General features: G+C 72.6%; 58 protein-coding genes (1 of these 58 only partly in view). 21 read left to right on the top strand and 37 right to left on the bottom strand.

The genetic code is table 11. From position 1 onward, the window contains the following. The 22 genes from dprA to AB0G50_RS27205 all read right to left on the bottom strand — a co-directional run. Positions 1-310 carry the beginning of a DNA-processing protein DprA gene (gene dprA / locus AB0G50_RS27310; RefSeq protein WP_360113654.1) on the bottom strand. The gene continues 836 nt to the left of window position 1, outside the view, so the window shows 310 of its 1,146 coding nt (coding positions 1-310); the start codon lies at positions 308-310; its stop codon lies off the left edge, out of view. Between the two features lie 120 nt (positions 311-430). Further along, positions 431-1,936, bottom strand: a complete 1,506-nt coding sequence (locus AB0G50_RS27305; RefSeq protein WP_360113652.1) for a YifB family Mg chelatase-like AAA ATPase — start codon at positions 1,934-1,936, stop codon at positions 431-433. A gap of 358 nt (positions 1,937-2,294) precedes the next feature. Then, positions 2,295-2,645 (bottom strand): YraN family protein, encoded by a 351-nt coding sequence (locus tag AB0G50_RS27300; RefSeq protein WP_360113650.1) that lies wholly within the window; start codon positions 2,643-2,645, stop codon positions 2,295-2,297. Positions 2,646-2,811: 166 nt separating this feature from the next. Further along, a complete protein-coding gene (locus tag AB0G50_RS27295) occupies positions 2,812-3,135 on the bottom strand; it encodes a DUF2469 domain-containing protein (protein WP_360113648.1) in 324 nt (107 codons plus the stop codon). Further along, positions 3,135-3,926: a ribonuclease HII gene (locus AB0G50_RS27290; protein WP_360113681.1), complete on the bottom strand. Its 792-nt coding sequence runs from the start codon at positions 3,924-3,926 to the stop codon at positions 3,135-3,137. The genes AB0G50_RS27295 and AB0G50_RS27290 overlap by 1 nt, the downstream gene beginning before the upstream one ends. A 12-nt stretch (positions 3,927-3,938) precedes the next feature. Next, positions 3,939-4,844: a signal peptidase I gene (gene lepB / locus AB0G50_RS27285; RefSeq protein ID WP_360113646.1), complete on the bottom strand. Its 906-nt coding sequence runs from the start codon at positions 4,842-4,844 to the stop codon at positions 3,939-3,941. A 16-nt stretch (positions 4,845-4,860) separates the two neighbouring features. Continuing rightward, positions 4,861-5,760: a signal peptidase I gene (gene lepB, locus AB0G50_RS27280; protein ID WP_360113644.1), complete on the bottom strand. Its 900-nt coding sequence runs from the start codon at positions 5,758-5,760 to the stop codon at positions 4,861-4,863. Positions 5,761-5,795: 35 nt separating this feature from the next. Continuing rightward, positions 5,796-6,155 (bottom strand): 50S ribosomal protein L19, encoded by a 360-nt coding sequence (rplS, locus tag AB0G50_RS27275; RefSeq protein ID WP_360113642.1) that lies wholly within the window; start codon positions 6,153-6,155, stop codon positions 5,796-5,798. A gap of 168 nt (positions 6,156-6,323) precedes the next feature. After that, complete coding sequence (gene trmD, locus AB0G50_RS27270; protein WP_360113640.1) at positions 6,324-7,061, bottom strand: tRNA (guanosine(37)-N1)-methyltransferase TrmD; 738 nt, start codon at positions 7,059-7,061, stop codon at positions 6,324-6,326. Continuing rightward, a complete protein-coding gene (gene rimM / locus AB0G50_RS27265) occupies positions 7,051-7,566 on the bottom strand; it encodes a ribosome maturation factor RimM (protein WP_360113638.1) in 516 nt (171 codons plus the stop codon). Before rimM ends, trmD begins: the two co-directional genes overlap by 11 nt. Before the next feature lie 7 nt (positions 7,567-7,573). After that, entirely contained in the window at positions 7,574-7,813 is a 240-nt protein-coding gene (locus AB0G50_RS27260; protein ID WP_015104447.1) for an RNA-binding protein, read from the bottom strand. Beyond that, complete coding sequence (gene rpsP / locus AB0G50_RS27255) at positions 7,810-8,247, bottom strand: 30S ribosomal protein S16 (RefSeq protein WP_360113635.1); 438 nt, start codon at positions 8,245-8,247, stop codon at positions 7,810-7,812. The genes AB0G50_RS27260 and rpsP overlap by 4 nt, the downstream gene beginning before the upstream one ends. A 150-nt stretch (positions 8,248-8,397) precedes the next feature. Next, the gene (locus AB0G50_RS27250; protein ID WP_360113633.1) at positions 8,398-9,156 is read right to left on the bottom strand and encodes a 5-oxoprolinase subunit PxpA; all 759 of its coding nucleotides are present in this window, start codon (positions 9,154-9,156) and stop codon (positions 8,398-8,400) included. Continuing rightward, on the bottom strand, positions 9,153-9,893 hold the full coding sequence (locus AB0G50_RS27245) for a CPBP family intramembrane glutamic endopeptidase (protein WP_360113679.1): 741 nt from the start codon (positions 9,891-9,893) through the stop codon (positions 9,153-9,155). Before AB0G50_RS27245 ends, AB0G50_RS27250 begins: the two co-directional genes overlap by 4 nt. A gap of 45 nt (positions 9,894-9,938) precedes the next feature. Beyond that, complete coding sequence (locus tag AB0G50_RS27240; RefSeq protein ID WP_360113631.1) at positions 9,939-10,646, bottom strand: CPBP family intramembrane glutamic endopeptidase; 708 nt, start codon at positions 10,644-10,646, stop codon at positions 9,939-9,941. 44 nt (positions 10,647-10,690) lie between these two features. Further along, positions 10,691-11,764, bottom strand: coding sequence for an amidohydrolase family protein (locus AB0G50_RS27235; protein ID WP_360113629.1), 1,074 nt, complete (start codon positions 11,762-11,764; stop codon positions 10,691-10,693). Then, positions 11,761-13,299: a signal recognition particle protein gene (gene ffh, locus AB0G50_RS27230; RefSeq protein WP_360113627.1), complete on the bottom strand. Its 1,539-nt coding sequence runs from the start codon at positions 13,297-13,299 to the stop codon at positions 11,761-11,763. The genes AB0G50_RS27235 and ffh overlap by 4 nt, the downstream gene beginning before the upstream one ends. 100 nt (positions 13,300-13,399) lie before the next feature. Beyond that, positions 13,400-13,942, bottom strand: a complete 543-nt coding sequence (locus tag AB0G50_RS27225) for an AAA family ATPase (protein ID WP_360113625.1) — start codon at positions 13,940-13,942, stop codon at positions 13,400-13,402. Positions 13,943-14,152: 210 nt separating this feature from the next. After that, positions 14,153-16,504: a [protein-PII] uridylyltransferase gene (locus AB0G50_RS27220; protein ID WP_360113623.1), complete on the bottom strand. Its 2,352-nt coding sequence runs from the start codon at positions 16,502-16,504 to the stop codon at positions 14,153-14,155. A 22-nt stretch (positions 16,505-16,526) separates the two neighbouring features. Beyond that, positions 16,527-16,865, bottom strand: a complete 339-nt coding sequence (locus AB0G50_RS27215) for a P-II family nitrogen regulator (protein WP_360113621.1) — start codon at positions 16,863-16,865, stop codon at positions 16,527-16,529. Then, a complete protein-coding gene (locus AB0G50_RS27210) occupies positions 16,862-18,205 on the bottom strand; it encodes an ammonium transporter (RefSeq protein WP_360113619.1) in 1,344 nt (447 codons plus the stop codon). Before AB0G50_RS27210 ends, AB0G50_RS27215 begins: the two co-directional genes overlap by 4 nt. Positions 18,206-18,465: 260 nt before the next feature. Next, the gene (locus AB0G50_RS27205; protein WP_360113617.1) at positions 18,466-18,633 is read right to left on the bottom strand and encodes a hypothetical protein; all 168 of its coding nucleotides are present in this window, start codon (positions 18,631-18,633) and stop codon (positions 18,466-18,468) included. 121 nt (positions 18,634-18,754) lie between these two features. On the opposite strand from AB0G50_RS27205, the gene AB0G50_RS27200 reads away from it, so the two are divergent. Next, positions 18,755-24,325, top strand: coding sequence for an NACHT domain-containing protein (locus tag AB0G50_RS27200; protein ID WP_360113615.1), 5,571 nt, complete (start codon positions 18,755-18,757; stop codon positions 24,323-24,325). A 54-nt stretch (positions 24,326-24,379) separates the two neighbouring features. Here the strand turns inward: AB0G50_RS27200 and AB0G50_RS27195 are convergent, their stop codons facing one another. From AB0G50_RS27195 to allB, 3 genes are all read right to left on the bottom strand, one after another. Beyond that, positions 24,380-25,882, bottom strand: a complete 1,503-nt coding sequence (locus AB0G50_RS27195) for an alpha/beta hydrolase (protein ID WP_360113613.1) — start codon at positions 25,880-25,882, stop codon at positions 24,380-24,382. 85 nt (positions 25,883-25,967) lie between these two features. After that, the gene (alc, locus tag AB0G50_RS27190) at positions 25,968-26,978 is read right to left on the bottom strand and encodes an allantoicase (RefSeq protein WP_360113611.1); all 1,011 of its coding nucleotides are present in this window, start codon (positions 26,976-26,978) and stop codon (positions 25,968-25,970) included. After that, a complete protein-coding gene (gene allB / locus AB0G50_RS27185) occupies positions 26,975-28,273 on the bottom strand; it encodes an allantoinase AllB (RefSeq protein WP_360113609.1) in 1,299 nt (432 codons plus the stop codon). The genes alc and allB overlap by 4 nt, the downstream gene beginning before the upstream one ends. A gap of 119 nt (positions 28,274-28,392) precedes the next feature. Here allB and AB0G50_RS27180 point away from each other — a divergent pair, with 119 nt between their 5' ends. Genes AB0G50_RS27180 through pucL form a run of 3 tightly spaced genes read left to right on the top strand, consistent with a single transcriptional unit; the run spans position 28,393 to position 30,043 of the window. Continuing rightward, positions 28,393-28,881, top strand: a complete 489-nt coding sequence (locus AB0G50_RS27180; protein ID WP_360113607.1) for a 2-oxo-4-hydroxy-4-carboxy-5-ureidoimidazoline decarboxylase — start codon at positions 28,393-28,395, stop codon at positions 28,879-28,881. Further along, positions 28,878-29,168, top strand: coding sequence for a hydroxyisourate hydrolase (locus AB0G50_RS27175; RefSeq protein ID WP_360113605.1), 291 nt, complete (start codon positions 28,878-28,880; stop codon positions 29,166-29,168). Before AB0G50_RS27180 ends, AB0G50_RS27175 begins: the two co-directional genes overlap by 4 nt. A gap of 2 nt (positions 29,169-29,170) precedes the next feature. Beyond that, positions 29,171-30,043 (top strand): factor-independent urate hydroxylase, encoded by an 873-nt coding sequence (gene pucL, locus AB0G50_RS27170; protein ID WP_360113603.1) that lies wholly within the window; start codon positions 29,171-29,173, stop codon positions 30,041-30,043. Here pucL and AB0G50_RS27165 read toward each other — a convergent pair. The 3 genes from AB0G50_RS27165 to aceB are packed head-to-tail and all read right to left on the bottom strand — an operon-like array spanning position 30,040 to position 33,283. Then, on the bottom strand, positions 30,040-30,504 hold the full coding sequence (locus AB0G50_RS27165; RefSeq protein ID WP_360113601.1) for an Imm1 family immunity protein: 465 nt from the start codon (positions 30,502-30,504) through the stop codon (positions 30,040-30,042). The two genes, pucL and AB0G50_RS27165, sit on opposite strands and share 4 nt — an antisense overlap. Before the next feature lie 60 nt (positions 30,505-30,564). After that, the gene (locus tag AB0G50_RS27160; protein WP_360113599.1) at positions 30,565-31,752 is read right to left on the bottom strand and encodes an aldolase; all 1,188 of its coding nucleotides are present in this window, start codon (positions 31,750-31,752) and stop codon (positions 30,565-30,567) included. Between the two features lies 1 nt (position 31,753). After that, complete coding sequence (gene aceB, locus AB0G50_RS27155; RefSeq protein WP_360113597.1) at positions 31,754-33,283, bottom strand: malate synthase A; 1,530 nt, start codon at positions 33,281-33,283, stop codon at positions 31,754-31,756. An 85-nt stretch (positions 33,284-33,368) separates the two neighbouring features. Here aceB and AB0G50_RS27150 point away from each other — a divergent pair, with 85 nt between their 5' ends. The 3 genes from AB0G50_RS27150 (at position 33,369) to AB0G50_RS27140 (ending at position 35,050) form a co-directional block, all read left to right on the top strand. After that, the gene (locus tag AB0G50_RS27150) at positions 33,369-34,130 is read left to right on the top strand and encodes an IclR family transcriptional regulator (RefSeq protein ID WP_360113595.1); all 762 of its coding nucleotides are present in this window, start codon (positions 33,369-33,371) and stop codon (positions 34,128-34,130) included. A 75-nt stretch (positions 34,131-34,205) separates the two neighbouring features. Continuing rightward, positions 34,206-34,745, top strand: a complete 540-nt coding sequence (locus AB0G50_RS27145; RefSeq protein WP_360113593.1) for an NAD(P)H-dependent oxidoreductase — start codon at positions 34,206-34,208, stop codon at positions 34,743-34,745. Positions 34,746-34,753: 8 nt separating this feature from the next. Further along, complete coding sequence (locus AB0G50_RS27140; protein ID WP_360113591.1) at positions 34,754-35,050, top strand: hypothetical protein; 297 nt, start codon at positions 34,754-34,756, stop codon at positions 35,048-35,050. Here AB0G50_RS27140 and ftsY read toward each other — a convergent pair. Continuing rightward, complete coding sequence (gene ftsY, locus AB0G50_RS27135; protein ID WP_360113589.1) at positions 35,047-36,378, bottom strand: signal recognition particle-docking protein FtsY; 1,332 nt, start codon at positions 36,376-36,378, stop codon at positions 35,047-35,049. The two genes, AB0G50_RS27140 and ftsY, sit on opposite strands and share 4 nt — an antisense overlap. Before the next feature lie 120 nt (positions 36,379-36,498). On the opposite strand from ftsY, the gene AB0G50_RS27130 reads away from it, so the two are divergent. Continuing rightward, on the top strand, positions 36,499-37,473 hold the full coding sequence (locus AB0G50_RS27130; RefSeq protein ID WP_360113587.1) for an anhydro-N-acetylmuramic acid kinase: 975 nt from the start codon (positions 36,499-36,501) through the stop codon (positions 37,471-37,473). Beyond that, positions 37,460-38,944: a sodium:solute symporter gene (locus tag AB0G50_RS27125; protein WP_360113585.1), complete on the top strand. Its 1,485-nt coding sequence runs from the start codon at positions 37,460-37,462 to the stop codon at positions 38,942-38,944. The genes AB0G50_RS27130 and AB0G50_RS27125 overlap by 14 nt, the downstream gene beginning before the upstream one ends. 7 nt (positions 38,945-38,951) lie before the next feature. Here the strand turns inward: AB0G50_RS27125 and AB0G50_RS27120 are convergent, their stop codons facing one another. Both AB0G50_RS27120 and AB0G50_RS27115 read right to left on the bottom strand, forming a co-directional pair. Continuing rightward, complete coding sequence (locus tag AB0G50_RS27120; protein WP_360113583.1) at positions 38,952-40,199, bottom strand: S1 family peptidase; 1,248 nt, start codon at positions 40,197-40,199, stop codon at positions 38,952-38,954. 191 nt (positions 40,200-40,390) lie between these two features. Continuing rightward, positions 40,391-41,326: a GNAT family N-acetyltransferase gene (locus AB0G50_RS27115; RefSeq protein WP_360113581.1), complete on the bottom strand. Its 936-nt coding sequence runs from the start codon at positions 41,324-41,326 to the stop codon at positions 40,391-40,393. Between the two features lie 391 nt (positions 41,327-41,717). On the opposite strand from AB0G50_RS27115, the gene AB0G50_RS27110 reads away from it, so the two are divergent. Genes AB0G50_RS27110 through AB0G50_RS27100 form a run of 3 tightly spaced genes read left to right on the top strand, consistent with a single transcriptional unit; the run spans position 41,718 to position 43,999 of the window. Further along, positions 41,718-42,896 (top strand): cytochrome P450, encoded by a 1,179-nt coding sequence (locus AB0G50_RS27110; protein WP_360113579.1) that lies wholly within the window; start codon positions 41,718-41,720, stop codon positions 42,894-42,896. Between the two features lie 47 nt (positions 42,897-42,943). Next, on the top strand, positions 42,944-43,282 hold the full coding sequence (locus tag AB0G50_RS27105; RefSeq protein WP_360113577.1) for a hypothetical protein: 339 nt from the start codon (positions 42,944-42,946) through the stop codon (positions 43,280-43,282). A gap of 15 nt (positions 43,283-43,297) precedes the next feature. Continuing rightward, a complete protein-coding gene (locus AB0G50_RS27100) occupies positions 43,298-43,999 on the top strand; it encodes a lysophospholipid acyltransferase family protein (protein WP_360113575.1) in 702 nt (233 codons plus the stop codon). Here AB0G50_RS27100 and AB0G50_RS27095 read toward each other — a convergent pair. Then, the gene (locus AB0G50_RS27095; RefSeq protein WP_360113574.1) at positions 43,962-44,639 is read right to left on the bottom strand and encodes a DUF2306 domain-containing protein; all 678 of its coding nucleotides are present in this window, start codon (positions 44,637-44,639) and stop codon (positions 43,962-43,964) included. The two genes, AB0G50_RS27100 and AB0G50_RS27095, sit on opposite strands and share 38 nt — an antisense overlap. 131 nt (positions 44,640-44,770) lie before the next feature. Here AB0G50_RS27095 and AB0G50_RS27090 point away from each other — a divergent pair, with 131 nt between their 5' ends. The 5 genes from AB0G50_RS27090 to AB0G50_RS27070 all read left to right on the top strand — a co-directional run bounded on the left by AB0G50_RS27090 (position 44,771) and on the right by AB0G50_RS27070 (position 48,085). Beyond that, complete coding sequence (locus AB0G50_RS27090; RefSeq protein WP_360113572.1) at positions 44,771-45,814, top strand: histidine kinase; 1,044 nt, start codon at positions 44,771-44,773, stop codon at positions 45,812-45,814. Then, complete coding sequence (locus AB0G50_RS27085; RefSeq protein ID WP_360113570.1) at positions 45,811-46,458, top strand: response regulator transcription factor; 648 nt, start codon at positions 45,811-45,813, stop codon at positions 46,456-46,458. The genes AB0G50_RS27090 and AB0G50_RS27085 overlap by 4 nt, the downstream gene beginning before the upstream one ends. A gap of 72 nt (positions 46,459-46,530) precedes the next feature. Further along, positions 46,531-46,869, top strand: a complete 339-nt coding sequence (locus tag AB0G50_RS27080; RefSeq protein WP_360113568.1) for a winged helix-turn-helix domain-containing protein — start codon at positions 46,531-46,533, stop codon at positions 46,867-46,869. Then, complete coding sequence (locus tag AB0G50_RS27075; protein WP_360113566.1) at positions 46,869-47,132, top strand: hypothetical protein; 264 nt, start codon at positions 46,869-46,871, stop codon at positions 47,130-47,132. Before AB0G50_RS27080 ends, AB0G50_RS27075 begins: the two co-directional genes overlap by 1 nt. Continuing rightward, complete coding sequence (locus AB0G50_RS27070) at positions 47,129-48,085, top strand: NAD(P)-dependent alcohol dehydrogenase (protein WP_360113564.1); 957 nt, start codon at positions 47,129-47,131, stop codon at positions 48,083-48,085. The genes AB0G50_RS27075 and AB0G50_RS27070 overlap by 4 nt, the downstream gene beginning before the upstream one ends. Here AB0G50_RS27070 and smc read toward each other — a convergent pair. From smc to AB0G50_RS27050, 4 genes are all read right to left on the bottom strand, one after another. Next, positions 48,075-51,722: a chromosome segregation protein SMC gene (smc, locus tag AB0G50_RS27065; RefSeq protein ID WP_360113562.1), complete on the bottom strand. Its 3,648-nt coding sequence runs from the start codon at positions 51,720-51,722 to the stop codon at positions 48,075-48,077. The genes AB0G50_RS27070 and smc overlap by 11 nt on opposite strands. A 64-nt stretch (positions 51,723-51,786) precedes the next feature. Beyond that, a complete protein-coding gene (locus tag AB0G50_RS27060) occupies positions 51,787-52,437 on the bottom strand; it encodes a zf-HC2 domain-containing protein (RefSeq protein ID WP_360113560.1) in 651 nt (216 codons plus the stop codon). After that, positions 52,434-52,922 (bottom strand): sigma-70 family RNA polymerase sigma factor, encoded by a 489-nt coding sequence (locus tag AB0G50_RS27055; RefSeq protein ID WP_360113558.1) that lies wholly within the window; start codon positions 52,920-52,922, stop codon positions 52,434-52,436. Before AB0G50_RS27055 ends, AB0G50_RS27060 begins: the two co-directional genes overlap by 4 nt. Positions 52,923-52,973: 51 nt before the next feature. Continuing rightward, a complete protein-coding gene (locus tag AB0G50_RS27050) occupies positions 52,974-53,270 on the bottom strand; it encodes an acylphosphatase (protein WP_360113556.1) in 297 nt (98 codons plus the stop codon). Between the two features lie 166 nt (positions 53,271-53,436). Here AB0G50_RS27050 and AB0G50_RS27045 point away from each other — a divergent pair, with 166 nt between their 5' ends. From AB0G50_RS27045 to AB0G50_RS27035, 3 genes are all read left to right on the top strand, one after another. Then, complete coding sequence (locus AB0G50_RS27045) at positions 53,437-54,033, top strand: CAP domain-containing protein (protein ID WP_360113554.1); 597 nt, start codon at positions 53,437-53,439, stop codon at positions 54,031-54,033. An 11-nt stretch (positions 54,034-54,044) separates the two neighbouring features. Then, positions 54,045-54,572: a hypothetical protein gene (locus AB0G50_RS27040; protein WP_360113552.1), complete on the top strand. Its 528-nt coding sequence runs from the start codon at positions 54,045-54,047 to the stop codon at positions 54,570-54,572. A gap of 138 nt (positions 54,573-54,710) precedes the next feature. Continuing rightward, a complete protein-coding gene (locus AB0G50_RS27035) occupies positions 54,711-55,175 on the top strand; it encodes a hypothetical protein (protein ID WP_360113550.1) in 465 nt (154 codons plus the stop codon). Between the two features lie 17 nt (positions 55,176-55,192). Here AB0G50_RS27035 and AB0G50_RS27030 read toward each other — a convergent pair whose 3' ends face one another. After that, positions 55,193-55,720: a GNAT family N-acetyltransferase gene (locus AB0G50_RS27030; protein WP_360113548.1), complete on the bottom strand. Its 528-nt coding sequence runs from the start codon at positions 55,718-55,720 to the stop codon at positions 55,193-55,195. Between the two features lie 70 nt (positions 55,721-55,790). Here AB0G50_RS27030 and AB0G50_RS27025 point away from each other — a divergent pair, with 70 nt between their 5' ends. Beyond that, the gene (locus AB0G50_RS27025; RefSeq protein ID WP_360113546.1) at positions 55,791-56,897 is read left to right on the top strand and encodes an FAD-dependent oxidoreductase; all 1,107 of its coding nucleotides are present in this window, start codon (positions 55,791-55,793) and stop codon (positions 56,895-56,897) included. Positions 56,898-57,006: the final 109 nt, after the last annotated feature.

Here is a 57,006-nt window from a genome sequence, read left to right as displayed (position 1 = left end):
CGTAGCCGAACCGGACGCCGTGCGCGGAGGCCAGGGACAGCGCGCGGAACGGCCAACTCGGCCATTCCTCGTCCTCGGGTATCAGCAATCGCCCGTGCAGCGCGTGCACGATCCGGAAATCCTCGTCCACGCGGTCGACGGTGCGCCGCGCGGACGTCTCCCGGCCGACCGCGTCCGACACCGTCCCGGCGCGCACCGATTCGGCCGCGCGCACGGGACCCTGTTCGGCCACCAATGCGGCGAGTGCGGGTGCGGGCGGTTCGGCGACCCGGGAGAGGTAGGCGCGGGCACGGCGGATCGATTCGGGCATGGGACTACTCCGGTTCTGCCGACGAGGAGGCGAAAGGGGTGGGAACGGTTCGGGGTACGCGGGAGGGGAATGGGGTGACGGTGGATTAGTGGGGTGGGATCGCGGGTGAATGGGCGGTGGTCACCGGCGGTCGCGGAATTCCAGGGCCGCCGCGACGTGGGATGGGGTCGGGATGTCGGTTTCCTCCAGGTCGGCCAACGTCCAGGCGACGCGGAGGCACCGGTCCGCGCCGCGGCCGGTCAGGGCGCCGGTGGACAGCGCCCGGTCGAGGAGGGCGGTCGTGGCGCGCGGCAGGGCGAACTCGCGGCGCAGCGCTGGGCCGGGCACCTCGGCGTTGGTCTGCCAGCCGTGCGCCGACCAGCGCGAACAGGCTCGGGTCCGGGCGGCGGCGACCCGAGCGCGGACGATCTCGGTCGGCTCGGGTGGGAGGACGTCCGCGCCGGCCATCGCGGTCAGGGGTCGCGTGCCGACCCGGATGTCGACGCGGTCCAGCAGCGGACCCGACAGCTTGGCCTGGTAGCGCCGCCGGGCGGTGGCCGTGCAGGTGCAGTCGATCTCCTTCGGCGGCGCGCACGGGCACGGGTTCGTCGCGAGCACGAGTTGGAACCGCGCCGGGTAGCGGGCGATCCCGTCGCGGCGGGCCAGGTGGATCTCGCCCTCCTCCAGGACCGTGCGCAGCGCCTCCAGCTTCGTCTGGCCGAACTCGCACGCCTCGTCCAGGAAGAGCACACCCCGGTGGGCCCGGCTGACCGCACCCGGTTTGGCCAGGCCCGAGCCGCCGCCCACCAGCGCGGCGGTGGACGTCGAGTGGTGCAGGGTGACGAACGGCGGTGACGTCACCAACGGCGTCTCCGGCGACAGCAGGCCCGCGACCGAGTGGACGGCGGTGACGTTCAGCGCGTCCTCCGCCGACAGGGGCGGCAGGAGGCCGGACAGTCGTTGGGCCAGCATGGTCTTGCCGGTGCCGGGCGGGCCGGTCAGCAGCAGGTGGTGACCACCCGCCGCCGCGACCTCCAGCGCCCAGCGCGCCTCCGGTTGCCCGATCACGTCGGCCAGCTCGGAGGTGGGCGGCGGGGGCGAGAGGGTCGGCTCCACCGGGGGTTCGAGGGCGTCCAGGTCCTCCAGCCAGCCGAGCACGGCCGCGAGGGTCGACGCGCCCCGGGTCTCCAACCCGGCGACCAGCGACGCCTCGGGCAGGGCGTCGACCGGGACCACCGCCCTGGTCAGCCCGGCCCGGCGCGCGGCGAGCAGGGAGGGCAGCACGCCCCGGACGGTGCGGACCCGGCCGTCCAGGGCCAACTCGCCGAGCACGACGGTGCCGTCCAGCTTCGCCGCCGGCACCGCGCCGGCCGCCGCGAGCACGACGCACGCCAACGCGAGGTCGTACCCGGAGCCGCCCTTGGGCAGGGTCGCGGGCGAGAGGCCGAGCGTGACCCGCTGGGTCGGCCAGGACTGCCCGCTGTTGCGCACGGCGGCCCGCACCCGGTCCTTGGACTCGTGCAACGCGGCGTCGGGCAATCCGAGCAGCTGCGTCCGCACCGAACCCACGCCGACGTCGGCCTCGATCTCCACCGGCACGCCGTCCACCCCGAACAACGCCACCGACCACGCCCGCGCCAGCCCCATCAGGAGCCGCCGGCGGAACGCGGACCGCGCCGAGTGGACGAATCGCGGAGGGTGAACGCACCGAGTGAGGCAGAGAAGTCGCTCGGGGAGGAGAAGTCGCTCCGGGAGGGGAGGTCGGGTGGGGCGGAGCCGGCCCTGGAGGGGGAACCGCCTGGAGCGACAGGGCGGCCGACCGGGGTGCGAGGACCAGCCGGAGGACCAGCCGGCAGGGCAGGACGGCTGGTGGCGTGCAGGACGCGTGCGCCGGCGGTCGCGTGTGAGGGGGCACGGGAAACGGGGCGGGTGAACGGGGCTGCGGGGTGTGGGGTGGCGAGGTCGGCGGGCCGGGCAGGGTGCGGGGAGTCGGCACGGGTCGCGGTCACATCACACCGCGCACGTGGCGGAGGCGGACTTGGCCTTCGGGGGGCCATTCCAGGGCTATGACGTCGTAGCGGATCGGGACCCAGCCGACGTGGTGTTCGCAGAGCCAGCGGGCGGTGGCGCGGCGGAGGCGGTCGAGTTTGGGTTGGTCCACGGCTTCCAGGGGGTCGCCCCGGCTCGTGTCGGTGCGGGACTTCACCTCGCACACCACCAGGGTGGCGCCGTCCGTGGCGATCACGTCCAGCTCGCCCTCCGGGCACCGCCAGTTCCGGGACAGGACCACCAGGCCCTGCTGTTCCAGCCACGAGCACGCCACGTCCTCGCCGCGCCTGCCCAACACCGCGTTCATCGCCGATCCTCCCTGGTCCGCGTACCTGTCGAGATCGACAGTGCCGGGCCGGCGGCGCGGGTTCCAGGACCAGGTCGCGAACTGTGGACAACTCGGGGGGGCTGTGGACAAACCAAAAAGAAGCGCCCCCCAGAGCAAGGGGGGCGCCTCGGCGAGCGAACGAAACCTAGGAGTTGAAGGGACCGTCCTCCGGCAGCCTGAGGTCGGGCTTGTCCAGTTCCTCGACGTTGACGTCCTTGAACGTGATCACCCGGACGTTCTTCACGAACCGGGCGGGCCGGTACATGTCCCAGACCCACGCGTCGGACATCCGCACCTCGAAGTAGACCTCGCCGTCCGCGTTGCGGACCTGCACGTCCACCGAGTTGGCCAGGTAGAACCGCCGCTCGGTCTCCACGACGAACGAGAACTGGCCGACGATGTCGCGGTACTCCTTGTACAGCGACAACTCCATCTCGGTCTCGTACTTCTCGAGATCCTCTGCACTCATCACGCCTCCGCGCGGTTGATCATCGAATCCGCGCCCCTCCTCGTCGCGACCCTGCCACCGCTGGTCCGCGGCGGTGTTCCATTCTGGACCACGCCGGCGGCGAGGACGCCGCGCGCCACACGGTGCGGCGGTTCCAGGCCGTGCCCGGCGGCCGCCGTGGCCACATTCGCATACGACCAGCGGTGTTGCGCAACGGGGCCGTGTTCCAGCAGCGCCGCGGTGTGCTCCGCGGTGCAGTAGCCCTTGTGCACGTCGAACCCGAACTGCGGGTACTCCTCGTGCAACCCCTTCATGATCCGGTCCCGGGTGACCTTGGCCAGCACCGACGCGGCGGCGACGCACGCGGCCACCCGGTCGCCCTTGACCACCGGCACGTTCGGCGCGGGCAGCCCCGGCACCCGGAACCCGTCGGTCAGCACGTAGCCCGGGTGGGACGACAGCTGCGCCACCGCCCGCCGCATCCCCTCGATGTTCGCCACGTGCACGCCGATCTCGTCTACTTCACTCGATGGAATGACGATGACGGCGTAGTCCTGCGCCCTCTTGAGCACCACGTCGTACATCCGGTCGCGCGCCGCCGCGGTCATCAGCTTCGAGTCGGTCAACCCCTCGAACCGGGCCGCGTCACCGGTCCGCAGCACGCACGCGGCCACCACCAACGGGCCCGCGCAGGCACCGCGACCGGCCTCGTCCACGCCCGCCACCGGCCCGAGCCCGCGCCGGTCGAGCGCGGCCTGGAACGCCCAGATGCCCGCGTTCTGCCTGACCTGTGCGCGAGGTGGCTTGCGGATCACCGCTCGACCCTATCCCAGGCCGCGACGACGGAACCTCGACCGCACCCGCTTGCCCAGCAGCACCACGGGGAACGCGGCCGCGAAGCCCGCGCCGGCCGGGATGCCGGACTGCCAGCCGGGCGCGCCGATCGACACCGCCTGCGGGTCGTGGTCGCCGACACCCTGCCAGCGCGACGGCGGCAGCACGACCACCCGCACCTTGCCCACCACGTTGCCCACCGGCACCAGGCCGCCCTCGCGCCCGTCGCCCTGGCACCGCGAGTCGCACGAGTCGTTCCGGTTGTCGCCCATGACGAACAGGTACCCGTCGGGGATCTTGAGGTCCGCGAACGAGTCCTGCGAGGTGCTGCGACCGGGTTCCCAGAAGATGTACGGCTCGTCCAGCGGCTTGCCGTCCACCTCGACCCGGTTCTTGTCGTCGCAGCACTTCACGGTCTGGCCGCCGACCGCGATGACCCGCTTGACGAAGTCCTCCTCGTTCGCCTGCGGGAACCCGAGCAGCGAGCCCACCTTCTGGAGGGCGCGCAGGATCGGGTTCTCCGGCGGCGGCGCGACGAAGTCCTGGTTGATCCACGTGTCCGGGCCGTGGAACACGATCACGTCGCCCGGCGAGGGCTCGGAGAAGTCGTAGGTGACCTTGTCCACGAGCACGCGGTCGCCGTAGCAGCTCGCGCACCCGTGGAGGGTCTGCTCCATCGACTCCGACGGGATCATGTAGACCTTCGCGAGGAAGGTCTGGATCAGGATCGCCAGCACCACCGCGACGCCGATCAGGATCGGCAGCTCACGCCAGAACGAGCCCTTGCGCTTCTTTCCGGCTTTGCCCGCGCGTTTGCGCCACTCCTCGACCGCCTCTTCATCGGCGGCGCGCTGGGGGTCCTCGTCGGACGAGCCACGGGGTGCGACGTCTACCACTCCCCCACAGTACCGATCAACCGTGTGAGGCCCTGGTCAACCGGTTGCGCAGCCTTCGGCCCAGGAACACGACGGGGAACGCCGCCGCGAGGCCCGCGCCCGCCGGGATGCCCTGCTGCCAGCCGGGCGCTCCCAGCGACACGGCCTGCGGGTTGTGGTCGCCGATGCCCTGCCAGCGCGACGGCGGCAGCACGATCACCCGCGCCTTGCCGATCACGTTGTCCACCGGCACGGTGCCCGCCAGACCGCCGCCGCCCTGCTTGCGGGAGTCGGTCGAGTTGGTGCGGTTGTCACCCATCACCCACAGCGACCCGTCGGGCACCTTGACCGGCGCGAACGGCTCCTCGTCCACCGGCGAGGTGCCCGGCTGCCAGTAGATGTAGGGCTCGTCCAGCGACTTGCCGTCGACCTTCACCCGGTGCTGGTCGTCGCAGCACTCGACGGTCTGGCCGCCGGTGGCGATGACGCGCTTGACGAAGTCGCGCTCGTCCGGCGGCGCGAGGCCGATCAGGGACAGCGCGGACTGGAGCCCGCCGACGACGGGGTTGTCGGACCGGGACGACTGGAAGTCGTTGTTGCCCCACGAGTCGGGGCCGCGGAACACCACGACGTCACCCGGCTCGATGTCGGTGAAGTCGTAGGTGAGCTTGTCGACCAGCACGCGGTCGTTCGTGCACCCCGGGCAGCCGTGGAGGGTCTGCTCCATGGACTGGGAGGGGATGACGTACACCCGCGCGAGGAAGGTCTGGATCAGGACGGTCAGCACCAGGGCGGTCGCCGCGAGCACGAGGATCTCGCGCCACAGCGGCTGTTTCTTCTTGGGCTTCCCTTGACGAGCCGCAGCCGAGTCCTCAGTGGACTCGGCTGCGGTGTCACGACCGTCTTCGTCTGCGGAGCTGTGCGCGGGTTCTGCCACGGTGGGCAGGCTAGCGGTCCCGCGCCGAACCGGCGTCAGGAGGCCGGCTTGGCGTCCCGCTTCTCCTTGATCTTGGCGGCCTTGCCGCGGAGGTCGCGCAGGTAGTAGAGCTTGGCGCGACGCACGGCACCGCGGGTGGCGACCTCGATCTCGGCGATGTTCGGGGAGTGCACCGGGAAGGTGCGCTCGACCCCGACGCCGAAGGAGACCTTCCGGACGGTGAAGGTCTCGCGGATGCCACCGTTCTGCCGGCGGATCACGACGCCCTGGAACACCTGGACCCGCTCGCGCGAACCCTCGATGACCCGGACGTGGACCTTCAGCGTGTCGCCCGGCCGGAAGCCCGGGATGTCGGAGCGCAGCGACTGGGCGTCAAGAGCGTCCAGGGTGTTCATCGGTGGTCCGTCCTCGTCCTCACGTGTTAGCTAACTCCCCACGGACGCGGCATTTCTCAAATCACACACGCGCTTGGGGGCGGGCTTGCGGCGCACGCCGAACAGGTCGTTCCGGGTGCAGCAACCTGTCCAGTGTGCCAGACGGGTCGTCCGGGGACGAAATCGGGCCTAGTCCAACCCGTCCAGGAGCGCCCGGTCGTGCTTGTCCAGCGCGCCCTCGGGCAGGGCGTCGAGCAGGTCCGGACGGCGTCGCGCGGTGCGGCGCAGCGACTGGTCGCGCCGCCACCGGTCGATCAGCCGGTGGTTGCCGGACCGGAGCACGTCCGGCACGGCCAGGTCCCGCCACACCTCCGGACGGGTGTACGAGGGACCCTCCAGCAGGCCGTCGGAGAACGAGTCCTCGGCGGCCGACTTCGGGTTGCCCAGCACGCCGGGCAGCAGCCGGACGACGGCCTCGACCATCACCAGCACCGCGACCTCGCCGCCGACCAGCACGTAGTCGCCGATCGAGACCTCGTCCACCGGCATCCGGCGCGCGGCGTCGTCCACCACGCGCTGGTCGATGCCCTCGTACCGGCCGCACGCGAACACCAGCCGGGGCTCGGCGGCGTACTCGTGCGCCAACTCCTGGGTGAAGGGGCGCCCGGCGGGCGTCGGCACGACGAGCCGCGCGGGCCCGTCGCCGACCACCGCGTCGAGTGCCTCGCCCCACACCTGCGGCTTCATCACCATGCCGGGACCACCGCCGTACGGGCTGTCGTCCACGGCCTTGTGCACGTCGTGCGTGAAGTCCCGCAGGTCGTGCACGTCCACGCTGATCAGGCCCTTGTCGAGGGCCTTGCCGAGCAGCGCGGCGCGCAGCGGGTCCAGGTACTCGGGGAAGATCGTGACGACGTCAATCCGCATCGAGCAGGCCCTCTGGGGGGTCCAGCACGACGCGGCCGCCCGCCACGTCCACGGTCGGCACGATCTGCCGCACGAACGGCACCAGCAGCTCACCGCCCTCGCGGCGCACCACGAGCAGCTCGCCGCCCGGTCCGTGCACGATCTCCTTCACGGTGCCGATCTCGGTGCCGTCGAGCAACTGCGCCGACAGCCCTTCCAGCTCGTGGTCGTAGAACTCGTCCGGGTCCCCGGTCGGCGGCAGGTCGTCCGTGCTGCCGAACAGCAGGGTGCCGCGGAGGGTTTCCGCGACGTCCCGGGTCACCACTTCCTCGAAGCGCACCAACAGCCGCCCGGAGTGCTCCCGGGCGGCTGTGACGGTGAGGTCGCGGGACGTGCCGTCGCGCAGCTTCGCGTTCAGGACGGAGCCCAGGGCGAAGCGCGTTTCCGGCGAGTCGGTGCGCACGTCGACGGCGAGTTCGCCGCTGATCCCGTGCGCCTTGGCCACTCGGCCGACGACGACGTCCATGCGCGCGTCAGCGGTCGGTGTCGACCACGTCGACGCGCACGCCACGGCCGCCGATGCCCGCCATGACGGTGCGCAGCGCGGTCGCGGTGCGGCCGCTGCGGCCGATCACCTTGCCGAGGTCGTCCGGGTGGACGTGCACCTCGAGCGTGCGGCCGCGGCGGGTCGTCACCAGGTTCACCCGGACGTCGTCCGGGTGGTCGACGATGCCCCGAACGAGGTGTTCGAGAGCGTCGGCCAACAGGCTCACGCCTCGTCCTTGGACTCGGCGGCGGCGGGCTCGGCGTCGGCCTTCTTCGCCGACTTCTTCTTCGGCGTGGTGGCCTCGGTCGAGGGCTCCTCGCCCGCGGCGGCGAGCGCGGCGGCGAACAGCTCGGCCTTGCTGGTCTTGGGCTCCTTGACCTTCAGGGTGCCCTCGGCGCCCGGCAGGCCCTTGAACTTCTGCCAGTCGCCGGTGATCTCCAGCAGGCGCTGGACGGACTCGGTCGGCTGCGCGCCCACGCCCAGCCAGTACTGCGCCCGGTCGGAGTCGACCGCGATGAACGACGGCTCCTCCTTGGGGTGGTACTTGCCGATCGTCTCGATGGCCTTGCCGTTGCGACGGGTGCGCGAGTCGGCGACGACGATGCGGTAGTACGGCTGACGGATCTTGCCAAGCCGCTGAAGCTTGATCTTGACGGCCACGGGTTCCGGTGCTCCCTGAAGTGATTGCGTGCGTGCGGGCGGTCGTCACCCGCGTGGGGCACGGGTGTCGATTGCCCAGGTGTCTGGGGCGCCACGGCACGGTGAGAGGGACCGAACCCGGCGAACGACAGACCATTCTGCCAGACGGGTCTAGTCGGCCACGAATCGGGCCGGTCGCACACCGTTCACCACCAGTGCGTCGCGCACCGCACGGGCGTGTGCCACGGCGCCCGGAGTGTCGCCGTGCAGGCACACGGAGTCGACCTCGACCCGCAGCACGGTGCCGTCCACGGCCACCACCTCACCCTCCAGGGCGAGCCTCAGCACGTGCGCCACGACGGCCTCGGTCCCGGTCAGCAGCGCACCGGGCTGCGACCGCGGCACGAGCGTGCCCTGCGGCGTGTACCCGCGGTCGGCGAAGGCCTCGCGCACCGGGCGCAACCCGGCCGAGTCGGCGTGCGCGAGCAGCCTCGAGCCGGGCAGGCCGAGCACCGGCAGGTCGCCGAACGCGACCACGCCCGCCACCACCGCGCGGGCCTGCGCGTCGTGGTGCACGGTGGCGTTGTAGAGCGCGCCGTGCGGCTTCACGTACGCCACGCGCGTGCCCGCCGCCCGCGCGCACGCGTCCAGCGCGCCGATCTGGTAGAGCACCTCGTCGGCCAGCTCACCCGGGTCGACCTCGATGAACCGGCGGCCGAAGCCCGCCAGGTCCCGGTAGGACACCTGGGCGCCGACCGCGACACCGCGCGCGGCGGCGAGCGCACACACCCGGCGCATCGTGGACGGATCGCCCGCGTGGAACCCGCACGCGACGTTCGCGCTGGTCACGACGTCGAGCAGGGCCTCGTCGTCGCCCAGCCGCCAGACCCCGAAGCCCTCGCCGAGGTCGCTGTTCAGGTCGAGCGTCACATCGCCCCCGTGGACACGAGCAGCAGGGTCAGGCCGGGCAGGAAGTTGTTGACCACGTGCGCCACCACGCTCGCGGTGAGCCGACGGGTGATCAGCCGGGCGATACCCAGCGGGATCGCGATCACGATCAGCAGCGACGTGCGCAGCGGCTCCAGGTGACCCGCCGCGAAGATCAGCGTGGACAGGATGAACGCGGCCCACCGGCTCCACCCCTGGCGCTCGATCGCGCCCCAGAGCAGCCCCCGGTAGATCAGCTCCTCGCACACCGGACCCACGAAGCACACGTAGACGAACATGGCGATCGCCGCGCCGACCGGGAACGTGGTGCCGTCGACCAGTTCGCCGATCGCCGAGGTGGCGTTCTGGTCGCCGACCACCTTGGACCACGCCAGCGCGGCCACGTAGGTCAGCACCAGGCCGAGGAATCCGAGCTTGAGGCCGACCTTGACGTCCGCCCAGTTCCAGCCCAGCCGCAGGTCGACCAGCGGTCCGTTGCCGCGCACCAGGGTGATCACCACGGCGACCGCCGCGGCCAGCACGGTCGGCACCATCGAACCGACCAGCACGAAGGTCACCGACGAGCCGAGGTCGGTGCCGGACGTGGTCGCGATCGCCGTGATGAACACGGCGGTGAGCACGAACACCGCCTCCACCAACAGGAACGCGCCGAAGCCCCAGCGCTGGCCGGAGCGCTCCGGCTCGGGTTCCCGCCCGACCGCGCGCACGCTCGCGATCAGTCCTGTCGGCGGCTCGTCCGGTGGGTTCACAGCCAACCACCCTAGTCAGAGGGCCCCCGCGTACAGGTAGACGGCGGGGACGAGGTTGTTGGCCGCGTGCGCCACCACGCAGGCGGAGGTCCGTCCGGTGATCATCCGCGCGGCGCCGATGGCGAGCCCCTGCGCGAAGAGCGGGATCGTCCGCCACGACTCCTCGTGGAGGAAGGCGAAGATCAACGCCGTGAAGCCCAAGATAGCGACCGGGGGAACCCTGTAGTGCGCCAGAGCGTTCCACAGGGCGCCCCTCGTCAGCAGTTCTTCGGCAATCGGGGCGCCCAGGAAGACGAACGCGGACGCGGCGGCGAGCCACACCGTGCCGCCGTCGGACAGCGCCTCGACGCGGTCGAGTCCCGTGCCGGCGTCCCGGTCGATGCTGAGCACCACGACCCCGAGTACCCACGCGAGCACCAGGGACAACACGCCGCAGGCCAGTCCTACCCGGACGTCCCGCCAGGTGGGCGCGAGACCGAAGTCGCGGGCCGGGCCGTCGCCGCGCCACCAGGAGTAGACCAGCGGCGCCGCGCCGAGCATCACGTTGGGCAGGAACACCAGCAGCAGCAACGGGCCCAGCACGGGCGGGTCGGTGACGTCGACGTGCGCGAACCGGTCCGCCGTCACCGCGGTGAACAGCAGGTTGCACGCGTAGTAGCCGGCCAGGCCGAGGAAGAAGGCCGGGAATCCCCAGTGCGCCCGTCCGGTCCGCTGCTCCGCCACTCGTCCGAACGTACTGGTGCTCCCTGTGCGCGCCGTCCCCGGCTTCAGTGCACGCGGCCCCGCAGCATCACCAGGCTCGGGTGGCGCAGCACGGACAGGTCCTCGCGCGGGTCGCGGTCGTAGACCACGACGTCGGCCGCCGCGCCCTCCACGAGGGACGGGAAGCCGAGCCACGCCCTGGCCCGCCAGGACGCCGCGGCGAGCGCGTCGGTCCTGGTCATGCCGACCCGGTGCAGGGCCTCGACCTCGTCCACGATCCGACCGTGCCGGATGCCGCCGCCCGCGTCCGTGCCCGCGTACACCGGCACGCCCGCCTCGATCGCCGCGCCGATCCGCTCGCCGCTGCGCGCGTACAGCTCGCGCATGTGGCGCTGGTAGGACGGGTACTTGCCGGCGCCGTCGGCGATGCCGGGGAAGTTCTCCACGTTGATCAGCGTGGGCACCAGGGCGGTGCCGTTCGCGGCCATCAGCGCGATCGTCTCGTCGGTCAGACCGGTGCCGTGCTCGATGCAGTCGATGCCCGCGTCCAGCAGACCGGGCAGCGCCGCCTCGCCGAACACGTGCGCGGTGACCCGGGCGCCGCCGTCGTGCGCGACCTTGATCGCGTCCCGCAGCACGTCGTCGGACCACAGCGGGTCCAGCTCGCCGGTGTCCCGGTCGATCCAGTCGCCGACGAGCTTGATCCACCCGTCGCCGTTCGCGACCTGCTCGGCGACCGCGGCGGCCAGGTCGCCCTCGCGCTCGACCTCGACGCCGAGGTAGCGGATGTAGCGCCGCGGTCGGGCCAGGTGCCTGCCCGCCCGGATGATCCGGGGCAGGTCGAGGCGCTCCTGGAGCGGCCGGGTGTCCAGCGGCGAGCCGCAGTCGCGGATCAGCAGGGTGCCGGCGTCCCGGTCGGTGATCGCCTGCTCGACGGCCTCGGGCAGGTCGACCACGCCGTGCGGGCCGAGGCCGACGTGGCAGTGCGCGTCGACCAGGCCGGGCACCAGGTAGCCGCCGTCCACGACGGTCCGCGCGCCCGGCACGGGCTGGGTGCGCACGCGGCCGTTGACCACCCACAGGTCGGTGGGGCCGTCCCCGTCGGGCAGGACGACCCCGCGCAGGTGCAGACCGCTCACTTGCCGAACTTCAGCTTCGACGGGTCGAACCCGGGCGGCAGCTGGTCGAGGCCGCCGTCGAGGCCGGGCGGGAGCGCCTGGGGCGGCGCGCCGGGGAAGCCGGGGGGCAGGCCGCCGGGCATCATGCCGGGGAACCCGCCGCGCATCTTCGGCGGCGTCGGGCCGCGGCCCTTGCCCTTCTTGCCCTTCTTCCCCTTGGCCTTGCGGTTGTTCGCGCGTCCGCCGGGCAGGCCGAACCGGCCGGCCATCTGGGACATCATCTTGCGCGCCTCGAAGAAGCGGTTGACCAGGTCGTTGACGTCGCTGACCTTCACGCCCGAGCCGTTGGCGATGCGCAGCCGGCGGGAGGCGTTGATGATCTTGGGGTCGTCCCGTTCGGCGGGCGTCATGCCGCGGATGATCGCCTGCACGCGGTCCAGGTGCTTCTCGTCCAGCATCGCGAGCTGGTCCTTCATCTGGTTCGCGCCCGGGAGCATGCCCAGCAGGTTCGCGATCGGACCCATCTTGCGCAGCTGGAGCATCTGCTCGAGGAAGTCCTCCAGCGTCAGCTGGCCGGAGCCCATCTTCACCGCGGCGGCCTCGGCCTGCTCGGCGTCGAAGGTGGCCTCGGCCTGCTCGATCAGGGTGAGCATGTCGCCCATGCCCAGGATCCGGCTCGCCATCCGGTCCGGGTGGAAGACGTCGAAGTCCTCCAGCTTCTCGCCGTTGGACGCGAACATGATCGGCTGGCCGGTGACCTCGCGGACGCTCAGCGCGGCGCCACCGCGGGCGTCGCCGTCGAGCTTGGTCAGCACCACGCCGGTGAAGCCGACGCCGTCGCGGAAGGCGGTCGCGGTGTTGACCGCGTCCTGGCCGATCATCGCGTCGACCACGAACAGCACCTCGTCGGGCTGCACGGCGGCGCGGATGTCCACGGCCTGGCGCATCATCTCCTCGTCGACGCCCAGTCGGCCCGCGGTGTCGACCACGACGATGTCGTGCTGCGCCCGCTTGGCCTCCTCGATGCCGCGGCGCGCCACGTCCACCGGGTCGCCCACGCCGTTGCCGGGCTCGGGGGCGTACACCGGCACGCCGGCGCGCTCGCCGACGACCTGGAGCTGGGTCACCGCGTTGGGGCGCTGGAGGTCGCACGCGACCAGCATCGGCGTGTGGCCCTGACCCTTGAGCCACTTCGCGAGCTTGCCCGCGAGCGTCGTCTTGCCCGCGCCCTGGAGACCCGCGAGCATGATCACGCTGGGCGGGTTCTTGGCCAGGCTCAGCCGTCGGGTCTCGCCGCCGAGGATCGCGACCAGTTCCTCGTTGACGATCTTGACGACCTGCTGCGCCGGGTTGAGCGCCTGGGAGACCTCGGCGCCCTTGGCCCGTTCCTTGACCTTGGCGATGAACGTGCGGACGACCGGCAGCGCGACGTCGGCCTCCAGCAGCGCCACCCGGATCTCCCGCGCGGTGGCGTCGATGTCGGCGTCGGACAGCCTCCCCTTGCCACGCAGGTTCTGAAGGACCGTGGTGAGCCGGTCGGAAAGGGTGTTGAACACCTGACCTCGCACGTCGTTCGTCGGTGGGCGGATCACCCGGCGGGCCGGCCAATGGGTCGCCGGGTCCGTCGAGAGCACCTTTCAGGGTAGCCGTCCCGCCTCACGCGGGTGTCACGGACAGCCGGAGCCGGTCGCCCCGGGTCAGCACGGTCAGCCGGTGCCAGCCGCGCGGCGGTCGGCGGTCGGCGAACGCGGCGCGCAGCCGGGCGGCGCGCTCGACGTGCCGGGCGAACGACCGGCTCCGGATCAGCCTGCCCCGGCTCACCTGGCCGTCCAACGCCACGTCCGGGTCGACGTCGAGCCACAGGAAGTGCCGCGGCCGGCCGCTCACCCACCCCACGACGACCAGGCCGGCCCGGGTGGTGGCACGGGTCGAGGGCTCGTGCACGAGCAGCAGACCCCGGCCGAACAGCGCGAACCAGAGGATCCGGGACCGGTGCAGGAAGTGCACCAACGGCCGGTAGAGGCGGTAGGGCAGCCGGGTGGGCAGCAGGTCGCGCAACCGGTTGCGCACCTGGTCGGAGTCCAGCACGACGGCGGCCGCGCCACCGGTGTCGACCCCCGCGAGCAGCGTCGTCTTGCCCGCGCCCGGCAACCCGGCCAGCACGACCAGCGAACGCGGCGCGACAGCGACGGCGGTCATCGTTTCCATACTAAACAGACGTTTCGGACGCCGGTGCGTTCCCGGGCCCCGCGAGTCCGCACGAGCACCGCGGGCCGCGCGCTCCACGCCGGGAGCGGGCGACCCGCGGGTGGGGCGACCCGTCCCCTCCGCGGGTCGCACCGGTACGGAGCATGTCGCGGGAGGGGGTCGCCGGGGCAGCGCAACTGTGCGCGGCCGGCGTGCGTAGTCCTACCTGGACGCGTGCAGTACGGCGGTTTCGACCTGCGCGCGCAACCTGGCGTCGAAGGTCCGGCCGGACAGCGCGAACGAGTCGACCACCGTGGAGCCGAGCGTGGACACCCGGGCCCAGAGGACGTCGACACCGGCCAGTTCCAGCGCTCCCGCCACCCGGTGCAGCAGGCCGATGCGGTCGGCGGCACGCAGTTCGAGCACGACGGCGCCGGTCGACTCGTCGTCGAACCACAGCACCCGCGCGGGCGGCGGGTCCACGGGCGGGCCGCCGTAGTCGCGCTCCTTGGCGGCGAGCTTGTCGGCCAGCGGCAGCGAGCCGTCCAGCGCCCGGCTGAGCTGCTCGCGCAGCAGCGACACCTCCGGCAGCGAGCCGAACCGCGGTGACACGGTGAACACGTCCACCGCCGCGCCCTCGTGCGAGCGCAACGCCGCCGAGTGCACCTCCAGCGAGTTCAGCGCCAGCACGCCGGCCGCCCGGGACAGCGTGCCTGGCCGGTCGGGCGCCACCACGGTCACCGTCGTCACCGCGTCCGCGACGTCCACCAGCACGTCCGGCCGCCCGGCGGCCAGCACCTTCGCGGCGAGCTCGCGCTGCCGCTCGTCCAGCGGCTCGGGTCCGGGCAGCTCGCCGCCCGCCATCGCGGTCCGACAGCGCTGCACCAGGTCCGCGACCAGCGACGCCTTCCAGTCCGACCACACGCCGGGCCCGGTCGCCAGCGCGTCGGCCTCGGCCAGCGCGTGCAGCAGCTCCAGCAGCACGGCGTCGCCGTCGAGCGTCTCGACCACCCGCCGCACGGTCGCCTCGTCCTCCACGTCCCGGCGGGTCGCGGTGTGCGGGAGCAGGAGGTGGTGGCGCACCAGGGACGTCAGCGTCGCCACGTCCTGCGGCCACAGGCCGAGGCGCTCGGCGATCCGGGCGGTCAGCGCCGCGCCCACCTCGGAGTGGTCGGCCTGCCTGCCCTTGCCGATGTCGTGCACCAGCGCGCCGAGCACCAGCAGGTCCGGCCGGGACACCCTGGTCGCCAACCGGGCGGCGTGCGCGGTCGTCTGCACGAGGTGCCGGTCCACGGTCCACACGTGCGCGGCGTCGCGGGGCGGCAGGTCGCGCACCGCGCCCCACTCCGGGAACAGCCTGCCCCACAGGCCGGTGCGGTCCAGCGCCTCGACCACGTCGATCAACCCGGCGCCGGCGCCCAGCAGGGCCAGCAGCTCCTCGCGCGCCTCGCGCGGCCACGGACCGCGCAGCTCGGGCGCGGTGTCGGCGAGCTTCGCCAACGTGCCGGCCGCGATCGGGTGCTTGCCGCGCGCCGCGGCCGCCGCCACCCGCAGCAGCAGCGCGGGATCCCGGTTGGGCATGGCGTCGCGCGCCAGGGCGACCTCGACACCGTGCAGCACCACGCCTTCGTCCAGCGGGCGACGGGTGGGCGCGCGGCGCAGCGGCGAGCGGGCGAACACGCCCAGCCCGCGCCTGGGCACCGCGGCACGGGCCGTCCGGGTCGCCACGTCCACCGCGTAGACGACCGTGCGGGCGGCCGAGGAGAGCGCGCGGGCCAGCGCGAACCGGTCGGCCAGGCCGAGCGCGGCGGCCACCTCGTCGCCGTCCTGTGCCCGCAGCACGTCCCGCGGTTTGCCCGCGACCCGGCGCAGTTCGGTGCGCACGTCCAGCAGCAGCCGGCGCGCCTCGTTCACCTCGGCCGACGGCCGGTCGGTCAGCTGCGCCACGGACAGCGCGTCCAGCAGGGTCAGGTCGCGCAGCCCGCCGCGGCCGTGCTTGAGGTCGGGCTCGACCCGGTGGGCGATCTCGCCGGACCGCGCCCACCGCCGTTGCGCGGACTCGGCCATCTCGTCCAGCCGAGTCCGCACGCCGGTGCGCCACGCCTGGCGCGCGCTCTCCGCGAGCCGGCCGCTGACGTCGGCGTCGCCCGCGAGGTGCCGGAGGTCCAGCAGTCCCAACGCGGTCCGCAGGTCGCCGGACGCGACCCGCAGCGCCTCGCCGACCGTGCGCACGCTGTGGTCCAGGCCGATGCCGGAGTTCCACAGCGGGTACCAGAGCTTCTCCGCGATCTCCTCGACGCCCTTGTGCCCGTTGTGCACCAGCACGAGGTCGAGGTCCGAGTAGGGGACGAGCTCGCGCCTGCCGAGCCCGCCGACCGCGACCAGCGCGACACCGCCGCCCGGTCCGCCGACGCCCGCCTGGGAGGCGTGCGCGGTGAGCCAGAACTCGTGCAGGTCCACCAGCGCCTCGCGCAGCGCCTCGCCCGTCAACCGGCGACGACCCGGTGCGAGCAGGCGATCGCGTGCCCGCACCAGGTCGTCGGCCGTGACGACGGCCGTTTCCACGTTGTCCATGCGGCCGTCTCCCATGTCGGTGCTACAGAGCGTCCGTGCCGCGCTCCCCGGTCCGGACCCGGACGACGGTGTCGACGGGGGTGACCCACACCTTCCCGTCGCCGATCTTGCCGGTGCGGGCCGATTCCACGATCGCGTCGAGGACCTTCTCCACCGCGGCGTCGTCGATCAGCACCTCGACGCGCAGCTTGGGCACGAAGTCCACGGCGTACTCGGCGCCGCGGTAGACCTCGGTGTGGCCCTTCTGCCGGCCGTAGCCCTGCACCTCGCTGACGGTCATGCCCAGCACGCCCAGCTGTTCCAACGCCGTCTTCACGTCGTCCAGGGTGAAGGGCTTGACGATCGCCGTGACCAGCTTCATGACTTGCTGCTCCCTTCGAGGACCGCAGCGGCGCCGGCGGCGACGCTGGGCTTGGCGTTGCCGCGCGAGCCGGTCAGGCCGCCGTGGTCGTACGCGGTCTCGGCGTGCTCGGCCTCGTCGATGCCGCCCACCTCGGCCTCCTTGTCGACCCGGAAGCCGACGGTGAACTTCACCGCGTAGCCGATGACGAGGCTCAGCACGAACGAGTAGGTCAGCACGGCGAGCGCGCCGACGACCTGCCGCCACAACTGGTCCACGCCGCCACCGTAGAAGAGACCGTTCACGCCCGCAGGGGCCGCGTCGCTCGCGAAGAAGCCGATCAGGATCGTGCCGGACAGACCGCCGACCAGGTGCACGCCGACCACGTCGAGCGAGTCGTCGAAACCGAAGCGGTACTTGAGGCTGACCGCGAGGGCGCACAGCGCGCCGGTGATCGCGCCGACGCCGAGCGCGCCCAGCGGGGTGACCGACGAGCACGCCGGGGTGATCGCGACCAGACCCGCGACGATGCCCGACGCCGCGCCGAGCGTGGTGGCGTGCCCGTCGCGGACGCGTTCCACGGCCAGCCAGGCGAGCATCGCGACGGCGGTGGCGACGGTGGTGTTGAGGAACGTGACGCCGGCGGTCGCGTTGGCGCCGAGCGCGGAGCCCGCGTTGAAGCCGTACCAGCCGAACCACAGCAGGCCGGCGCCGAGGACGACGAGCGGGAGGCTGTGCGGCTTCATCCGGTCCTTGGGCCACCCGACGCGCTTGCCCAGGACGATCGCCAGCGCCAGGCCCGCCGCGCCCGCGTTGATGTGCACCGCCGTGCCGCCGGCGAAGTCGATGGCCAGCAGCTTGTTCGCGATCCAGCCGCCGGCGTCCACGACGTTGCCCGCCGCGTCCTTGACGTCGAAGTCGAACACCCAGTGCGCGACCGGGAAGTACACGACCAGCGCCCACAGGCCGGCGAACAGCAGCCACGGCCCGAAGCGCGCCCGGTCGGCGATCGCGCCGGAGATCAGGGCGACCGTGATGATCGCGAACATCGCCTGGAAGGACACGAACACCGTGGTGGGGATCGTGCCGAACAGGGAGTCCTTGGCGAGCAGGCCGTCCAGCCCGAAGAACTGGAACGGGTTGCCGAGCAGGCCGCCGCCGACGTCCTTGCCGAACGCGGTGGAGTAGCCGACGAGCACCCAGAGCACACCGACCACGCCGATCGCGCCGAGGCTCATCATCATCATGTTGAGCACGCTCTTCGTCCGGACCATGCCCCCGTAGAAGAACGCGAGTCCCGGCGTCATCAACAGCACCAGAGCGGCACTGGCGAGCACCCAGGCGGTGTCCCCTGTATCCACGTCGACCTCCACAGCACGTCGGTTGCGGTGGAGCATCGGGACGCCCTGTTTCGCCGACCCGCGTCCCAGGTTTCGCGCCGGTGAACTGTGCGGGTGCTGGTGTTACGGCCACGTTTCGGCCGATTGAAGGCACGGGTTCGTCCGGCGTGCCGTCCCGGTGACCGTCGATTGTCCGGTGACGGACGGTGTTTTCCGAATCCGGCTCAACGGGTGACGCCGAGGTCGCGGACGGGTGGGTGACGACGGTCGGTCAGGCCACCTCACCGCTCCTCTGCCGCGACACGCGCGTACGCCCGCAGCGCCCGTTCCCGCTCGGCGCCCTTCGTGCCGCGCAGCGCGATCGCCAACTTCCCCACCGACACCACCCCGCGCACCGCGCTGACCAGCACCGGAGCCGACACCGCCCACAACCACCACTGCCCGATCACGCCGACCACTCCTCGTACCACCGTGTTGCCGTGCTGACGGGATCCACGCTGACGGGCCACGCGGGTTCCGGGCAGGGTGGGAAGATTTCCGGAATCCAGGAACCCGTCGAGAGGCGACGCGTTGAGCAACTCCCCGGACCCGGCGGCCGAGTACGCCCGATTACTGCGCTCGCTGGTCACGGGCCTTCCGGGCACCCAGAAGGCGTTCGCCAAGGCGGTGCTCCTGTCGGAATCGCACCTGTCGACCATCCTCTCCGGAGGTCGGCTGCCGTCCGCGCCGGACGCGGAGCGGATCGCCGACCGGTTCCCGGAGGAGCCGGCGCTGAGGGCGCTGTACGCCCGGGCGCGCGGCCTCACGCTGCCGGCGCTGCCTCCCCCGTTGGCCGACCTGCTCCGGCGGATGGCCGCGGCGTGCCGGGAACTGCCGTACCTGCTGCCGTCGCGGCACCGGTTGTCGCTGGCGACGCTGTACGTCCGGCAGAGCGTGAGCTCGCCGACCGAGGTGCGGTGGCCGCGCGAGGAGCTGCCCGAGGAGCTCGGCTGGGTGGAGAGCACCCGGTTGTCCTCGACGCTGTCGCAGCCGTTCAGCGACGTGTTCGCGCAGCACGACCACCTGGTGATCGAGGGCGGCGCGGGTTTGGGCAAGACGACGCTCGCCCGGCAGCTCGTCGCCGAACTCGCCGACCCGACGTCCGCGTCCGACACCGGCCCGTGGATCCCGCTGCTGGTGTCGGCGCGCGTCCTCGCCAAGCACGTGGGCGAGCGGACGTGGGCGCAGGCGCTGCTCGCGGCGCTGACCGAGGAGTACCCGAGCTTCCACGACCCGGAACTGCGGCCGGACCTGCTGACCCGCGAGGTCGACGGGCACCGCCGGCTGGTGGTGGTCGACGCGCTGGACGAGATCCCCGACACCGCCGCCCGCGACCAGCTGATCACCCTGATCGCGGGCCGGATCACCAGTGCCACCAACACCACGCGCTTCCTCATCACCACCCGCCCGCTGGAACTGGGCGAAACCACCCGGCTCACCGGCGCGGGCTTCTTCGAACTCCAGCCGTTCGACGCGGAAGCCCTGAAGCTGTTCGCCCGCAAGTGGTTCGACCCCGACGACACCCCGGACGGCGCGGTCGCGGCGGACCACTTCCTCGAGCAGGTCCGGACGGCCGGCCTGACCGACGTCCTCGAGGTACCGCTGCTCGCCGCGATCGCCGCGAACCTCCACCAGTCGAACCCGGACAGCCCGCTGCCCGCGAGCCGGTACGACCTGTACGTCCACTACATCGAGAGCTACGCGGAGATGCGCGCGGCCGCCGACCGCGAGGCGTTGACCGCCCTCACCGACGACCCGACCCTCGCCGCCCGCGTCAGCGACGCCCGCGTGCCACTGCTGGAACACCTGGCCCTGTCGTACACGACCACCGACACCCCCCTGCTGGACCTGGCCCGCGACCACCTGGCGTCCCACGACCTCCTGCCACCGCGCCGCGGCCCGAAGTGGGAGGAGGCCCTCGCGGAGTGGCTCTGCCAAACCGGCCTCCTGACCCGCAGCGCCCACCGCCTCCGCTTCCTGCACCAGACCTTCGCCGAACACCTGGCCGCGTCCGCGAAGGCCAAACAACTCCCCACCCACTTCACCCCGACCGACCCGGTGTGGAACGACCTGATCCGCGACATGGCGTTGGGCGACGAGCACAACACGCGGGTCGTACTCCACTACCTGCACCTGCGTGACGGGGACGACCTGTTGGCGGCGTTGCAGCGCGGGACCCTCGCCCAGCGGGAGCGCGCGGGCGAGTTGATCAACCAGGGCGCGCCGTGCGGCGACGACCGCGTTCGCGACTACCTCGCCCAACTGAAGAAGGAAGCCGTCGCGACAGGCGCCTTCGCCTGGCGACTGACCCGGGTTCGTGGACTGGTAGGTCGCCCGGTCGTCCGGTCCTGGTTGACGGCCCTGCTCAAGGACCCCGAGGTTCCGGACGAGTTGAAGATCGTCCTGATCGACCTGCTGCGAGAGCACTCGCCCGAGGTGTGGCGCGAGGGAGTGCCGATCCTCGTCCGGTCGACCGAACCGTCACGGCCTGCCGAACACCGGCGCAACGCGGCGAAGGTGCTCGCGAAATTCGGCGGACGCGATCGTGACGGCGCCCTTCAGGTACTGACCGACATGGCGACGGAGTCAGCCAATTATGTACACGACCGAATCGACGCCCTGAACCTTCTGATCGGATTCGGCCCCGACGAACGCAGGGTCGCCGCAGAAATATTGACGGAACTGATCGACCACCCCGCGCTGGCCAAATACCGACGGCTGACTACGGCGCACCGCCTCGCCCGCCTTGGCACACCTCACCTGGAGCACGCCACCGCCGTGCTGCTGGGCATCGTCGGCGACCCCAGGTTCGACATCGGTTTTCGAATTCTGGCAGGCATCAGCCTCGCCGAGGTGAGCCGACACCACCGTGAAACAGTGGCGACGACCCTCGTCGAGTTGAGCCGTGATCCCACCACCCCGCTCCCGGAACGACTGAAAATACTCGCCGCAATCCCCTCCATCGAGCCACGCCAATACAGGTGGGCTGCCCAGCAGTTGGATAAACTGGCCAGGAGCGGCTCCCTCCCAGCAGGTTTACGCATGAAGGGAGCTGTGACCCTCGGCAGACTGGGAAAGCAGTACCAATCCTCGGCACTGGAAATCCTCATGACCATCGCAGGCGACAAGGCTTCGCCGAACAACAGTGGACTGGATGCGGCCACAGCGATCGGCAAACTCGGTCGAGCATATCTACCCCAGGCCTCCGAGGCCATGATCTCGATTGCTCTCGACCACACCTACCCGGCTACCCACCGATGCCAGGCACTCGAGAAGCTACTGACCCTCGACAAGAGTGCACACTCGATGGTGAATTCGCTCGCCTGGCACCTTCTGGGCAGCCCGGAAGTCAACCCAGGCGACTGGGTTGACATCGGGCGGTTCTTGTCGAACCTGGGCACCGAACAACGCAGCCAAGTCCTCGCGTCCTGCGACTCGCGTTTGACCGACACCAGCATACCCGCAGCTCGACAGGCGAGCGCGGCCATGCTCGCGTCCAGTACCGACCCGAATCGCGAGGCCCTTGCCAGTGCTGTGCTGGTCCACTTGGCGCGATCATCCGGAATTGATTCGCAGCTCCAGGTAAGGATCGCCGGCGAGTTGGGCAGAATTGGCCACCATTTTGCCGCGAACACACTGAGAGCCGAAATCTGCGACGACCCACTGGCCCAGTTTTCACATCGGACAGGATCTGCCCTACGACTCATCAGAATGCCTGGAACGCGACGGGAAGCCATAACTTCGACCGTCCACAGAATAGCGTTCGATCCCACCGTCGACCAGATTAGCCGAATCAATTTCTCTGATGACCTGGCAGACTTAGATCCCGATCTTTTCGGCCAACTCGCCCCAACACTCCTGGCCACGCTCGAACTCGACCAAACGCCCGCGATAAACTACATCTTCCAACCATTCCTAAATTTTCCGGCGACACGTTTTCGCGCCATCGAAGTGCTGCGCCGCCGACTTTCCCATGAGCTGTACACATGGGACGGGAGGTTCGTACCGAGAACCATCGAGACAGTTGCCGAAGTCGAACCTGGCACCCGACTTGATTTAATCGAGGATCTTCATGCCACCTCGGCCGACACGACTCGGCCGGTCGCACAGCGGTTGATTCTCACCACAGGCCTGCAGAAGCTCGGCGGACCCGAGGCGGCGCGCGCACTCGACACCACGATTGCCATGCTCCGCGAACCGCACATCAGCCGCAAGAACCGTGCCGAGATCCTGAAGGAAATCGCCCGATCAAGTAGGCGCGATCACGCAGAGGAAGCCATTCTGGCCTGCCCGGAAACCGCCGACCCGACGACACGGCTGCGCGTCGCCGAGGTCGCATTGCTCCTCGGCGGTCGACATCTCCTGAGCGCCGTCGCCGAATTGACCAGGATGGCCGCTGATCCCCACGTGCACCGCAGCACACGCCTGGCCGCCGCCGACATGCTTCGAGATCAGGAAAGCGGCCATGACGAGACCGTCCCCGCGTTGCTGAATCTGGCATCCGACGCGTTTGCCGCTCCCGAGTTCCGACTGGCGGTACTACGACGACTGGCGGAGTCCGGCTTGGTCGAACGAGCAGCGAAGTCGGCTGAGGCGTTGGCGTTGTACGCGGACGCGCAGCCGTCCTGGCGGATGCGCGTGGTGGAAACGCTGACCCGATGGCACGGTGCTGCCGTCCAAGAATTGGTTCGGACGCTGCACTTGGTGGTCGCCGATCGTCAGGCGGATCCCGTGCACCGGCTCGATGCGGCACGACGGCTGATCAGACTGGGGCCGGAGTCGCAGGCCTACGGCATCGCGAGGTTGCGTGATCTTGCCGGTGACCCGTCGGTCGACGGGTGGAATCGGCTTCAGGCGGCGCGGCGGTTGGCGGCGTTGGGTGGGGAGGCTCGGGCCGCCGGTCTTGGTGTGGTGGCGGAGTTGGCGGGTGGGGGTTGCGGGGATCCGTTGGTTGCTGTTCGGGCCATGGTCGAACTCGTGGACGCGGACGAGACGCGGGCCTGGGAGGTGTTCGGGGATCTCGACGCGGTGATCGCGGATTCCGCTTCGGGTGGGCGGATGCGGTTGGAGGCGGTGGAGGCGCAGTTGCACGTTGCGCCTCGGAATCGGCGGGCTGTTGCCCGGACGGTGCAGGGGCTGGCGTACGACCCCGGGTTGCGGGGGTGGGAGCGGCGGCTCGCGGCGTTGCGGCTGGGCAGTTTCGGGCCCGTCGAGTTGGCGGACGCACGGGTGGCGTTGGTGGCGTTGGCGCAGGACGAGAGCTGTGCCGTCTGGGAGCGGGTGGACGCCGCACGGTCCGCCTGTCTGATCGACCCGGACGACGCGGCGTCGGTGGTGGAGCTGGTTCGGGGGTTCGCGGTCGACGGGCGGGTGTCGTGGGCGGAGCGGTCGCACGCGGCGCAAGGGCTGTTGGGGATGTCGCGACAGGCTTTTCCGGACGCCAACGCCGCGCTTCGGGCGTTGGCCGTCGATTCGGCGGTCGACCTCGGGGAACGGCGGCTGGCGGCGGGCGCGATGGTCAAGCCCGGGTTGGAGCGGGGCGCGGGGCTGGCGCTTGTGGAGGAGATGACCTCCGACGACTTCGGCGCGCGGGATCGGATCGAGGCCTGGACGCTGTTGGTCGACCTCCACGACGGCTATTCCGACCTCGCGTCGGCGGCGGCAGAGGTGGTGGCGCGGGATGACGCCGTGGAAGCAGGTGCGCGGCGGCGGGCCTGTGAGTTGCTGTTGCGCGACCCGGCGGAGTCGGGTGACCTCGCGATCGACGTGTTGAAGCAGATCGCCGCAGACACCGAGGTGGGGCAAGGGGATCGGGCGCCGGCCGACGCGCTGCTGGCCGAGCGCTGGCTCTCCGACCGGGCTCGGGTGGGTGCCGTGTTGGGGGCGTTGATCGCCGACGCGGAGGTCGGGCGGCGGGTGGAGTTCGCCGGGGCGTTGGGGCGGCTCGATCCTCGGCACCGGGAGCTCGGGCGGCGGGCGTTGTTGGGCGTTCTCGACGGTGATCACGGCTCTGTCGCGCGGCTTCAGGCGGCTCGCGTGGTCACCGGGACGGTGGGCGGGTTGCGGGTGATCTCCGAGTTGCGGCCACCTCGGGTGGACTGACCGGGTGACGTGGAGGGCTCGCCGGAAACGTGAGTCCTCCACGTCACCGAGGTGTCAGGACGACCAGGGGAAGGTCGGGGTGGTCGGGGACTCGACGGCACGCGCGCCGGGCACCGGTGTCGTCGGGGCGGCGCAGGTCAGGTCCGCGGTCGGCAGCCTGGTGGTCAACAGGTAGGTGTCGGTGGTGGACCTGGTGCACGGGGTGCGCGTGTAGACGCCGTGGCCCCAGCCTTCGTAGGTCACGAAGACGGTTTTGGCGCGGGTTTGGCGGTGGACGTTCACGGCCCACGCGTAGCTCGTCGCCGGGTCGTGGCGGGCGTTGAGCAGCAGGATCCGGGGCGAGTCGCGGAGGTTCGGGCGGCGCTGGGGGTTGTTCACGTCACCCGGCAGGCCGACGCACGAGGTGAGCACGTTGGTGGCCAGCGTGGAGCCGCGGGTGTGCGGGGCGAGTCGGCGGGCGCGGGCGGCCAGGGTGGAGAACTCGCGGAACGACTTCGGGCGGATCGACCAGTCCTGGCAGAACACCGCGGCGAACGGGTACGCGGCCGTCTCCGCCTGGTCGGCGAGGGCCGCGGGCTTCTGGGCGGACAGGGTGGCCACGTAGTCGGCCAGGGCGGTCCAGTCCGGGCCGTAGAACGTGCCGACGGCGGTGTCGGTGATCTCCGAGGCCGGCACGTGGCGAGTGGCGTCCTCCGGGTCGGTGATCTCGCCGCGGTCGGCGCGGGCCAGCAGGTCGTTCCACACCTTCGTGACGTCCTTGCCGTGCAACGCGCACGCCGTGTCGCGGTCGCACCACTTGACCCACTCGGCGAACGAGTCCTCGGCCGTCGCGGCCTGGGTTTCGGTGAAGCGCCACGTGTCGAGGCTGTGGTCCATGGTCGAGTCGATCACCAGGGCCCGCACGTTGCGCCCGTACCGCTCGGCGTACTGCTGGCCGATGAGCGTCCCGTAGGACACGCCGTAGTAGCTGATCTTCGTCTCGCCCAGCGACCGGCGCAGGGCGTCGACGTCGTCCACGACCGCGCCGGTGTCCGCGTGGTCCACGATCGGACCGCTGTGCCGGCGGCAGTCCTCGGTCAGCTCGCGGTTGTACGCGCCCAGTGCGTCGAACTCGGCGGCGGTGGTGGGCGGCGCGGGTTGGCGGTTCAGCACGGACAGCGAGCAGGTGACCGGGTTGCTGCGCGCCACGCCGCGCGGGTCGAACCCGACGACGTCGAACCGCTCGGTGATCTCCTTGCTGAAGTACTGGTCCGCCCGCTGCGCGAAGTTCACCCCCGAACCGCCGGGGCCACCGGGGTTGATCACGAGCACGCCGACCCGCTTGGCCGGGTCGGTGGCCTTGCGCCGGGCCACGGCGAGGCCGAACGTGCCGGCACCGGGGTTCGCCCGGTCGATCGGCAGGGCCAGCGTCCCGCACTCGACGGTCGGCAGCCCGGGGCACGGTGCCCACGCGATGGTGCCCGGGGCGGGCGGTTGCGCCACCGCGCCCGGAGCCAGTCCCACGAGGAGCGCGGACGCGGCGAGCACGCCGCCGAACGCGCTGGAGATCGGTCGCACAGGTTCCTCCCTAGTTCCTGTCACACCCGTGCCGCGCAGGCTCCCAGTCGCGCGGATCGGGCCACAAGCAACCGGGGTAGGAACCTCATGCGCCCTTCGTCTGATCCGGTCCCGAGTCCCGGTACCGCCGACGCACGCCGTCCAGCCCGCGTGCGGTCAGCGCGCCCCACAACCGCAGTCGCGCCATCCCCCCGTCCGGGTGAATGTCGAGCCGAACGCGGGTGACCGGCACGGCCGCGGTGACCGGGAACCGGTGGCGGGTGTCGGGTTGCAGCCGGGTCCGCGGCACCAGGTCCACCCAGTCGTCGCCGACCCGGCCGCGCACCGACGCGCTGCCGGGCGCGTTCCCCTTGAAGTGCGTGGTGTCCAGCTCCGCCAACGCGACCACGCCCTCGCCCGCGAGGTCGACCTCGACCCAGTCGTTGCCGTCGTCCCGGCGGCGCGCGGTTTCCCAGCCCTCGCCCATCACGCTCGCCTGGCCGGGCGCGATGAGGTTGGCGGGCGAGCCGTAGAACCTGTTGCTGCACCCGGCGATCGCGGCGCCGTTCTCCAGCGCGGCCAGGTCGACCGCGCCGGGCACCAGCAGATCCGGGTCGGGCACCGGCGAGCCGTGCACGCGCAGTCGCGCCACGCCCCCGTCGGGGTGAATCGTCAGCCGAACGTGGGTGAACCGCCGGGAGGACGTCACGGTGAAGTGGTGCTTGCGGTCGCCACCCAGGGGCGAGCGCGGCACCAGGACCTCCCACCCGGTCAGCTCGTCGGGCGCCGGGTACCCGGTGGCGGACGTCGCCTCGACGGTCGCGGCCGGCGGGTGGTTGCCGGTGAAGAACGCGGTGTCCACCACGATCCCGCGCACCACTCCGGGCAGGCCCAGCCGCACGACCGCCGCGTCGTCGCCGGGTTCACGCCGGCGCCGGGTTTCCCAGCCGTCGTAGACCTGGCCCTTGTGCCCGAAGGTGAACGGCCGGAACTCGGGTTCGGCGCGGCGGATCAGGTTCTCCCGCTCGGCGAACAGCTCGTCGTTCGCCCACACCACGCCACCTCCGACGGCGCGCGAGGCGAGGTCGGGCAGCGCGGTCCAGTCCGGTGCGGTCACACGTCCCCCTTGTGCAGCAGCCGCCCGCGCGGCCGGTCCCCGGTGATCTCCTCGCCGCGCAACCACGTCCGCCGCACCACGCCCGCCAGCGCGCGCCCGTGGTACGGCGTCACGGGGTGGCGATGGAACAGCGCCTCGCGGTCCACCACGAACGCGGCGTCCGGCGCGAACGCGCAGAAGTCGGCGTCCGCGCCCACCGCGATGCGACCCTTGTGCGCCAACCCGACCAGGTCCGCGGGCGCGGTGGCCATCCAGCGCGCCACGTCGCCCAACCCGTGGCCGCGCAACCGGGCCTGCGTCCACACCGCGGCCAACCCCAGTTGCAGGCTCGCGACACCGCCCCACGCGCCCGCGAAACCGCCCTGCTTCAACGCCGCCGGGCACGGCGAGTGGTCGCTCACCACGAGGTCGATCCGCCCGGACGCGAGGCCCTGCCACAACTCCTCGCGGTTGGCCGCGTCCCGGATCGGCGGGCAGCACTTGAACTCGGTGGCGTCGTCGGCGATCTCCTCGGCGACGAACGTCAGGTAGTGCGGGCAGGTCTCGGCGGTGATCGGCAGGCCCGCCGCGCGCCCGGCGTGCAGGTAGTCCAGGCCCATGCCGCTGGACAGGTGCAGCACGTGCAGCCGCGCGCCGGTGTCCCGGGCCACGTCGACCAGGTCGGCGATCGCGCCGTACTCGGCCGCGTGCGGTCTCGACGCGAGGAAACCGGCGTAGCCCGGACCGGGTTCGGCGAGCGCGCGCGGGTCCTCGGCGTGCACGATCGTCAACGCGCCCAACGGTTCCAGCACGGCGAGCGCGGCGCGCAACCCCGCGAGGTCCACCGGCGGGAACTCCTCGACGCCGGAGTCCGCGAGGAAGCACTTGAAACCGAACACGCCCGCGTCGTGCAGCGCGGCGAGGTGCCCGGTGTTGTCCGGCACCAGCCCGCCCCAGAAGCCGACGTCGACGTGCACCCGGCCGGACGCGGTGGCGCGCTTGAGCTCCAGCGCCGCGACGTCGACCGTCGCCGGCACGCTGTTGAGCGGCATGTCGACCAGCGTGGTGACACCGCCCGCCGCCGCGGCGCGGGTCGCGGAGCCGAAGCCCTCCCAGTCGGCCCGACCCGGGTCGTCCACGTGCACGTGCGTGTCCACGAGGCCGGGCAGCAGCACCTCGTCGTCGGCCAGTTCCACGAGGGAGTCGCCGTCGAGCCGGTCGCCGATCGCGACGACCCGACCGTCGGCGACCCCGACGTCCAGCGCCCGCTCCCCGTCCGGGGTGACCACCCGCCGCGCTCGGAACACCTGGTCCATCAGAGCAACCAAGCAGCACCCCGGCGGCGGCGCAAGACTGTTGACACCGCCGGAGGGTGATCGGCACACTCGCCGGACGCGGAAGTCACCTTCCGCGATGCGAGAACCGGGGAGGCCCCGTGCCGGATCCCACCGACTTCGACACCGCGTTCGACGCCGCTCCCGAGGCCGTGCTCCGGCCCCTGCTGACCGCGTGCCTGGCCGTGCCGCGCTGGGTGGACGCCCTGCTCGCCGCCCGGCCGCACGGTTCGCCGGCCGCCCTGGTCGCCGCCGCCGACGCGATCGCGCTGTCCGACGACGAGGTGCGCGCCGCGCTGGCCGGGCACCCGCGACTCGGCGAGCGGGAGCCGGGCTCGGACCCCTCCGCCCGCTGGTCGGCCGACGAGCAGCGCGACGTCGAGGCCGACGACCGGCTGGCCGCGGCGAACCGGGCGTACGAGGAGCGGTTCGGGCACCGGTACCTGGTGTGCGCCACCGGGATGACGGGCGCGGACGTGCGCGCCGACCTCACCGCCCGGCTGGCCAACCCACCCGGGGTGGAACTGCGCGTGGTGGCCCGGGAGCTCGCCCGTATCGCCGCGCTGCGACTGCGGAAGGCCTGGCCATGACGACGTTGTCCACGCACGTGCTCGACGCGGACCGCGGCCGACCGGCCGAGGGGATCGCGGTGGCGGTCGAGCGCGCCGGCGAGGTGCTCGCCCGAGGTGTCACCGACGGCGACGGCCGCCACCGGTTCGAGGTCACCCTGACGCCGGGAGTCCACCGGATCGTGTTCACCGTGGACGGTCCGTTCTACCCGGAGGTGGTGGTCGCGTTCCGGGTGACCGCCGAGCCGCACCTGCACGTGCCGGTCCTGCTGAGCCCGTTCGCGTACACCACCTACCGGGGGAGCTGACGATGGCGATCGTCCTGGGGCCCAACCAGTACGGCAAGGCGGGCATCCACCTGGTGGTCGTGCACCGCGACGGCGACGTGCACACCGTCCGCGACCTGACCGTGCGGACCGCGTTGCGCGGCGACCTCGCGGCCACCCACCTGGTCGGCGACAACACCCACGTGCCCGCGACCGACACGCAGAAGAACACCGTGCACGCCTTCGCCTCCGACGGCGTCGGCGAGATCGAGGACTTCGCGCTGCGGCTGGCCCGGCACTTCACCGCCGGCCAGGAGTCGATCACCGAGGCGCGGGTGCTGGTGGACGAGCAGTCGTGGCACCGGCTCCCGGACAACGGCCACTCGTTCGGCCTCGGCGGCACCGAGCGGCGGACCACCGCCGTCGTGGTCGCCGGCGACGCGCACCGGGTCGTGTCGGGCGTGCGGGACCTGGTGCTGCTCAAGACGACCGGCTCGGAGTTCCACGGGTTCCCGCGCGACCGGTACACCACGCTGGCCGACACCGACGACCGGCTGCTGGCCACCTCGGTCACCGCGCGCTGGCGCCTCCAGGGCGCGCCGGACTGGGCGCAGAGCCACGCGGAGGCGCGGCGGCTCCTGGTGTCCGCGTTCGCGACCCACCACAGCCTGTCGTTGCAGCACACCCTGCACGCGATGGGCGAGGCGGTGCTGGCGGCCCGGCCGGAGATCGCCGAGGTGCGGCTGTCGATGCCCAACCGGCACCACTTCGCGGTCGACCTGGACGCGTTCGGGCCGACCGGCGCGGACGCGGTGTACCACGCCGCCGACCGCCCGTACGGGCTGATCGAGGGGACCGTGCTGCGCGACGACGCGGAGGACGCGGGACCGGCGTGGCGCGGGCTGCCCGAGTTCTAGCGGGACTTGTCGTGCAGGGCCATGCGCTGTTCCCGCCACGCGTGGAACAGGTCGGTCTCGTCGTACCAGTCGACCAGCGCCGGCCGCCGCCCGGTGGCCATGAACTCCAGCAGCAGCGCGCGGAACAGCGGCAGCGGCAACCCCACGCCGGGCGGGAAGTCGGTGTAGGGCTCGTCCACGTACGGCGCGTCCGCGGCACCCCTCGGCCAGCCGGAGAACGTGTTGTCCACGAAGTTGACGTAACCCCAGCCGCCGCGCACCGCCAGCACCACGTTGTGGTCGGCCTCGCCCTCGGCGTCCGTGCCGCGGCCGAAGTGCTCCAGCGTGCCGTCGTTGCAGTCGACCCGACCGAGGAACGCCACGAGCAGGTCCACGTCCGCCGCGCACGCCACCACCTGGTACCGGTGTTCCGCGACGTCCAGGTCGGGCAATCCGGTCCACAAACCGGCTCTCATGCTCATGCGCCCACCATGGCGCCGCACCGGGCCGAACGGCACGGCCGTAGGTGAGTATCACCCTATTCAGCGATGAGGGGTCCGCCGGGCGAGTGCGTGCAGTCGGGCGAGCGGCAACCCGGTCAGCGCAACGACTTCCTCCGCGTCGACCGCGCCGCAGTCCACCGCGCGCAGCACCGAGGCCGACAGCGCCCGCGCGGTCGCCGGCTCGTCGAGCACCGCGCCGCCGGCCCGCCCGACGTAGGCCCGCAACCGTGCGGCCTCGGCCGCGAGACCGGACCGGTGGTGGGCGAACACCGCCGCGTACCGGGTCACCAGCTGCGCCGGGTGCAGGTCCCACCCCTGGTGGAACCCGTGTGCCAACGACCGGAGCACGAGCGCGTGGTGGGTGCGCCAGCCGCGGTGGGTGTCCGCGCCGACCGGCAGCACGTTGGTCGACCCGTCGGACAGCTCGACACCCGTGCCGGCCGCCGACACCTGCATGACGTGCCGCGCGAAGTCGCACGCGCCGTGCGCGAGGTGCTGGTCCGCCGGGCCCAGCCCGCACTCGGCCGTGTAGTCGTACGTGCCGAAGTGCAACGCCGACACCCGACCGCGGCCGGCGGCCAGCAGCGCGGGCACCGCGAGCCGGCCGCGTCCGTCCACGACGGACCGCGCGGTCTCGACCTGGACCTCGAACCGGAGGTCGAGCCCGAACAGGTCCAGCACGTCGCCGAACACCTCGACCTGCTCGACCGAGGACACCTTGGGGAAGGTGATCACGAACCCGTCCGGCGCGCCGCCGAGCGCGGTCAGGAAGACGTCCAGCGTCCGGACCCCGCGCTCGACGGAGCGCCTGGTGTCGAACGACTTCACCCGCAGCCCGAACCGGTGCGGCGCCCCGCCGTCGGCCACCCACCGGCGCACCACCGCGGCGGTCCGCTCGGCGTCGGCGTCCTCCTCGTCGTCGGCGCGGAACCCGTACCCGTCCTCGAAGTCGACCCGCAGGTCCTCCACCGGTTCCGCGACGAGCTTCGCCCGCACCCGCTCGACGACCTCGTCGGCCACCGGCACCGCCGCCGACAGCGGGCCGTGCGCGCGCAACGCCTCCAGCGCGCCGGCACCCCAGTCCCGCGGCGTGGACCCGACCACCCGGTCGGCCGGCACGTAGCAGGTGTGCACCGGCTGCCGGCCGGCAGGCCACCGGAAGTCCACATCGGACAGTCGGGCGGTCGCGGCGGCCACCGCGGCGGCGGACAGCGAGGTCCGCGGCACGTCAGTCGATCCGCTCGTAGGCGGGCAGGGTCAGGAAGTCCACGAACTCCTCGGCCAGCGCCACCCGTTCGAACAGCTCGACCGCGGTGGCGAGGTGCTCGCCGGACAACCCGGCCGCGACGTCCGCCAGCACCGACCGCACCAGCCCGGCGGTCACCGGCGTGCCGTCGTCCAGCACCACCCCGTTGCGCACCCACTGCCACAGCTGCGACCGGGAGATCTCGGCCGTCGCCGCGTCCTCCATCAGGTTGTGGATCGCCGCCGCGCCGTTGCCGCCCAACCAGGACAGCAGGTACCGCACGCCCACGTCGACCGCCGACTCCAGGCCGGCCCTGGTCGCCGCGCCGCCGGCGGACCGGAAGTCCAGCAGCTGCGCGGCGGTCACCTCGACGTCCTCGCGGGTCGCGTCGAGCTGGTTCGGCCGGTCGCCCAGCCGGGCGTCGAAGATCTCCCGGCACACCGGCACGAGGTCGGGATGCGCGACCCACGACCCGTCGAACCCGTCGGCCGCCTCGCGGCTCTTGTCCTCGCGCACCTTGGCCAACGCGCGTCCGGTGACCTCGGGATCGCGCCGGTTCGGGATGAACGCGGCCATCCCGCCCATCGCGAACGCGCCGCGCTTGTGGCACGTGCGGACCAGCAGTTCGGTGTAGGCGCGCATGAACGGCGCGGTCATGGTCACCGCGTTGCGGTCCGGCAGCACGTACTCCGCGCCCGCGTCGCGGAAGTACTTGATGGCGCTGAACAGGTAGTCCCACCGGCCCGCGTTGAGGCCCGACGCGTGGTCGCGCAGCTCGAAGAGGATCTCCTCCATCTCGAACGCGGCCGGCACCGTCTCGATCAGCACGGTGGCCCGGACGGTGCCGTGCGGCACGCCGAGTTCCCGTTGCGCGGCGGTGAAGACGTCGTTCCACAGCCGCGCCTCGCGGTGGCCCTCCAGCTTCGGCAGGTAGTAGTACGGCCGGCCGAGGGCGGCGTTGTGGAAGAAGTGCAGGCCGAAGTCGACCAGCGCGCCCACCGCCGGGCGGCCGTCGACCTCCAGGTGCCGCTCGGGCAGGTGCCAGCCGCGCGGGCGGACCACGATCGTCGGGCGCGGACCGTCGGACAGCACGTAGGACCTGCCCTCGGGCGAGGTGAACGAGACCGTGCCGCGGGCCGCGTCGTACAGGTTCACCTGACCAGCCACCACGTTGCGCCAGTGCGGCGTGTTGGCGTCCTCCAGGTCGGCCAGCCACACCTTCGCGCCCGAGTTCAGCGCGTTGACGGTCATCTTCCGCTCGGTCGGGCCGGTGATCTCCACCCGCCGGTCGCGCAACGGCTCGGGCGCGGGCGCCACCGTCCACGCGGACTCGCGCACCTCGCGGGTGTCGTCGAGGAAACCCAAGGGGCGCCGGTGTTCTCGGGCGGCCAGCAGCTCGTCGCGGGTGCCGGCGAACGCGCGGTGCAACCCGGCGACGAACTCCAGCGCCTCGGGTGTGAGGATCTCGGCCCCGCGCTCGACGTCGGCCCCGAGGACGCGAACACCCGACATGGGATCCCCCTTCTTCCCTGCGCTGGACTTCTGCTCTGCGGACTATAGTTTTCGCTCCACGGAACGGCAACGGAGGAGGCACGCGGTGACCAGCGACTCGACGGGCGGCGTCCAGTCCCTGCGACGGGCCTTCGACCTGCTGGAACGGCTCGCCGACGCGGGTGGCGAGGCGAGCCTGTCGGAGCTGGCGCTGGCTTCGGGACTGCCCCTGCCGACCATCCACCGGTTGATCCGCACCCTGGTCACGCTGGGGTACGTGCGGCAGAACAGCAACCGGCGGTACACGCTCGGCGCGCGCCTGATCCGGCTCGGCGAGACCGCGGGCCGCCAGTTCGGCACGTGGGCCCGGCCGTACCTGGCCGAGCTGGTCGACCGGGTCGGCGAAACGGCCAACCTCGCGGTGCTCGACGGCGACGAGGTGCTGTACGTGGCGCAGGCGCCGTCCCGGCACGCGATGCGGATGTTCACCGAGGTGGGCCGCCGGCTCCTGCCGCACGGCACCGGCGTCGGCAAGGCGATGCTGTCGCTGCTGCCCCGCGACCGGGCCAGGGCGTTGCTGGAGCGCACCGGACTGCCCGCGTACACGCCGAACACGATCACCGACGTGGACGGGTTGATGGCGGCGCTGGACGAGGTGGCGCGCCGGGGTTACGCGCTGGACGAGGCCGAGCAGGAGCTGGGCGTGCGCTGCGTCGCGGTGCCGCTGGCCGGAGCGCCGACCCCGGCGGCCGTGTCGGTGTCCGGACCCGAGGGCAGGCTCACGCCCGAGGTGGTCGCGCGGATCCTGCCCGACGTGCTGGCGATCGCGGCCCGGCTGTCCGACCGGGCGGCCGCCGCCCGCGGGTGACCACCACCGCGCTTGACGGGCGCCCGCCTCCCAGAGTTATATGCACCTGCATACACAAACTTTGTGGGGGAATCGATGTCCGACCGCAGCTTCCTGTTCGTGCTCGGCAGTGCGCGCAGGGACGGCAACGCCGAGATCCTGGCCCGGCTCGCCGCCGAGCAGCTCGACGCCGACCAGCGCTGGATCCACCTCGAGGACCTGCCGCTCGCGCCGTTCGAGGACGTGCGGACCGAGCACGAGGACGAGCCGCACACGCCGACCGGCAACGAGAAGGTGCTCTACGACGCCACCACCGGCGTGACCGACCTGGTGATCGTCTCGCCGACCTACTGGTACAGCGTGTCCAACACGACCAAGCGCTACCTCGACCACTGGTCGAACTGGCTGCGCACGCCGGGCTTCAAGGACGCGGTGCGCGGCGACACCCTGTGGGGCGTCACGGCGTTGACCGAGGACAAGTCCCGGTGCGAGCCGCTCGTGGGCACGTTGCGCAACAGCGCGGGCTACCTGCGGATGCGGTTCGGCGGCGTGCTGATCGGCAACGGCGACCGGCCGGGTGACGTGCTGGCCGACACGGAGGCCGTGGCGGAGGCGAAGACGTTCTTCGCGGGATGATCTCCCGCGTGACTCACGCAGGCCGCACGCTGACGCTCCACTGGGACGACTCGCACGTCGTGGGCCGGTGGTGCGACGACACCGAGACCGAACCCGCGCCGCGTCCCGAGGGCGACGACCGGCCGCAGTGGGTGTTCGACCTGATCGCCGCGCACCGGCTGGCCTACCCCGGTGCGCGGGTGCGGGCGACCAACCGGGCGAGCTGGCCGGTGCCCGCCCGGTCGGTCGACCTCGCGCCGCTGCACTTCCACCGGTTGCCGGGGCAGCAGGCCAAGGAGTGCTGGCACCGCTGCCCCGGGGTTTAGCCCAGGAGGGCGTCGACGAACGCGGCCGGCTCGAACGGGGCCAGGTCGTCGGCGCCCTCGCCCAGGCCCACCAGCTTCACCGGCACGCCCAGCTCGCGCTGCACCTGGAACACGATGCCGCCCTTGGCCGTGCCGTCGAGCTTGGTCAGCACGATGCCGGTCACGTTGACCACCTCGGCGAAGACCCGGGCCTGGGTCAACCCGTTCTGCCCGGTGGTCGCGTCGAGCACCAGCAGCACCTCGTCCACCTCGGCCTGCTTCTCGACCACCCGCTTGACCTTGCCCAGTTCGTCCATCAGGCCGGTCTTGGTGTGCAGCCGGCCCGCCGTGTCGACCAGCACCGTGTCGACGCCGTCGCCGACACCCCGCTTCACCGCCTCGAACGCCACCGACGCCGGGTCCGCGCCCTCCGCGCCGCGCACGGTCGCCGCGCCGACCCGGGAACCCCAGGTCTCCAACTGGTCGGCGGCGGCGGCGCGGAACGTGTCGGCCGCGCCCAGCAGCACCGTGCGACCGTCGGCCACCAGCACCCGGGCGAGCTTGCCGGTGGTGGTCGTCTTGCCCACCCCGTTGACGCCGACCACCAGCACGACGGCCGGCTTGCCCGCGTGCGGCAGGGCGTGCACCGAGCGGTCCATCTCCGGGTGCAGCGCGGTGGTCAGCACGTCCTTGAGCAGCGCCCGCGCCTGCTCGGACGTGCGCACGCCGCGCGCCACGATCTGCTCGCGCAGCGTGGACACGATCTGGTCGGTGATGCCCGCGCCGAGGTCGGCCACGAGAAGCGTGTCCTCGACGTCGGTCCACGAGTCCTCGTCCAGGTCGCCCGCGCCGAGCAGGCCGAGCAGGCCCTGGCCGAACGTGGAGCGGGACCGGGAAAGCCTGCCGCGCAACCGTTCCAGCCGGCCCGAGGTCGGTTCGATCTCGTCGATCTCCGAGGCCCGCTCGGGCAGGTCGACCTCCACGAAACCGCGCTTGACCGAATCGCGCGGCACCGCGGCGTCGTCGCCGACACCGGGCTGGCCGTCGACCTCGGTCCGCTCGGCCACCGGGTGCTCGACCGGCGCGGGTTCCGCCGGCCGGGGCTCGACCGGCCGGGGCTCGACCGGCGCGGGCTCGGGCTCGGCGTCGACCGGTTCGGCCGGCGCCTCGTCGGTCTGGTTGAAGCTGAAGCCGCCGCCCGCCCGGTAGCCGCCCTTGACGGGCTTGGCCTCCTCGGGCTCGGTGAGGCTGATCCGCCGCTTCCGGGACAGCACGACGCCCGTCACGAGGGCGACCGCCAGCAGGGCCGCGACGACGACGAAGATCCAGATCAGGGTCGTGGTGGACACGCGGCAATCCTCGCACGGTCCGTCATGTGATCAACCCACGAGCTGCTCCGCCGATCGGAAACTCTCCCACCGAGACTCTTGCGCCGGCGGACGGTGTGGAATAGGACACAGTGCGTGAGGGTGATCGGAGTGGTCCCGGGCTCGTCGGCGGACACCGTCGACGTGGCCGTCGGCGACCTCGCGATCGAGGGCGACGTGGTCCGCCTCGACCCCGTCCACCACGCCCGGCACACCACCGCGACCAGCGACTCGGCCCGCGCCGGGCTGCTCGAGGAGGTGGCCGCGCGGCACGGGGGTGAGCTGGTCGGGTGGCTCGACCGGCCCGCACCCCGGGACCGCCGTCCGACCGCGCCGGCGCCCGACCCCGCGTGGATCGCCGAAGCCACCGGTCTGACCGCGGTCGCCGACCTCGCGGTGCCCGGTGGTCGCGGGCTGCCGCCGACCGCCGTGGTGGACGCGCTGTGGCTGCGCGACCGGGTGCCGGCCGCGGCGCTGCGCGTCGGGCGCGTCGCCTCCGCGACCCTGGTGACCGCCGACGACGTGACCGCGGTCGACCTCGGCCCCGGCACCGCGCTCACCGACGTGGCGATGACCGTGCTCACCGGCGGACGGCGGACCCGGGACACCGACGGCGAGTTCGCCGCGCGCGGCCGGGTCCGCGCCGACCTGCTCGCCCGGCTGCGCGCGGACGTCGGCCGACCGGGCTCGACCGACCACGACCGGGCCCACCTCGACCGGGTCGCCGAGGGGCTCACCGTCCAGGCCGAGGACTTCCTGGCCACGCTGACCGCGTTCACCGCGGACCTGATCGCCGACGGGTGCGCCGGCACGCGCCTGGTCGTCGGCTCCGGCGGCGGGTTGCGCAACCCGGTGCTGACCCGCCTGCTCGCCGAGCGGATCCCGCTGCGCGCGAGCGAGGAGTTCGGCCTGCCCTCCGCCGCGACCCGGCCCTACGCCGCCGCCGTGCTCGGGTTCCTGATCCGGCGCGGCGCGCGGGTGGACCTGCCCGGCCCGCGGCCGACCACCACCGGCGGAGGGCCGCCGACCGCCACCGTGACCGGACTGACCGTCGGAGGTAACCGTGCGCGCACTTGACGTCGGGATCATCGTGCTGTTCCTGGTCGGCATGCCCCTGCTGGGGGTGTGGATCGGCGGCCGGCAGCGGTCGTCCGCCGACTACTTCGTCAGCGAGCGCCGGATCTCCTGGTGGGTCGTGTGCGTGTCGGTCGTGTCCGCGGAGACCTCCACGCTCACCGTGCTGAGCGTGCCCACGGTCGCGTACGGCGGCACGATGACGTTCCTGTCCCTGGCGTTCGGCTACCTGGTCGGCCGGGTCGTGGTGGCGTTCGTGCTGCTGCCCCGCTACGTCGCGGGCGACCTGATCACCGCCTACGGGTACCTCGGCAAGCGGTTCGGCGCGGGCGTGCAGGGCACCGCGTCGGTGACGTTCCTGATCACCCGGCTGCTCGCGGACGGGCTGCGGCTGTTCGCCACCGCCATCCCGGTCAAGGTGGTGCTCGCCGCCTACGGCGTCACCGCGTCGTACTGGGCGATCGTGGCCGTGCTGGGCGTGGCGATGGTGGTCTACAGCTTCCTCGGCGGCGTGCGCGCGGTCGTGTGGGTCGACGCGATCCAGATGCTCTGGTACGTGCTGGGCGCGGTCGTGGTGATCGCGGTGCTGGCCGGGAAGCTGCCCGACGGCTGGTTCGCCACGGCGGTCGACGCGGGCAAGTTCCGCGTGCTCGACCTGGACGCGAACCCGCTGACCTCGCCGTACGCGCTGCCGACCGCGTTGATCGGCGGTGCCGTGCTGTCCATGGCCTCGCACGGCGCCGACCAGTTGATCGTGCAGCGGCTGATGGCCACCCGCGAGGTGCGGGCCGCGCGCAAGGCGCTGATCGCGAGCGGTGTGGTGGTGATCCTCCAGTTCGCGCTGTTCCTGGTGATCGGCGTGCTGCTGTGGGCGTTCTACCGGGGCGCGAACCCGGTGACCGACCTCGGGCTCGCCAACAACGACGAGCTGTTCGCGAACTTCATCGTCCGGGAGCTGCCGTCGGGGCTGTCCGGGTTCGTGATCGCGGGCATCCTGGCGGCCGCGCTCAGCTCGTCGTTGGGCGCGCTCGCGTCCTCGACCGTCACCGACGTCGTGCAACGCGTGGTGCGGCGCGAGCTGACCGAGGCCGAGGTGTTCCGGCAGGGCCGGCTCTGGACCGCGGTGTGGGCCGTGCTGCTGATCGTGTTCGCCGGTTTGTTCGCCACTTTCACCCGGCGCGGCAACCCCATCGTGGAACAGGGTTTGTCCATTTCCGGGTTCACCTACGGCGCGTTGTTGGGCGCTTTCCTGCTCGGTCTTCTTTTCCGCCGGGCACGACAGGCCGACGCCGTGGTGGCGTTCGTCGCCACGGTCGTCGTGATGGCGTTCGTCATCCTCGCGGTGGACGTCGACGGAAAGGCGTTGGCCTATCCCTGGTACCCGCCGCTGGGGGTGCTGGTGACGCTCGTCGTGGGCGGTCTGCTGTCGCTGCGGCGACCGGCCGGGGTCCGCCTCCCGGCCGGCCGCCTCTGAGCGCGCCTTACCAGAGCGAGGCGCCGTACACGGCGGTGTAGAACGGCACGCTGATCGCCGCCGGGTAGGACCAGGACACGGTCGCCGCGCCCACGGCCTGGCCGCAGCGCAACGTCCCGATCGGGGTGAGGTAGAGCAGGGCGCCGCTGGTCACGCCCTCCGCGGTCCGGGTGCCGGAGTTGCGGAAGGTCGCGCCGCCGGAGTCGCCGGGCTCGACGCACGCGTTGTGCCGGGTGAGGTTGTAGACGGTCTGGCCGCCGACGTAGGTGACGGTCTCGTTCTTCGCGGTGATCGAGCCGCAGGTCAGCCTGGTCGTGCGGCCGGACTTGCAGATCGCGGTGCCCACCGGCGAGTCGGAGTAGCCGGAGACGACCACCACGCCGCCGTTGGACGGGTTGACGTCGACCCACGGGCCCTGGGTCCACGCGCCGGTGTTGGTGACGGTGATCAGCGCGTCGTCGTAGGTCGGGTAGTACGCCGACGCGACGGTGCCGATCACCACGTTGCCCTGGCCGCGCACCACCGAGCCCGCCGGACCACAGTGGCCCGCGGTGAGCAGGTAGCGCGCGCCGGTGCCGGGGTTGCGCAGGTCGAAGCCCGCCGAGCAGCCGCCCGCCGGGTAGTTCAGCTCGTCGCCGCCGTCGAGGAACGCGGCGGTCCGCGGCGCGGCGTCGGTGTACTCGACCTTCACCGCGTCACCGTGCTTCGCCAGCCGGGACACCGCGTCCTGCGAGCCGGTGCGCAGCGCGGTCACCACGACCGCGTTCGACTCGGCGTCCACGGACCACGAGACCAGGCCCTTCACCGCGTCGGTCGCCGGTTTGCCCTGCACGGCGCGCTTGCCGTCGAACACCCGACCGGACTCGACGTCCAGCGCGTCCTTGATCGCGTCCAACTCGGCGAGCCCGTGCCCGACGACCCTGGCCCGCGCGCCGGCCGCGGTGACCGCCGCGACCTGCCCCGCGTCCGTCACGCCGACCACCAGCAGGCCGGACGCCGCGTCGAAGTAGGCGCCGCCGAACGCCGGGCCGAGGCTCGCGGCGAGCCGGTCGTCCACCCGGTCCGCCCGGTCCTGCGCGGTGGCCCGTCTGCCGGCCTGCTCGGGGGTGAGCCCGAGGTCCCGCCGGACCGCCGAGGCGACGTCCGACGTCGGTTCCGCGCCGCGGTCGGGCGCGGCCGCGGCGACCGTCGTGGCCGCCCACCCGAGTGCGATCACCGACGTGGCGGCGAGTGTCGCACGAATGACCCTCTTCATCCGGTGCCCTGCTTTCTCGAATCGTGCCGGTTCGATGTGCGCGCACGACGGGGAAGCCCGGTCACCGGAATTGGTTCATACCAGCCGGAAGTCGACTCCCCGTCTCGCACCGGGGAAGTCGACGGATCCCGGATTCCGTTTCGGAACGGATTCGGGGAACACTCGAATGCAGTAGGACGACGGATTTCCGGTCAGGCCGGCACACTCGATCGGTAGGCGATGAGTTCAAGGTGCAAACGAAATCCGAGGCGGTCGAACATCCGTTGGGAGGACGAGTTGCCGCCGAGCACGGTGGCCGCGGCCTGGGACCGGGCGCCGAACCGCTCGGCGAGTTTCCAGACCAGTTCGGTGGCCAGCGCAGCGCCCACACCCTGCCCGCGCGCGTCCGGTTCCACGGCCACGAAGTCGAGGTAGTACTCGCCGGGCTCGGCCTTGCCGGCGGCGTAGCCGAGGACCCGCTCGCCGTCCATCGCGACGACCACGGTGTGCCGGTCGTCGCCGTCGACCAGTCGCCGACCGCTGAGGTAGCTGTTCGGGAAGCACCGTTCGTGCAACACGGCAACGGCTTCGTGCACCGCTGCGTCGGTTGGCAGCACGCGCATCTCGCGGGCGGGTCCGGTCCGGGGGCACCCGGCCTCGCGCAGCAGCAGCGCGCGCAACCCGTCGCCGTCGATGAGGAAGACGTCCGACGGTCGCCCGGAGGCGAACCCGTGGCGCGCGGCGAAGGCCTCCAGCCGCCGGTGCCGGGTGTGCCCGAACACCTCCCGGTCGGCGACGCCCGCGAACAGCGGCTCGGCGAGGGCGTAGAGGGCGTCGGCCGTGCCGTCCCAGATCCGGCTGCCCGCCGGGTGGTTCACCGGCACGTCGACGAACGGGCCGTGCAGGAACGCCCGGCCGAGGTCGGCGTCGAGTTCGACGGTGAGCAGGCCGCACAGCCTGCCGCCGTCGTCCACGGCGACCGCGGTGCGGGACGCCCAGTCGGGTTCGAGGTCGGCGAACGCCGCCTCGACGTCCGCGACCGTCTCACCGAGGTAGCCGATGTGGTGCGCGGAGTCGGCTTGGAGCCCGACGATCAGGGCCGGCACCTCGGCCAGGTCGTCGGGGGTGGCGAAACGGATGTCGTACATGCCCGGAATAGTCACTCGCGGGGGGAGACGAACGCGAGGGAGTTTTCCGTCGTGGACGCCGACGGCGTGACCGGGGCCGATGCCCCGCACGCGGTGCCGCCGCGCCACCGCCCGACCGCGACCGGACGACCACGACCCCCGGCGTGACCCGGACCGGCGCGCACCGGACGGAACGCGGGTCGGCGAACCGCCGCGCGGGGTGACGAAACTCCGGGCCGGCGGCACGGCGGCGGGCCGCGACCCCGCCGCCGGTGTCACCCCTTCGGCCCAACGCGCGTCCCGCACACCGCGCCGGGGCAACGCTGTTCCGGGCCGACGACCGGGCCGCGTCGACCCCGGCGCACCGATTGGCGCTGGCCTTGCGAGCCCCTCGGCTCCTAGCGTCAGGGGCATGACGGAAGAGGTCCTGGACATCCCGTTCGCCGACGCCTTCTCCTTCGACCCCTCCCCCACCTGGGAACGCCTGCGCGACGAGGCGCCGGTGATCCGGGTCCGCACGCTGGCGGGCGCGGTGGTGTGGCTGGTCACCCGGTACGACGACGTGAAGCTGGTGCTGGCCGACCCGCGGTTCTCCCGGGCGGGCGTGGTGGCCGAGGACGCGCCGCGGGTGGGCGTGTCCAAGCCGCTGCCCGGCACCCTGCCGACGACCGACCCGCCCGAGCACACCCGGCTGCGCAAGCTCGTCTCCGGCGCGTTCGCGCACCGCCGGATCGAGCTGACCCGGCCGTGGGTGCGGGAGCTCGCCGACGGTCTCGCCGAGGACGTCGCGCGGGCCGGCGACCACGCGGACCTGCGGCAACTGGTCGCGCTGCCGCTGCCGATCCAGGTCATCTGCACCCTGCTGGGCGTGCCGTACGAGGACCGCGAGACGTTCCGGGGCTGGACCGAGCTCGCCTACAGCATGGAGATGTCCGAGCAGGTCCGGGTCGAGGCGGCGATGACGAGCCTGCTCGACTACATGGCCGGGCTGGTGGCCGCGAAGCTGCGCGCGCCCGCGTCCGAGGACCTGCTCGACGACCTGTGCCGAACCGACCTGACCGAGTCGGAACTGGTCGCGTTCGGGCTGAACCTGCTGGTGGCGGGGCACGAGACGTCGGCCAACCAGATCACCAGCTTCGTCGCGACGCTGCTGCGCGACCCGGCGCACTGGGACCGGCTGGCGCGGCGGCCGGACCTGGTGCCGAGCGCGGTCGAGGAGCTGCTGCGGTTCACCAGGCTGAGCGAGGTGGGTCAGCTGCGGGTCGCGCTGGAGGACGTGGAGATCGCGGGCGTGGCGATCCGCGCGGGCGAGGGCGTGATGGCCTCGATCGGCTCGGCCAACCGCGACCCGCGCGCGTTCCCGAACCCCGACGAGCTGGACCTGGAGCGCACGCCGAACCAGCACCTGGCGCTCGGTGTCGGAGCCCACTTCTGCCTCGGCGCGCAGCTGGCCCGGATCGAGTTGCAGGAGACGCTGTGGGCGCTGTCGACCCGCTTTCCCCGGCTGCGCCTGGCAAAGCCCGCGGAGGAGCTGCCGTGGCGCCGGGTGTTGGTGAGCGGGTTGAGCGAGTTGCCGGTGCTGCCCGGGTGACCGGCACGGGCTTGCCGCGCGACCGGGGGTGGTGGACCCTCTCTGGAGTGAGCGAGGAAACGATCCAACTCGAACTCAACGACAGCGGAGTTGCCGTCGACCTGCCGATGCCCTCGAACCAGCGGGACAAGGTCCAGGAAGTCCCGTACCGCCCGGTGGACTTCAGCGACGACGACCTGCCGACGGCCCTGGAGCGGGCGGCGTCCTGGCTCCGGCAGACCCAGGACTGGTTGGGCGAGCCGGTCGACGTGATCGCGGTGCACCTCGACTACGACGACACCAAGGGTTCCCCGTACTACAACCTCAAGTTGCTGTGCAACGACGAGGACCTGGCGGGCGTGCCCAAGGTCGTCCGTGAGCGCGAGGAGACGGTTACCGGCCAGTAGCGTACCGTTGGGTTCATGCCAGAACGCGTGTACCCGCCGGTGATCGCCGCGGCCAAGCTCCTGTTCCGCGTGCTCGACCTGCGCATCACCGTGGACGGCGCGCAGCACGTGCCGACCACCGGCGGGGCCGTCCTGGCCTCCAACCACGTCAGCTACCTCGACTTCGTCTTCGCCGGGTTCGGCGCGCAGCCCGCGCGCCGGCTCGTGCGGTTCATGGCCAAGGACTCGGTGTTCCGCAACCGGGTGTCCGGGCCCCTCATGCGCGGCATGCACCACATCCCGGTCGACCGCTCGGCCGGTCAGGCGTCCTACCAGCAGGCGCTGACCGCGCTGCGGGCAGGCGAGGTGGTCGGCATCTTCCCGGAGGCGACCATCAGCCGGTCGTTCCGGGTCAAGGACATCAAGAGCGGCGCGACCCGACTGGCCGCCGAGGCGGGCGTGCCGCTGCTGCCGGTGGCCCTGTGGGGCACCCAGCGGCTGTGGACCAAGGGCCGGCCGCGGCACCTGACCCAGCGGCACGTGCCGGTGACCATCGTGGTCGGCGAGCCCCTGCCGCCCGCCACCACCGACGCCGAACTCCACGAGCGGCTCCAGTCGCTCGTGGACGACGCTCAGGCCCGCTACCCCGAGGCCGGCGAGGGCCGGTGGTGGCAGCCCGCCCACCTCGGCGGCACCGCGCCTACCCCCGAGGAAGCCGCGCGGCTCGACGCGCGCTAGAGCGCCACAGCACGAACTCGGCGACCAGCAGGTTCGGCACCCAGGAGCCGAACGGCATCAGCAGGTACGCCCGGTCGAAGTCCCACCCGGTGCTCGCCACCACCACGATGAGGCCCAGGCGCAGCATCACGCCGGCGTAGATCAACGCGAACGCGCGGATCATCCACCGGCGGTGCTGCGCCAGGTCGCCGCGCAACGCCGACCGCAGCCCCAGCACCGGGAACACCACCGACAGCACGGCCAGCAGCCCGAACCCGGCCGTGCCGAGCGCGCCCGCGACGCTGAACGGCGCCAGCAGCGCGCCCGCCGTGCCGCCGCCGACCAGCGCGCCGAACGTGATCCGGCCGACCACCCGGTGCGTCCGCGGCGTGCGCCGCCGGACCCGGGACGACAGCTGGACCGGGGAGAGCAGCAGCGCGGTGCCGCTACAGATCATGTGCACGTACAGGACCACCTGCACCCAGGTGGGCTGCGCGGCGTAGTGCGCCGCGAGCCCGCCGTCCCCCGAGGCCATCGCCTGGAGTCCGTCGGTCAGATAGGGGAGAGGCGCGTACACCGCGAACGCGCCGGCCGTCAGGGCCAACCACCACACACCCACCGCGCGCCCGGTACGACCGCGCGGCACCACCGCCTGTGCCATGGCACCGAACGTAGGCAGCGGGCTCGGCGCCGTCGCCACTCACGACGGTGGACGCATCTCCCTCGGTCGAGGGAGGAGCCATCACCTTTCGAGCGTTGACCCGGGCGGTGGCACGCGGTGCACCATGAGCCATGCCCCGCCGCAACGACCTCGCGCTCGCCCTCGCGCTGGTGGTCGCGTCCGTCGCCGCCACCGCCCTGATCGACTCCGAGCCGCCGTACCGGGCGCTGGGCGGCCTCGGGTTGGCCCTCGCCGTCGCCTCCGCGCTGTGCCTCGCGTGGCGGCAGGTCGCGCCGCTGCCGGTGCTGGCGGCGACCTGCGCGCTGGTGGTGGTGAACGCGGTGGCGGGCTACGCGCCGACGATCGTGCAGTGGCCCGCGTGGATCGCCACGTTCACCGTGTTCGCGGGCTACGGCTGGGGGCACCGGCTGGTCGGCTCGGCGTTCACCGTGCTCGCGGTGGCCGGGTACGCCGTGTTCGACGCCGCGCCGGTGGGCGCCACCGAGGTGTTCGGCGTGACGATGTGCTTCCTGATCTCCACCGTCGCGGGCGACGCGGCGCGCACCAGGCGGGCGTACGCGGAGGCCGAGCGGGCCCGGGTGCTCGCCGAGGAGCGCACCAGGCTGGCCCGCGAGCTGCACGACGCGCTCGGGCACGCGGTGAACGTCATGGTGATGCAGGCCGGTGTGGGCCGGCGGGTGTTCGACGACAACCCGGCGTTCGCCCGGGAGGCGTTGGAGCACATCGAGACCGTGGGCCGGGACGCGCTGGGCGAGCTGGACCGGCTGCTGCGCGTGGTGCACGGCGACGACCCGCCGCCGGACCTGACCGCGCTGGCCGCGCAGGTGCGCGCCGCCGGACGGGAGCTGCGGCTGTCCGCGGCGGACCTGGACGTGGGTCCCGGCACCGCCCGCGCGGTAAGTCGGATCGTGCAGGAGGCGGTGACGAACGCGTTGCGGCACACCGAGGGCGGCCGGATCGACGTCGAGCTGACCCGGGTCGGCGACGACGTGGTGCTGGAGGTCGTGAACGAGGCGCGGCACCTGCCCGCGCCGACGCCCGGCCGGGGCCTGGTGAACATGCGCGAGCGGGCGAGGCTGGAGGGCGGCACGTTCGAGGCGGGCCCGTTCGACGGCGGTTTCCGGGTGCGCGCGACCCTGCCGGCCCGCCCGTGATCCGGGTGGTGCTGGCCGACGACGACCGCCTGGTGCGCGGCGGCCTCAAGGCGTTGCTCCAGGCCGAGGGCGACATCGCGGTGGTGGGCGAGGCGGCCGACGGGCAGGAGGCCGTGCGGCTGTGCGCGGCGGTGCGGCCGGACGTGGTGGTGATGGACATCCGCATGCCGGTCCGCGACGGGGTGTCCGCGACCCGCGAGCTGATGGGCCTCGCCGGGCGGCCGAGGGTGCTGGTGCTGACCACGTTCGACCTGGACGAGGTCGTGGACGACGCGATCGCGGCCGGCGCGGACGGTTTCCTGCTCAAGCGGGCCACACCGGAGGAACTGGTCGTCGGCATCCGCGCGGTGGCCGCGGGCGACGCCGTGGTGTCCCCGTCGGTGACCCGCAGGCTGTTCGAGGGCTACGCGGCCCGCACCGACCCGGACCACGTGCGTGCGGTGCGGCTGACCGAGCGCGAGGCGGACGTGCTGCGGGCGCTGGCCGAGGGCCTGTCCAACCCGGAGATCGCCCGGTCGCTGCACCTGTCGGTGGAGACGGTGAAGACGCACATCAAGCACCTGCTGGCGAAACTGGACGTCCGCGACCGCACCCAGGCCGTGGTCTGGGCCTACCGCACGGGTTTCGCCTACCGCAAGCGCTGAGACCTCCCGGCCCGACCGGGTGTCGTGCTACGGTTTCACCTGTAAGAGTTTTCTTACACGTGAAGGAGCGGCATGACGGAGCCGACGGGCGACCAACTGGTGGAGGCGCTCGCCGCGCTGGCCAACCCGCTGCGGCTGCGGATCGTCGCGACGCTCGCGGGCGGTCGCGACTACGTCAGCAACCTCGCCCGGGTGATCGGCGTCAGCAGACCCCTCCTCCACATGCACCTCCAGCGCCTGGAGGCGGCCGGACTGGTCGTCGGCAGCCTGGAGCTGTCCGAGGACGGCAAGGCCATGAAGTACTTCGAGGTCGCCGACTTCGACCTGCGACTGACCGCGTCGACGCTGGCACGGGCGGCGCGCACCCTCTCGGACCCGGCGAAGGGTCCCGCACCCAAGGAGCAGTCCTGATGAGCACCTGGCCGGAGGCGATCACCACGCTGGGCGTGCTGGTCGTGGCGATGATCGTCGTCCTGTACCTGTTCCAGGCGTTCCTGGACCTGAGGAAGCTCAAAACCGCCGCCGCGCAGGCGGACGCGTTGCGGCACCTGGTGGACCGCTACGAGCAGCTCGCGTCCGGCACCCTGGACGCGCAGCAGCGCGCCGCCGCGGACGTCGCCGAGCTGCGCACCCGCACGGCGTCGATCGAGCAGATCCTGCGGAGCGTCGGATGAGAGCCGCGACGCAGACCCGCTACCGGGAACTGGTGGTGCGCGACGACGTGCCGACGCCGACGTGCGGCGCGGGCGACGTGCTGGTCCGGGTCCGCGCGGCCGGGCTCAACACCGCGGACCTGCTGACCATGACCGGCACCCCGTACATCGCGCGTCCCGCCTTCGGCTTCCGCCGGCCGCGGGTGCCGGTGCGCGGCAGCGACGTCGCGGGCGTGGTCGAGGCCGTCGGCCGGGACGTGACCGCGTTCGCCGTGGGCGACGAGGTGTTCGGCTGGTGCGCGGGCGCGTTCGCCGAGCACGCGGTGACCACACCGGACCGCTTGGCGCACAAGCCTTCCCGCCTCACCTTCGACCAGGCGGGCGGCCTGGTGATGGCCGGCGTCACCGCCCTGCACGCCCTCGACCGCGCCGGGGTGACGGCCGGGAGCACGGTCCTGGTCAACGGCGCCTCGGGTGGCATCGGCACGTTCGCCGTGCAACTGGCCAAGGCGCGCGGCGCGGAGGTGACGGCGGTGTGCAGTGGCCGCAACGCCGACCTGGTGCGCTCGCTCGGCGCGGACCACGTGGTCGACTACACGACCACCGACTTCACCCGCGCCGGCGTGCGCCACGACGCGCTGCTGGACATCGCGAACAACCACACCCTGACCGCGCTGCGCCGGGCCGTGACGAGGAACGGGACCCTGGTCCTGGTCGGCGGCCGCGCGGGCGACTGGATCGGCAACCTGCGCGGCGTGGCGAAGGCCCTGGCCCTGAACCTCGTCACCAGCCAGCGGATCCGCGTCTTCGTCTCGCTCCCGTCGCGGGCCGACCTGGAGACGCTGCGCGCCCTCGTCGCCACCGACGCGGTGACCCCGGTGGTGGACCGCGTCTTCCCCCTGGCCGACGCGGTCGAGGCGTTCGACCACCTGGCCACGTGGCGCGCCAGGGGCAAGGTCGTGCTCACGCCGTAGCGGGGGCCTCCACGGCCGGAGTGTCCTCAGTGGACGGTGCGGGCCTCGGCTTGGCCGGCTTGGTGTTCTCCGTGCCGCGCAACCGCTGCGAGATCACCTGGCTGATGCCGTCGCCGCGCATCGACACCCCGTAGAGCGCGTCCGCGATCTCCATCGTCGGCTTCTGGTGGGTGATGATCAGCAGCTGCGACCGCTCGCGCAGCTGCTCGAACAACCCGATCAGCCGGTGCAGGTTGGTGTCGTCCAACGCCGCCTCGACCTCGTCCATCACGTAGAACGGCGAGGGCCGGGCGCGGAAGATCGCGACCAGCATCGCCACCGCCGCCAACGACTTCTCACCACCGGACAGCAGCGACAGCCGCTTGACCTTCTTGCCCGGCGGGCGGGCCTCCAGCTCGATGCCGGTGGTCAGCATGTCGTCCGGCTCGGTCAGCACGAGCCGGCCCTCGCCGCCGGGGAACAGGACCTTGAACACGACCTCGAACTCCCGCGCCACGTCCTCGTAGGCCAGCGTGAAGACCTCCAGGATCTTGTCGTCGACCTCCTTCACCACGGTCAGCAGGTCGCGTCGGGTCGCCTTGATGTCCTCCAGCTGGTTGGACAGGAACTTGTAGCGCTCCTCCAGCGCCGCGAACTCCTCCAGCGCCAACGGGTTCACCTTGCCCAGCAACGACAGGTCGCGCTCGGCCCGCTTCGCCCGGCGGGTCTGGGTGTCCCGGTCGAACGGGATCGGCTGGGGCGCGGTGACCGCCTCGCCGCGCTCCTTGGCCGCCTGGTACTCGGCGACCTCCTGCTGCGACGGCGGGATGAACACGTCCGGGCCGTACTCGGCGACCAGGTCCTCCAACCCGATGCCGAACTCCTCGGCGACCTTGGTCTCCAACTGCTCGATCCGCAGCCGCTGCTCGGCGCGCAGCACCTCGTCCCGGTGCACGGCGTCGGTCAGCTTCTCCAGCTCGCCCGACATCTCCCGCACCAACCCGCGCACCTGCGCCAGGAACGTCTCGCGCTGCGCCTTGCGCTCCTGCGCCGCGTCCCGCTCGCGCTCGGCCCGCGCCAGCGACACCGCGATGTGCTCCAGGGCCACCTCGCCGCCGCGCACCACGACCTTCGCCACCACCGCGCCCCGGGCCCGGGCCGCGTGCGCGCGCTGGGCGCGTTCCCTGGCCTCCCGCTCGGCCCGCGCCGCCCGGCGCAACCCCTCCGCCTTGCCCTGCAACGCCCGCGCCCGCTCCTCGGCCGTCCGCAACGCCAACCGCGCGTCCATCTCGGACTGCCGCGAGGACGCCAGCTCCGCGGCGGCCTCGTCCCGGTGGGACGTGTCGGGCTCGTCGTCCAGCGGCTGCTCCTGCGCGACCAGGAGCCGTTCCTCCAACTCCGCCAAGCGGAGCAGGTTCTCCTCGCGCGCCGACTCGACCTTCTCCCGCTGCGCCCGCGCCCGGTCCACCTCGGCCTGCGCCGACCGCACCGCCGACGCCAGCCGGTTCAACCGCTCCGAGGACCGCGCGCGCCGCACCTTGGCCTCGTTCAGCTGCTCCTTCAACCCGGACACCTCGGACCGGCGCGCCTGCTGCTCGGCCCGCGCGCCCTCCAGCGACGCCGACGCGTGCTCGAACGCCCGTTCCGCCAGCGCGAGCTTCTCCGACGCCTCGTCCACCGCGGCCTGCACCTCGATGACGCTCTGGCTGCGCTGCGACCCGCCGACCGCCCAGTCCGCGCCCAGCACGTCGCCCTCGCGGGTCACCGCGCGCACCGCGGGCCAGGTCTCCACCAGCTCCCGCGCCGTACCCAGCTCGTCCACCACGGCCAGCCGTTCCAACGCCCGGTGCAACGCCGGCCGCAACGCCTCGGGCGCGTGCACCAGGTCCACCGCCCACCGCGCGCCCGCCGGCAGCACGGGCCACCCCGACCGGTCCACCGCGCCGAACCCGCCGACCAGCAGCCCGGCCCGACCGCCGTCCTGCTCCTTCAACAACTCCAGCGCCGCCACCGCGTCCGAACCCGACGCCACCGCCACCGCGTCCGCGATCGGACCCAGCGCGGCCGCCAGCGCGACCTCCGCGCCCGCCTCCACGGTCAGCAAAGCCGCCACCGAGCCCAGCAGGCCGGGCAGCCGGGACGCCAGCAACGCGCCCGCGCCGTCCTTGCGGGTCAACCCCAGCGACAGCGCGTCGACGCGCGCCTTCCACGACGCGATGTCGCGCTCCGCGGTCCGTTCGGCCCTGACCAGCTCCTCGACCCGCGCCCGGGCCGCGCCGTCCGCCTCGACGGCCAGCCGGTGCCGTTCGTCGACGCCCTCGTCGTCCTCGTCCTCGGTGCCGGTGACCTCCTGGGCCTGCGCCAACTCCTGCCGCACCACCTCGGACCGCTCGACCGCCTCGGCCAGCGCCACCGACAGCCGCTCGACCTCGTCCGCGGTCGCGTTGTTCTTGGACCGCAACGCCTCGACCTGACCGGACAGCCGGGCCAACCCCTCCCGCCGGTCCGCGATCGCCCGCACGGCGGCCAGGTGCGCCTTCTCCGCGGCGGACACCATGCGCTCCAGCTCGGCCCGCGTCTCGACGGCCTCGGCCAGCCCGATCCGGGCCTCCGTCACGGCTTCCTGGAGTTCCAGCTCGAGCTGCGCGGTCTGCTCGGCCTCCTCGTCCAGCTCGTCGGGATCACGGCCGCCGCGCGGCGCGTCCACCGACGCCGACAGGTGCCGCTCGCGCTCGACGGCCAGCCGCACCGTGCCGCGCAACCGCTCCTCCAGCGCGGACAACCGGTACCAGGTGTCCTGCGCGCGCTGGAGCTTCGGCGAGTCCAGCGCGACCTGCTCCTCCAGCTCGTTCTGCTGGACCTGGGCCTGCTGCAACGACTTCTCGACCTCGGCGCGCCGGGCGCGGGCCACCGCCTCGTCCTGCTCCTCGCGCGCCAGTGCCTCGCGCCGGGTCACCAGGTCGTCGGCGAGCAACCGCATCCGGGAGTCCCGCAGCTCGGACTGCACGGCCTGCGCCCGCCGGGCGATCTCGGCCTGCTTGCCCAGCGGCTTGAGCTGGCGGCGCAACTCGGCGGTGAGGTCGGTGAGGCGGGTCAGGTTCGCCTGCATCGCCTCGAGCTTGCGCAGCGCCTTCTCCTTGCGCTTGCGGTGCTTCAGGACGCCGGCGGCCTCCTCCACGAACGCCCGGCGCTCCTCCGGCTTGGACTCGAGGATCGCGGCGAGCTGACCCTGGCCGACGATCACGTGCATCTCGCGGCCGATGCCGGAGTCCGACAGCAGTTCCTGGATGTCCATGAGCCGGCACGAGTTGCCGTTGATCTCGTACTCGGTGGCACCCTCGCGGAACATCCGGCGGGTGATCGACACCTCGGTGTACTCGATCGGCAGCGCGCCGTCGGAGTTGTCGATGGTCAGCGTCACCTCGGCGCGACCGAGCGGCGCGCGGCCGGACGTGCCGGCGAAGATGACGTCCTCCATCTTGCCGCCGCGCAGGTCCTTCGCGCCCTGCGTGCCCATGACCCAGCGCAACGCGTCCAGCACGTTGGACTTGCCCGACCCGTTCGGCCCGACGACGCAGGTGATGCCGGGTTCGAAGCGCAGGGTGGTCGCCGAGGCGAAGGACTTGAACCCCTTCAGCGTCAGGCTCTTGAGGTGCACGCCGGGCAGAGTACCCGTGAACTCGCGGTGGCAGTCGGAGGCGGGGCCGCGCTGACCAGCGCGATCATGGTCGGACCGACACCAGCACCTGCATGTCCACCACCACGTCCAACCGCTCGATCCGGTCGAACGGGAACGACGTGGAGCCCGGGATCCGCTCGTCCTCGGCGTGGTCGGTGCCCCACCAGCCACCCACCTCGGTGCGCCCGTCGCGGTCGTGCACGACGAGCTTGCAGCGCGCGTCCTTCGGCACGTTGCGCATGCTCACCCACAGCTCCGTGCCCCAGCTCTTGCGCACCAGGTCGGCCTCCGCGCTGACGCCCGTGCCACCGTCGCGGGCCCGCCACGTCACGGCCTGGTCCGGCGCCGCGGGCTTCGGCCACGTCGCCACCAGCGCGCCGACCAGGACGACCACCAGCACCGCCGCGCCGACCAGCAGCGGCCACCGACGCCGGCGGCCCGCGACCGGCTCGTCGGCCTCGTCGGCCTCGCCCGGCGGCAGCGGCTCCACCACGTCCGGCACCTCGACCAGCGGGTCGAGCACGTCCTCCAGCCGCACCTGGGAGAGCAGGCCCGGCAGCGGCGCGAGCCGGATCATCTCCCGCCGGCACGTGTCGCACCCCGTGCCGAGGTGCCGCTCGAAGGTCGAGCGGTCCCCCGGTTCGAGCGAGCCGAGCAGGTAGGCGCCGAGCGCCACCGTCTGGTTGCAACTCACGACTCGGTCACCCCCCGTTCCTCCAACGCGTCCCGCATCGCGCGCAGGGCGTAGAAGCACCGCGACTTCACGGTGCCCGGCGGCACGCCGAGCACCGCCGCGGCCTCGGCCACCGTGCGCCGCCGGTAGTACAGCTCCACCACCACGGCCCGGTGGTCGGGGCTGAGCGCGCGGAGCGCCTCGGCGATCTGCCAGCTCTGCAGGACGTGCTCCACCTCGTCGGCGACCGGCGGCAGGTCGCCCGGCTCGATCGGGACCTCGTTGTTGCGGCCGCCGCGGCGGCGGAAGCCGGAGATCACCAGGTTGCGCGCCACCGTGTACAGCCACGGACCCGCCTGGTCGGGCGACAGCTCGTCCACATGCTTCCACGCCCGCAGCAGCGTCTCCTGGACGATGTCCTCGGCGTGCTGGTGGTCACCCCCGACCATCCGCAGCACGTAGCCGTGCAGCGGACCGCGCCAGCGGCCGTACAGCTGCCTGACCACATCCTCGCCACGGTCCACATCGAAGTACTACGCCACCGGCACGCCCGGCGTTCAACGCTCCACGAAACCGCTCGCGCCGCCCCGTGCCTCCGACCAGCGCTCGACCACCGAGTCCACCCGTCCGGGCGAGCGGCCCGACCTGAGGTGCGCGAGCAGTTCCCGGCACCGCTCCTCGGGACCCTCCGCGTTGACCTCGACCCGACCGTCCGCGAGGTTCGACGCCGAGCCCACCAGACCGAGCTCGAGCGCCCTGGCCCGCGTCCACCACCGGAATCCGACACCCTGCACGTGTCCGCGCACCCACGCGGTGAGCCGCACGTCCTGTTCTGCACCAGCCACGTCGATCATCCTGGCACTTCACCCGATAGTGGTACGGTGCGCGACCGTGACTGCGCGACGCGGTAACCGATCGGTGATCGGTGTGCTCGTCGGCCTGCTGCTCGGAGCGGCCGGAGCCACCGGAGTCGCCTTCGCGAGCCCCGCGCAGCTCGCCCCGTTCGTGTCACCTGGTCGAGTGACGGCAGGCGAGGACCCCGGCAGCAGCGCGGGCGGCGTCGGCACCGACCGGCCCGCGCCGACCACGACCGACGAGGTCCCGGCCGCCACCACGGCACCGCCGACCACCACCGTCGCACCCACCACCACGACCACCACCACCGCGCCGACCACGACGACGACCGCGTCGACCACGACCACCGCGCCGCCGACGACGACCACCACGACGCCGCCGGCGCCGACCGGGTCGCCGCTGGCCGCCCGGGTGGTCGACCTGGTCAACGAGGCGCGCGAGGCCGCCGGCTGCCCGGCGGTGCGGGTCGACGACCGGCTCACGACCGCCGCCCAGGGGCACAGCGCGGACATGGCGGCGCGCGGCTACTTCTCGCACGACACGCCGGAGGGCAAGGACTTCGCCGCCCGGGTGACCGACGCCGGGTACCCGAGCCCCGCGGGTGAGAACATCGCGCGGGGCCAGCGGAGCGCGGAGGACGTCATGTCCGCGTGGATGAACTCCGACGGGCACCGCCGCAACATCCTGAACTGCTCGTTCGCCGCGATCGGGGTCGGGCTCGACACCCGCGGCTGGTACTGGACCCAGGACTTCGGGCGCTAGGAGGAGAACGCGTGAGCGACGGGATCTACGAGGCGCCGGAGCCGGACCGCGCCAGGCCGCGGATTTCACCGCACGTCCTGCTCGCCGCGTCGGGTGTCCTGGTCGCGACGATCTTCGCCGCCGTCGCGTCGCTGGCCACCCCGGCGGAGAAGGCCGCGCCCGCCGCGCCGACGCCGCGCGAGGACGTGGTCAACCGGGAGTCCCTGACCACCGTCACCCGCACGTCCTCCGCGACCGGCTCGACGTCCTCGGCGCCCGCGTCGACCAGCGCGGAGACCTCGGCCGCCGAGGCGACCACCACCACGACGAAGGTCTTCAAGGTCACCACGGTGACCCGGCCGGACGGCACCACCACGACCACCACGGTCGAGGACACCCCGGTGCCGCCGGTGGTCGTCACGACGACCACCACCACGCCGCGCCCGCCGGTCGTGACCACCACCAAGCCGACGCCGACGACCACCACGACGGTGCCGCCGGTGGTCACCACGACCACCCAGCACACCTCGACGGTCGAGCCCGATCCGACGACCGGCTGAGCGGTTGCGCCAAACGACGGATTGACGGCGCGGGTGCGGTGCTTGCCACGATGGGGTGAGAAGTCGCCCCACCTGTGAGGTGATCACCCTCCACCGCCGATACCTCGGACACCTGACCGGTCCCCACAGGGAGATGGTGTGTACGAGGAAGATCCGGCCGTCCCGCCGAGGAAGAGGACGACGGCGGTGCTGCTGCTCGCGGTCGGCGGCGTCGTGGTGGCCACCGTGATGGCGACGTTCGCGTCCATCCTGTCCGGCGGCGACCGCCCGAAGGCCGAGCCGACACCCGAGCCGAGGGCGGAGATCACCACGTCCACGTCGACGTCGGTCGCGCCGGACGGCAGCACCTCCACGATCGTGATCACCGTGTCGACGTCGGTCGAGGCGCACCGCCCGGACGGCGCCGCGCCACCCGCGTCGGCGCCCGCGAAGGCGCCGACCCTGGCGACGACCACGACGGCGACGCCGCAACCCGAGACCAGCAGGCCGCAGAGCAACCCGCCGGTGTCCTGGGACCCGCCGACCACGTCGTCGTCCACCACCACGACGACGACCACGACCACCACCCCGCCGTCCAGCGCGGCGGTGCCGCCGAGCGCGTGATCACCCGGGCCGGGCGGTCACCACACGTCGCCGTCCCGCCAGTCGCACACCAGCGGGCCGTCGAGGTCCGGCCGCACCGCGACCGGCAGCACGAACAGCGCGCCGTCGTCGTCCTCGGTCCGCTCGACCCCGCGCGGACCGAGCACCGAGGACGGGCCGCGCCAGCGCAGCCACCCGCGTCCGGCGTAGAAGGCCACGGCGTCCTCGGCCGCGGCGAGCGCGCCGAGGACGTAGCCGCGGCGCACCACGTCCTCCAGCGCCGCCATGACCGTCGCGCCGTGCCCGCGCCGCCGGGCGTCGGCCCGCACCGCGACCCCCTCGACGTACCCGGTGCGCAACGACTTCCCGCCGTGCAGCAGGCGCCGCTGCACGACGGCGCCGTGCCCGACGAGGTCCGCGCCGTCGTAGACGAGCGCGTGCACCCCGCCCAACGAGTGGTCCCAGTCGTCGTCGGAGAAGTCGCCGTCGAACGCCTCGTCGAGCAGTTGGCGCAGCACCGGCAGCAGACTCGGTTCCAGCCCTGAGGTGTGGGTAACCCGGATCACAGGAACAGGCTGTCACGAACCTCCGCCGGGTCTCGCTCCACTGTCGTGTGACGAGCCGAAGGAGACGGACATGGCACAGCGGATCGTGGTCGTCGGTGCGGGGTACGCGGGCCTGAGCGCCGCGAAGCAGGCCGCGAGGTGGACCGACGCGGAGGTCACCCTCGTGAACGAGCGGGACCACTTCGTGGAGCGGGTGCGCCTGCACCAGCTCGCGAGCGGTCAGGACCTGAAAGGACACCCGCTCGCGGAACTCCTGCGCGGCACGGGTGTGCGACTGGTGGTGGACCGGGTCGTCGGCGTCGACCCGGAGGAGCGGAAGGTGCGGCTGGAGGGCGGCGCACTGGCCTACGACCGGCTGGTCTACGCCCTGGGCAGCCGCGCGGACCTGGACCGGGTGCCCGGCGCGCGGGAACACGCGTTCACCGTCGCGTCGTGGGACCAGGCGGTGGCCCTGCGCGCCCGACTCGCGTCGGCGAGCCGGGTCGTGGTGACCGGTGGCGGCCTCACGGGGATCGAGGCCGCCACCGAGATCGCCGAGTCGCACCCAGGCGTCCGGGTGGTGCTGGTGACCGGCGGCGAGGTGGGTCCCGGCCTGTCGGTGAAGGGCAGGGCGTACCTGCGCCGGGTGTTCGCCGGGTTGTCGATCGAGGTGCGCGAGCACGTCCGGGTCACCGGGGTGCGCGCGGACGGGGTAGAACTCGGCGACGAGGTGGTGCCGGCCGACGCGGTGGTGTGGACGGCGGGTTTCACCGTGCCGGACCTGGCGCGGGAGGCCGGTTTCGCGGTGGACGGGCACGGCCGGCTGGTCGTGGACGAGCACCTGCGGTCGGTGTCGCACCCGGAGGTCGTCGGCCTGGGCGACGCCGCCGCCCTGCGCCGCCGGGACGGCCAGGAGCTGCGGATGGCCTGCGCCACCGCGCTCCCGACCGCCCAGCGCGCGATGAAGGCCCTGGCCGCGACCGTCGCGGGCACCACCGAGCCGCGCGCCCACCGGTTCGGCTACGTGAGCCAGTGCGTCAGCCTGGGGCGCCGCGACGCCCTGATCCAGTTCGTGCGCCCGGACGACAGCCCGCGCGAGCTGATCCTGACCGGCAGGGCGGCGGCGCGCGTCAAGGAGGCCATCGTGAAGGCGACGGTGTTCTTCCAGCGCCACCCGACCATCCCCGGCGGCGCCTGACCGGCGGTCGCCCGGGGGCGTGGGATCCGGGCGACCCGCACGGCTCGGCCGGCGGTGGTGCGCCGAAGGCCGGGGGTCGTGCGCCGGGGTCGCCCGGATCCGCGCGGAC

It is taken from the genome of Actinosynnema sp. NPDC020468 (genome assembly GCF_040642015.1).
GTDB lineage: Bacteria > Actinomycetota > Actinomycetes > Mycobacteriales > Pseudonocardiaceae > Actinosynnema.
The sequence above is the reverse complement of the archived record's forward strand: the minus strand, read 5'-3'. Positions and strand labels throughout refer to the sequence as shown.

Bases quoted from the DNA above. Each gene is read 5' to 3' on its own strand.
- rimM (WP_360113638.1), bottom strand. From the start codon at position 7,566: ATGGACGTCGTCGTCGGCCGAGTGGCCAAGGCGCACGGGATCAGCGGC.
- AB0G50_RS27100 (WP_360113575.1), top strand. From the start codon at position 43,298: ATGCCAGAACGCGTGTACCCGCCGGTGATCGCCGCGGCCAAGCTCCTG.
- rplS (WP_360113642.1), bottom strand. From the start codon at position 6,155: ATGAACACCCTGGACGCTCTTGACGCCCAGTCGCTGCGCTCCGACATC.
- allB (WP_360113609.1), bottom strand. From the start codon at position 28,273: ATGGACCAGGTGTTCCGAGCGCGGCGGGTGGTCACCCCGGACGGGGAG.
- AB0G50_RS27090 (WP_360113572.1), top strand. From the start codon at position 44,771: ATGCCCCGCCGCAACGACCTCGCGCTCGCCCTCGCGCTGGTGGTCGCG.
- AB0G50_RS27305 (WP_360113652.1), bottom strand. From the start codon at position 1,936: ATGGGGCTGGCGCGGGCGTGGTCGGTGGCGTTGTTCGGGGTGGACGGC.
- AB0G50_RS27120 (WP_360113583.1), bottom strand. From the start codon at position 40,199: ATGAAGAGGGTCATTCGTGCGACACTCGCCGCCACGTCGGTGATCGCA.
- pucL (WP_360113603.1), top strand. From the start codon at position 29,171: ATGGCGATCGTCCTGGGGCCCAACCAGTACGGCAAGGCGGGCATCCAC.
- AB0G50_RS27220 (WP_360113623.1), bottom strand. From the start codon at position 16,504: ATGGACAACGTGGAAACGGCCGTCGTCACGGCCGACGACCTGGTGCGG.
- AB0G50_RS27025 (WP_360113546.1), top strand. From the start codon at position 55,791: ATGGCACAGCGGATCGTGGTCGTCGGTGCGGGGTACGCGGGCCTGAGC.
- AB0G50_RS27145 (WP_360113593.1), top strand. From the start codon at position 34,206: ATGTCCGACCGCAGCTTCCTGTTCGTGCTCGGCAGTGCGCGCAGGGAC.
- AB0G50_RS27075 (WP_360113566.1), top strand. From the start codon at position 46,869: ATGAGCACCTGGCCGGAGGCGATCACCACGCTGGGCGTGCTGGTCGTG.
- AB0G50_RS27300 (WP_360113650.1), bottom strand. From the start codon at position 2,645: ATGAACGCGGTGTTGGGCAGGCGCGGCGAGGACGTGGCGTGCTCGTGG.
- AB0G50_RS27115 (WP_360113581.1), bottom strand. From the start codon at position 41,326: ATGTACGACATCCGTTTCGCCACCCCCGACGACCTGGCCGAGGTGCCG.
- AB0G50_RS27110 (WP_360113579.1), top strand. From the start codon at position 41,718: ATGACGGAAGAGGTCCTGGACATCCCGTTCGCCGACGCCTTCTCCTTC.
- AB0G50_RS27175 (WP_360113605.1), top strand. From the start codon at position 28,878: ATGACGACGTTGTCCACGCACGTGCTCGACGCGGACCGCGGCCGACCG.
- AB0G50_RS27050 (WP_360113556.1), bottom strand. From the start codon at position 53,270: ATGATCGACGTGGCTGGTGCAGAACAGGACGTGCGGCTCACCGCGTGG.
- AB0G50_RS27165 (WP_360113601.1), bottom strand. From the start codon at position 30,504: ATGAGCATGAGAGCCGGTTTGTGGACCGGATTGCCCGACCTGGACGTC.
- trmD (WP_360113640.1), bottom strand. From the start codon at position 7,061: ATGCGGATTGACGTCGTCACGATCTTCCCCGAGTACCTGGACCCGCTG.
- AB0G50_RS27225 (WP_360113625.1), bottom strand. From the start codon at position 13,942: ATGACCGCCGTCGCTGTCGCGCCGCGTTCGCTGGTCGTGCTGGCCGGG.
- AB0G50_RS27295 (WP_360113648.1), bottom strand. From the start codon at position 3,135: ATGAGTGCAGAGGATCTCGAGAAGTACGAGACCGAGATGGAGTTGTCG.
- aceB (WP_360113597.1), bottom strand. From the start codon at position 33,283: ATGTCGGGTGTTCGCGTCCTCGGGGCCGACGTCGAGCGCGGGGCCGAG.
- AB0G50_RS27070 (WP_360113564.1), top strand. From the start codon at position 47,129: ATGAGAGCCGCGACGCAGACCCGCTACCGGGAACTGGTGGTGCGCGAC.
- AB0G50_RS27095 (WP_360113574.1), bottom strand. From the start codon at position 44,639: ATGGCACAGGCGGTGGTGCCGCGCGGTCGTACCGGGCGCGCGGTGGGT.
- AB0G50_RS27080 (WP_360113568.1), top strand. From the start codon at position 46,531: ATGACGGAGCCGACGGGCGACCAACTGGTGGAGGCGCTCGCCGCGCTG.
- AB0G50_RS27215 (WP_360113621.1), bottom strand. From the start codon at position 16,865: ATGAAGCTGGTCACGGCGATCGTCAAGCCCTTCACCCTGGACGACGTG.